At 61.5% G+C, this 51058-nt stretch carries 47 protein-coding genes (1 of these 47 only partly in view); 23 read left to right on the top strand and 24 right to left on the bottom strand.

The features are described from left to right. The first annotated feature begins 109 nt into the window (after positions 1-109). Entirely contained in the window at positions 110-658 is a 549-nt protein-coding gene (locus FQ192_RS21445) for an RNA 2'-phosphotransferase (protein WP_149660324.1), read from the top strand. A gap of 179 nt (positions 659-837) precedes the next feature. Here the strand turns inward: FQ192_RS21445 and trmB are convergent, their stop codons facing one another. The 4 genes from trmB to FQ192_RS21425 form a co-directional block, all read right to left on the bottom strand. Next, positions 838-1563: a tRNA (guanosine(46)-N7)-methyltransferase TrmB gene (gene trmB / locus FQ192_RS21440; RefSeq protein ID WP_149660323.1), complete on the bottom strand. Its 726-nt coding sequence runs from the start codon at positions 1561-1563 to the stop codon at positions 838-840. 9 nt (positions 1564-1572) lie between these two features. After that, a complete protein-coding gene (locus FQ192_RS21435) occupies positions 1573-2367 on the bottom strand; it encodes a thiazole synthase (RefSeq protein ID WP_008068101.1) in 795 nt (264 codons plus the stop codon). A 60-nt stretch (positions 2368-2427) separates the two neighbouring features. Further along, positions 2428-2628 (bottom strand): sulfur carrier protein ThiS, encoded by a 201-nt coding sequence (thiS, locus tag FQ192_RS21430; RefSeq protein ID WP_008026157.1) that lies wholly within the window; start codon positions 2626-2628, stop codon positions 2428-2430. A gap of 71 nt (positions 2629-2699) precedes the next feature. Beyond that, positions 2700-3080: a DUF423 domain-containing protein gene (locus tag FQ192_RS21425; protein WP_149660322.1), complete on the bottom strand. Its 381-nt coding sequence runs from the start codon at positions 3078-3080 to the stop codon at positions 2700-2702. Positions 3081-3153: 73 nt separating this feature from the next. On the opposite strand from FQ192_RS21425, the gene mtgA reads away from it, so the two are divergent. Next, positions 3154-3876 carry a monofunctional biosynthetic peptidoglycan transglycosylase gene (mtgA, locus tag FQ192_RS21420; protein WP_149660321.1) on the top strand — a complete coding sequence of 241 codons (723 nt, stop codon included), beginning with the start codon at positions 3154-3156 and terminating at the stop codon, positions 3874-3876. Between the two features lie 100 nt (positions 3877-3976). On the opposite strand, the gene rpoH is transcribed toward mtgA, so the two are convergent. The 4 genes from rpoH to ftsY form a co-directional block, all read right to left on the bottom strand. Continuing rightward, on the bottom strand, positions 3977-4831 hold the full coding sequence (rpoH, locus tag FQ192_RS21415) for an RNA polymerase sigma factor RpoH (protein WP_003176698.1): 855 nt from the start codon (positions 4829-4831) through the stop codon (positions 3977-3979). A gap of 113 nt (positions 4832-4944) precedes the next feature. Next, positions 4945-5967, bottom strand: a complete 1023-nt coding sequence (ftsX, locus tag FQ192_RS21410; protein WP_149660320.1) for a permease-like cell division protein FtsX — start codon at positions 5965-5967, stop codon at positions 4945-4947. Then, complete coding sequence (gene ftsE / locus FQ192_RS21405; RefSeq protein ID WP_025215982.1) at positions 5964-6635, bottom strand: cell division ATP-binding protein FtsE; 672 nt, start codon at positions 6633-6635, stop codon at positions 5964-5966. Before ftsE ends, ftsX begins: the two co-directional genes overlap by 4 nt. Beyond that, entirely contained in the window at positions 6632-8143 is a 1512-nt protein-coding gene (ftsY, locus tag FQ192_RS21400) for a signal recognition particle-docking protein FtsY (protein ID WP_149660319.1), read from the bottom strand. Before ftsY ends, ftsE begins: the two co-directional genes overlap by 4 nt. A gap of 343 nt (positions 8144-8486) precedes the next feature. Here ftsY and FQ192_RS21390 point away from each other — a divergent pair, with 343 nt between their 5' ends. The 7 genes from FQ192_RS21390 to FQ192_RS21360 all read left to right on the top strand — a co-directional run bounded on the left by FQ192_RS21390 (position 8487) and on the right by FQ192_RS21360 (position 16743). Beyond that, positions 8487-9842 (top strand): pitrilysin family protein, encoded by a 1356-nt coding sequence (locus FQ192_RS21390; protein ID WP_149660318.1) that lies wholly within the window; start codon positions 8487-8489, stop codon positions 9840-9842. Continuing rightward, entirely contained in the window at positions 9835-11325 is a 1491-nt protein-coding gene (locus FQ192_RS21385; RefSeq protein WP_149660317.1) for a pitrilysin family protein, read from the top strand. Before FQ192_RS21390 ends, FQ192_RS21385 begins: the two co-directional genes overlap by 8 nt. Next, the gene (gene rsmD, locus FQ192_RS21380; protein ID WP_149660316.1) at positions 11325-11933 is read left to right on the top strand and encodes a 16S rRNA (guanine(966)-N(2))-methyltransferase RsmD; all 609 of its coding nucleotides are present in this window, start codon (positions 11325-11327) and stop codon (positions 11931-11933) included. Before FQ192_RS21385 ends, rsmD begins: the two co-directional genes overlap by 1 nt. A gap of 114 nt (positions 11934-12047) precedes the next feature. After that, complete coding sequence (locus tag FQ192_RS21375) at positions 12048-13391, top strand: pitrilysin family protein (RefSeq protein WP_149660315.1); 1344 nt, start codon at positions 12048-12050, stop codon at positions 13389-13391. Beyond that, a complete protein-coding gene (locus FQ192_RS21370; RefSeq protein ID WP_149660314.1) occupies positions 13384-14835 on the top strand; it encodes a pitrilysin family protein in 1452 nt (483 codons plus the stop codon). Before FQ192_RS21375 ends, FQ192_RS21370 begins: the two co-directional genes overlap by 8 nt. Before the next feature lie 66 nt (positions 14836-14901). Then, a complete protein-coding gene (locus tag FQ192_RS21365) occupies positions 14902-15900 on the top strand; it encodes a hydrolase (RefSeq protein WP_149660313.1) in 999 nt (332 codons plus the stop codon). A 3-nt stretch (positions 15901-15903) separates the two neighbouring features. Beyond that, a complete protein-coding gene (locus FQ192_RS21360; RefSeq protein WP_149660312.1) occupies positions 15904-16743 on the top strand; it encodes an AraC family transcriptional regulator in 840 nt (279 codons plus the stop codon). A gap of 22 nt (positions 16744-16765) precedes the next feature. Here the strand turns inward: FQ192_RS21360 and FQ192_RS21355 are convergent, their stop codons facing one another. Next, complete coding sequence (locus tag FQ192_RS21355) at positions 16766-17620, bottom strand: sulfurtransferase (protein ID WP_149660311.1); 855 nt, start codon at positions 17618-17620, stop codon at positions 16766-16768. Positions 17621-17653: 33 nt separating this feature from the next. Further along, the gene (locus FQ192_RS21350) at positions 17654-18325 is read right to left on the bottom strand and encodes a TetR/AcrR family transcriptional regulator (protein ID WP_133835569.1); all 672 of its coding nucleotides are present in this window, start codon (positions 18323-18325) and stop codon (positions 17654-17656) included. 147 nt (positions 18326-18472) lie between these two features. Between FQ192_RS21350 and FQ192_RS21345 the strand changes: the two genes are divergently transcribed. From FQ192_RS21345 to FQ192_RS21325, 5 genes are all read left to right on the top strand, one after another. Beyond that, on the top strand, positions 18473-19903 hold the full coding sequence (locus FQ192_RS21345; RefSeq protein ID WP_149660310.1) for a coniferyl aldehyde dehydrogenase: 1431 nt from the start codon (positions 18473-18475) through the stop codon (positions 19901-19903). Positions 19904-19931: 28 nt separating this feature from the next. Next, positions 19932-20477, top strand: coding sequence for a twin-arginine translocation pathway signal protein (locus tag FQ192_RS21340; RefSeq protein ID WP_149660309.1), 546 nt, complete (start codon positions 19932-19934; stop codon positions 20475-20477). Between the two features lie 156 nt (positions 20478-20633). Then, the gene (locus FQ192_RS21335; RefSeq protein WP_149660308.1) at positions 20634-22229 is read left to right on the top strand and encodes a GMC family oxidoreductase; all 1596 of its coding nucleotides are present in this window, start codon (positions 20634-20636) and stop codon (positions 22227-22229) included. A 115-nt stretch (positions 22230-22344) separates the two neighbouring features. Next, complete coding sequence (gene coaD / locus FQ192_RS21330) at positions 22345-22824, top strand: pantetheine-phosphate adenylyltransferase (protein ID WP_007945531.1); 480 nt, start codon at positions 22345-22347, stop codon at positions 22822-22824. Between the two features lie 102 nt (positions 22825-22926). Beyond that, a complete protein-coding gene (locus FQ192_RS21325) occupies positions 22927-23178 on the top strand; it encodes a YfhL family 4Fe-4S dicluster ferredoxin (protein WP_048722619.1) in 252 nt (83 codons plus the stop codon). Positions 23179-23297: 119 nt separating this feature from the next. Here FQ192_RS21325 and FQ192_RS21320 read toward each other — a convergent pair whose 3' ends face one another. The 3 genes from FQ192_RS21320 to FQ192_RS21310 are packed head-to-tail and all read right to left on the bottom strand — an operon-like array spanning position 23298 to position 25348. After that, positions 23298-23621 (bottom strand): multidrug transporter, encoded by a 324-nt coding sequence (locus FQ192_RS21320; RefSeq protein WP_149660307.1) that lies wholly within the window; start codon positions 23619-23621, stop codon positions 23298-23300. A 54-nt stretch (positions 23622-23675) separates the two neighbouring features. Further along, complete coding sequence (gene mutM, locus FQ192_RS21315) at positions 23676-24488, bottom strand: bifunctional DNA-formamidopyrimidine glycosylase/DNA-(apurinic or apyrimidinic site) lyase (protein ID WP_133835564.1); 813 nt, start codon at positions 24486-24488, stop codon at positions 23676-23678. A gap of 44 nt (positions 24489-24532) precedes the next feature. Beyond that, the gene (locus tag FQ192_RS21310) at positions 24533-25348 is read right to left on the bottom strand and encodes an HDOD domain-containing protein (RefSeq protein ID WP_178129187.1); all 816 of its coding nucleotides are present in this window, start codon (positions 25346-25348) and stop codon (positions 24533-24535) included. Between the two features lie 343 nt (positions 25349-25691). Between FQ192_RS21310 and FQ192_RS21305 the strand changes: the two genes are divergently transcribed. The 4 genes from FQ192_RS21305 (at position 25692) to FQ192_RS21290 (ending at position 30543) form a co-directional block, all read left to right on the top strand. Beyond that, on the top strand, positions 25692-26888 hold the full coding sequence (locus tag FQ192_RS21305) for a class I SAM-dependent rRNA methyltransferase (protein ID WP_149660305.1): 1197 nt from the start codon (positions 25692-25694) through the stop codon (positions 26886-26888). A 427-nt stretch (positions 26889-27315) separates the two neighbouring features. Next, a complete protein-coding gene (locus FQ192_RS21300; protein ID WP_149660304.1) occupies positions 27316-28392 on the top strand; it encodes a SagB family peptide dehydrogenase in 1077 nt (358 codons plus the stop codon). After that, a complete protein-coding gene (locus FQ192_RS21295) occupies positions 28389-29354 on the top strand; it encodes a diiron oxygenase (protein WP_149660303.1) in 966 nt (321 codons plus the stop codon). The genes FQ192_RS21300 and FQ192_RS21295 overlap by 4 nt, the downstream gene beginning before the upstream one ends. Beyond that, positions 29347-30543, top strand: coding sequence for a multidrug effflux MFS transporter (locus FQ192_RS21290; protein WP_149660302.1), 1197 nt, complete (start codon positions 29347-29349; stop codon positions 30541-30543). The genes FQ192_RS21295 and FQ192_RS21290 overlap by 8 nt, the downstream gene beginning before the upstream one ends. Positions 30544-30555: 12 nt before the next feature. Here FQ192_RS21290 and FQ192_RS21285 read toward each other — a convergent pair whose 3' ends face one another. Next, positions 30556-32247 carry a DUF4153 domain-containing protein gene (locus tag FQ192_RS21285; protein WP_149660301.1) on the bottom strand — a complete coding sequence of 564 codons (1692 nt, stop codon included), beginning with the start codon at positions 32245-32247 and terminating at the stop codon, positions 30556-30558. A 342-nt stretch (positions 32248-32589) separates the two neighbouring features. Between FQ192_RS21285 and ilvD the strand changes: the two genes are divergently transcribed. Next, a complete protein-coding gene (ilvD, locus tag FQ192_RS21280; RefSeq protein ID WP_149660300.1) occupies positions 32590-34431 on the top strand; it encodes a dihydroxy-acid dehydratase in 1842 nt (613 codons plus the stop codon). A 207-nt stretch (positions 34432-34638) separates the two neighbouring features. Here ilvD and FQ192_RS21275 read toward each other — a convergent pair whose 3' ends face one another. Next, positions 34639-35706, bottom strand: a complete 1068-nt coding sequence (locus FQ192_RS21275) for a haloacid dehalogenase-like hydrolase (RefSeq protein WP_149660299.1) — start codon at positions 35704-35706, stop codon at positions 34639-34641. Between the two features lie 249 nt (positions 35707-35955). On the opposite strand from FQ192_RS21275, the gene FQ192_RS21270 reads away from it, so the two are divergent. Then, the gene (locus FQ192_RS21270; RefSeq protein ID WP_149660298.1) at positions 35956-37344 is read left to right on the top strand and encodes an L-cystine transporter; all 1389 of its coding nucleotides are present in this window, start codon (positions 35956-35958) and stop codon (positions 37342-37344) included. Between the two features lie 109 nt (positions 37345-37453). On the opposite strand, the gene FQ192_RS21265 is transcribed toward FQ192_RS21270, so the two are convergent. Next, complete coding sequence (locus FQ192_RS21265) at positions 37454-37966, bottom strand: dihydrofolate reductase (protein ID WP_149660297.1); 513 nt, start codon at positions 37964-37966, stop codon at positions 37454-37456. An 85-nt stretch (positions 37967-38051) separates the two neighbouring features. On the opposite strand from FQ192_RS21265, the gene FQ192_RS21260 reads away from it, so the two are divergent. Then, positions 38052-39422, top strand: coding sequence for a DUF2868 domain-containing protein (locus FQ192_RS21260; protein WP_149660296.1), 1371 nt, complete (start codon positions 38052-38054; stop codon positions 39420-39422). Next, the gene (locus FQ192_RS21255; RefSeq protein WP_149660295.1) at positions 39415-40785 is read left to right on the top strand and encodes a GTPase/DUF3482 domain-containing protein; all 1371 of its coding nucleotides are present in this window, start codon (positions 39415-39417) and stop codon (positions 40783-40785) included. The genes FQ192_RS21260 and FQ192_RS21255 overlap by 8 nt, the downstream gene beginning before the upstream one ends. Positions 40786-40985: 200 nt before the next feature. Here FQ192_RS21255 and FQ192_RS21250 read toward each other — a convergent pair whose 3' ends face one another. The 7 genes from FQ192_RS21250 to FQ192_RS21220 form a co-directional block, all read right to left on the bottom strand. Further along, positions 40986-41543 (bottom strand): phosphonate degradation HD-domain oxygenase, encoded by a 558-nt coding sequence (locus FQ192_RS21250; protein WP_149660294.1) that lies wholly within the window; start codon positions 41541-41543, stop codon positions 40986-40988. Then, entirely contained in the window at positions 41543-42676 is a 1134-nt protein-coding gene (locus tag FQ192_RS21245; protein WP_149660293.1) for a TIGR03364 family FAD-dependent oxidoreductase, read from the bottom strand. Before FQ192_RS21245 ends, FQ192_RS21250 begins: the two co-directional genes overlap by 1 nt. Positions 42677-42810: 134 nt before the next feature. After that, on the bottom strand, positions 42811-43836 hold the full coding sequence (locus FQ192_RS21240) for a putative 2-aminoethylphosphonate ABC transporter substrate-binding protein (RefSeq protein ID WP_149660292.1): 1026 nt from the start codon (positions 43834-43836) through the stop codon (positions 42811-42813). A 39-nt stretch (positions 43837-43875) separates the two neighbouring features. Then, on the bottom strand, positions 43876-45600 hold the full coding sequence (locus FQ192_RS21235; RefSeq protein WP_149660291.1) for a putative 2-aminoethylphosphonate ABC transporter permease subunit: 1725 nt from the start codon (positions 45598-45600) through the stop codon (positions 43876-43878). Continuing rightward, positions 45600-46676 (bottom strand): putative 2-aminoethylphosphonate ABC transporter ATP-binding protein, encoded by a 1077-nt coding sequence (locus tag FQ192_RS21230; RefSeq protein WP_149660290.1) that lies wholly within the window; start codon positions 46674-46676, stop codon positions 45600-45602. The genes FQ192_RS21235 and FQ192_RS21230 overlap by 1 nt, the downstream gene beginning before the upstream one ends. A gap of 275 nt (positions 46677-46951) precedes the next feature. Continuing rightward, a complete protein-coding gene (locus tag FQ192_RS21225) occupies positions 46952-47815 on the bottom strand; it encodes a LysR family transcriptional regulator (protein ID WP_133835545.1) in 864 nt (287 codons plus the stop codon). A 16-nt stretch (positions 47816-47831) separates the two neighbouring features. Next, the gene (locus FQ192_RS21220; RefSeq protein ID WP_149660289.1) at positions 47832-50135 is read right to left on the bottom strand and encodes a heavy metal translocating P-type ATPase; all 2304 of its coding nucleotides are present in this window, start codon (positions 50133-50135) and stop codon (positions 47832-47834) included. An 86-nt stretch (positions 50136-50221) separates the two neighbouring features. Between FQ192_RS21220 and cadR the strand changes: the two genes are divergently transcribed. Next, positions 50222-50671, top strand: a complete 450-nt coding sequence (gene cadR / locus FQ192_RS21215; RefSeq protein WP_149660288.1) for a Cd(II)/Pb(II)-responsive transcriptional regulator — start codon at positions 50222-50224, stop codon at positions 50669-50671. Between the two features lie 182 nt (positions 50672-50853). Here the strand turns inward: cadR and FQ192_RS21210 are convergent, their stop codons facing one another. After that, positions 50854-51058, bottom strand: the 3' end of a protein-coding gene (locus FQ192_RS21210; RefSeq protein ID WP_149660287.1) for a thymidylate synthase. The gene runs 767 nt beyond the window's last position; only the last 205 of its 972 coding nucleotides appear in the window; its start codon lies off the right edge, out of view; its stop codon occupies positions 50854-50856.

Here is a 51058-nt window from a genome sequence, read left to right as displayed (position 1 = left end):
CGTCGTATCAGTCACGATCATCATCGACTGATACGACGCCTTCGCGGGCAAGCCTCGCTCCTACAGGGGTTGTGGTCGATGCATTGTTTGCCAATAGTCAGGGAAGATCATGAGTAAAAAGCTGCTGGACGAGACAAGCAAATTTCTCAGCTATGTATTGCGTCACGAACCCCAGGCCATCGGGCTGGAACTGGATGCCGACGGCTGGGCGGATATCGACACACTGATCAGCGGCGCGGCGCTCGATGGCAGAACGCTGGATCGGGACTTGATCCAGCAAGTCGTCGATAGCAGCGACAAGAAACGCTTTTCAATCTCCGAAGACGACCAACGCATTCGCGCCGTGCAAGGCCACTCGACCAAAACCGTCGACCTGCAATTCGAAGAGAAACGCCCTCCTGCCACGCTGTACCACGGCACCGCGACACGGTTCATGGCATCGATCAACGAGCAGGGATTGATTGCGGGATCGCGCCATCACGTGCACCTGTCCCAAGAGGTCGAAACCGCCAGCGCCGTAGGCCAGCGTTATGGGACCGTGGTGATTCTGAAGGTCGCTGCATTACAGATGCTGGAGCAAGGCTTCAAGTTCTATCAGGCTGAGAGTGGCGTCTGGCTGACAGAGCATGTACCGGTGAAATTCATCACACCGGTGTAGCCGCCGCACAAAAAAACGTAGGAGCGAGGCTTGCCCGCGAAAGCGGTTCGTCTGTCGATGATGATAGTGGCTGGCACGCCGCCTTCGCGGGCAAGCCTCGCTCCTACAGGTTGCGGGTCGCTTAAAGCTGTTTTTGATCGTTCCGACGCTCTGCGTAGGAACGATCAGTCGGGCTATGCTTAGGACTGCTTTTCGAACTTCAGGTCCCACACGCCATGCCCAAGACGTTCGCCGCGGCGTTCGAACTTGGTAATCGGGCGCTCGGTCGGGCGCGGGACGCATTTGCCGTCTTCGGCCAGGTTGCGGTAGCCCGGCGCGACGTTCATCACTTCCAGCATGTACTCGGCATACGGTTCCCAGTCGGTGGCCATGTGCAGAATGCCGCCGACTTTCAATTTGCTGCGCACCAGTTCAGCGAACGAGGCCTGGACGATGCGGCGCTTGTGGTGACGGCTCTTGTGCCACGGGTCCGGGAAAAACAGCATCAGACGGTCGAGGCTGTTGTCGGCGATGCATTGGTTGAGCACTTCGATCGCGTCGCAATCGTAGACCCGCAGGTTGGTCAGGCCCTGAGTCAGCACGCCATTGAGCAGCGCGCCGACACCCGGACGGTGAACTTCCACGCCAATGAAATCCTGTTCCGGCGAAGCCGCGGCCATTTCCAGCAGCGAATGGCCCATGCCGAAACCGATTTCTAGCGAGCGCGGGGCCGAGCGGCCGAACACCTGGTCGAAGTCCACCGGCGCATCGGCCAGCGGCAGGACGAACAGCGGCGTGCCCTGCTCCAGGCCTTTTTGCTGGCCTTCGGTCATGCGTCCGGCGCGCATCACGAAACTCTTGATGCGGCGGTGTTGGCGTTCTTCGCCTTCTTCCGGCTGGATAGGCGTGTCGTTCGATTCAGTCATCAATGGCTCTTACTTGATCAGACCATCCAGCGGCGAGGAGGCGCTGGCATAGAGTTTTTTCGGCATACGGCCGGCGAGGTAGGCCAGGCGACCGGCGACGATGGCGTGTTTCATGGCTTCGGCCATCATGATCGGCTGCTGGGCGTGGGCGATGGCCGAGTTCATCAGCACCGCTTCGCAACCCAGTTCCATGGCGATGGTGGCGTCGGAAGCGGTGCCAACACCGGCATCTACCAACACCGGAATCTTGGCTTCTTCAAGGATGATCTGCAGGTTGTACGGGTTGCAGATCCCCAGGCCCGTGCCGATCAGACCAGCCAGCGGCATCACCGCGATAACGCCGATTTCCGCCAGTTGACGGGCGATGATCGGGTCATCGCTGGTGTAGACCATCACGTCGAAGCCTTCCTTGACCAGCACTTCGGCGGCCTTGAGGGTTTCGATCACGTTGGGGAACAGGGTTTTCTGGTCGGCCAGCACTTCCAGCTTCACCAGGTTATGGCCGCCGAGCAGCTCACGGGCCAGGCGGCAGGTGCGCACAGCCTCGGTCGCGTCGAAGCAACCGGCGGTGTTCGGCAGGAAGGTATAGCGATCCGGCGACAGGACTTCGAGCAGGTTTGGCTCTCCCGGGTTCTGGCCCAGGTTGGTGCGACGCACGGCGAAGGTGACGATCTCGGCACCCGAGGCTTCGATGGCCAGGCGGGTTTCTTCCATGTCGCGGTACTTGCCGGTGCCTACCAGCAAACGCGACTGGTAAGTACGACCGGCCAGGACGAAGGGCTTGTCGCTACGAACGATGCTCATGGGAAATCCTCTGTAGGGGTGAGGTTCTTGCAGAATTCTGTGCCCTTGCGGGCCGGGCGACTAGCCGCCGCCGATGGCGTGCACGACTTCGACGCTGTCGCCGTCGTTCAACGTGGTGTCAGCGTGCTGGCTGCGCGGGACGATATCCAGATTGAGCTCAACCGCCACCCGGCGTCCGGTCAGTTCCAGACGGGTCAGCAGGGCCGCGACGGTTTCACCGTCGGGCAGTTCAAGGGATTCGCCGTTCAACTGAATGCGCATGCAAGAAGCCGCCATCATTTTTAGGGGCTGGCATTCTAGCCCGATCATGACCTAAAGGTCAGCACCAAGCGTCAAGCGGTCAGCGGCAAGCGCCACGCGGCGAGGCCCAGACACAGCCAACCAATCAGGAACGCCAGGCCTCCGAACGGTGTGATGATCCCCAGCTTGCTGACTCCGGTGATGGTCAGCAGGTACAAACTGCCGGAAAAAAGCAGGATGCCAATGGCAAAGGATGCGCCAGCCCAGGTGATCAAACGCCCCTGGATCTGCGTGGCCAGCAACGCGACGCCCAGCAACGCCAGGGTGTGCACCAGTTGGTAGGTGACGCCGGTATGGAAAATCGCCAGGTATTCCGGGGTCAGGCGGTTTTTCAGGCCATGGGCGGCGAACGCGCCAAGGGCCACGCCGGTGAAGCCGAAGAAAGCGGCCAGCATCAGAAAGCCACGCAGCATGAGAACTCCAGTCAGACTCGATCAACAGGGTCTGTATAATGGCCCGCTCAACGGGTTCGGCCAAGCCATCTCTATGCTGCGTTTATTTTTACGACGATTCACTAAGGCCCTGCTCTGGTTCGCTTGCGGCAGCGTGGTGCTGGTCCTGATTTTCCGCGTGGTGCCTCCACCGGGTACGGCGTTGATGGTCGAGCGCAAAGTCGAATCCTGGTTCGACGGCGAGCCCATCGACCTGCAACGCACCTGGAAACCCTGGGATGAAATCTCGGACGACCTGAAAGTCGCGGTGATTGCCGGCGAAGACCAGAAATTCCCGGAGCACTGGGGATTCGACTTCGGGGCGATCCAGGCAGCTCTGGCGCACAACGAACTCGGCGGCTCGATTCGTGGTGCCAGTACCTTGAGTCAGCAAGTGTCGAAAAACCTGTTTCTGTGGTCCGGCCGCAGCTGGCTGCGCAAAGGCCTGGAAGCGTGGTTTACCGGGCTGATTGAAGTGTTGTGGCCCAAACAGCGGATTCTTGAGGTTTACCTGAACAGCGTCGAGTGGGATGACGGGGTGTTTGGCGCGGAAGCGGCGGCCCGGCATCACTTTGGTGTCGGCGCCCGGTCATTGTCCCGGCAGCAGGCGAGTTTGCTGGCGGCGGTGTTGCCGAATCCACGGGTTTGGAGCGCGAGTCATCCGACTAATTATGTAGCGCGGCGTGCCGGGTGGATTCGCCAGCAGATGAGTCAGCTGGGGGGCGATAGTTATCTGCTGGGCCTCAACGATTCGCGACGCGCACCGTGGGCCCAATGAATTGACGCGATCCCTGTAGGAGCGAGGCAGGAATAGCGGACACCAACAAAAACGCCCCGATCATCACTGATCGGGGCGTTTTTTATTGCCGGTGCGCCGGTTAGGCGGCAATCGACAACTTGAGCTTGTTCATCGCGCTCTTCTCAAGCTGACGAATACGCTCGGCCGACACGTTGTACTTCTGCGCCAGGTCGTGCAGCGTGGCTTTTTCTTCTGCCAGCCAACGCTGGTAGAGGATGTCACGGCTGCGGTCGTCCAGCACTTCAAGCGCTTCGTGCAGGTTGTGGTTGGAGTTGTCGCTCCAGTCAGCATCTTCCAGTTGACGGGCCGGGTCGTACCGGTGGTCTTCCAGATAGTTGGCCGGCGACTGGAAAGCGCTGTCGTCGTCCGCTTCCGCGGCCGGGTCGAAGGCCATGTCGTGGCCCGTCAGGCGACTTTCCATCTCGCGCACTTCCCGCGGCTCTACGCCGAGGCTTTCCGCCACGCGGTGGACTTCTTCGTTGTTCAACCACGCCAGGCGTTTCTTCTGGCTGCGCAGGTTGAAGAACAGCTTGCGCTGGGCCTTGGTGGTCGCGACTTTCACAATGCGCCAGTTGCGCAGGATGAACTCGTGGATTTCCGCCTTGATCCAGTGCACAGCGAACGATACCAGGCGCACACCCATTTCCGGGTTGAAGCGCTTAACGGCCTTCATCAGGCCGACGTTGCCTTCCTGGATCAGGTCAGCCTGGGCCAGGCCGTAGCCGGAATAGCTACGGGCAATGTGTACGACAAAACGCAGGTGGGCGAGCACCATCTGCCGAGCCGCCCCCAAATCCTGCTCATAATAGAGACTCTCGGCCAGTTCACGCTCCTGCTCCGGCGTCAGCAATGGAATGCTGTTCACCGTGTGCACATAGGCCTCCAGGTTTGCGCCTGGGACCAGAGCATAAGCAGGTTGCAAAGAAGTGGTCATACGAAAAAACCTCCGTCTTACATAACTCGTGCAGTTCAGCACTGCGAAAATTGACCGGAAACCGTGGGACAAGTTCCCATAAAAACCGAAAGGTCAATACGCGCAAAAAGATACTACTTCGGCGCCAACTCCCTGAGATGACGTGCGACTGCAATCCATGCACCGATATAACCCAACAGCACCGCGCCAAGCAAGAGCGACAGACCATCGGCAACTGGCACTCCGGCCAGCGCAAAATTACTGCCGTACAAGCCGGCCAAACCAACCACCGCGTCGTTCAACCAGTTCAGGCCGAACGCCAATACGCCCCAGGAAAGAATCCCCGCACCGAAGCCATAAAGCGCGCCCATATACAGAAAGGGCCTGCGCACATAGCTGTCCGTGCCGCCGACGAGTTTAATCACTTCTATCTCTGTGCGGCGGTTTTCAATATGAAGACGAATGGTATTGCCTATCACCAAAAGTAATGCAGACACCAAAAGCACGGTCAGGCCGAAGACAAACCGGTCTCCGAGCTTGAGGATGGCGGCCAGACGCTCGACCCAGACTAGATCAAGTTGAGCCTGTTGTACCTTCGGCAGCTCGGAAAGTTTTTGTCTTAATGCTTCAAGCGTTGGCTTGTCGACTTCGTTCGGCGTCACCAGCACCACGCCCGGCAGCGGGTTTTCCGGCAGCTCCTTGAGCGCCTCGCCCAAACCGGACTGCTGCTGGAATTCCTCCAGTGCCTGGTCGCGACCGACATATTCCGCCTCCGCGACGCCGGGCATGCCTTTGATCTGCTCGCGCAACGACTCGCCCTGCTCTGGGCTGGCGTCGAGTTGCAAGTACAGGGAAATCTGCGCCGCACGCTGCCAGGAGCCACCGAGCCGCTCGACGTTATTCAGCAAAAGTGACAGCCCCATCGGCAAACTCAGGGCTACCGCCATCACCAGGCAGGTGAAAAAACTGCCGATCGGCTGTTTGCCCAACCGACGCAGGCTGTCCACCAGGCTGGCACGATGGCTTTCGATCCAGGCGCGCAGCAGCGTGGCGAAATCCGGGCCGTCGTCATCGTCGCGTTTTTTCTTTTGCGGTTGCGGATCGGCGGCCTTCGGGGCCACGCGCTCGGAAACCTTGGGGCTGCGTGTCGCACTCATACGCCGGCCTCCCCGTCGCCGATCAAGCGGCCGCGCTGCAGGGTCAGCATGCGGTGGCGCATACGGGCGATCAGCGCCAGGTCGTGGCTGGCGATAAGCACGCTGGTGCCCAGACGGTTGATGTCTTCAAACACGCCCATGATCTCGGCCGCCAGGCGCGGGTCGAGGTTACCGGTCGGTTCGTCCGCCAGCAGCAAGGCCGGGCGATGCACGATGGCGCGGGCAATGCCGACGCGCTGTTGCTGACCGGTGGACAAGTCACCGGGGTACAGATCGGTCTTGTCCGAGAGCGCCACACGCTCCAGGGCCGAATCCACCCGCTTGACGATTTCGGCCTTGGACAGGCCAAGAATCTGCAACGGCAGCGCGACGTTATTGAACACCGTGCGATCAAACAGCAACTGGTGGTTCTGGAACACCACGCCGATCTGCCGACGCAGGTAAGGAATCTGCGCGTTGCTGATGGTGCTCAGGTCTTGCCCGGCCAGCAGCAACTTGCCGGTGCTCGGGCGTTCCATCGCCAACAACAGCCGCAACAAGGTGCTTTTACCGGCGCCGGAATGGCCGGTGACAAACAAGAATTCGCCCCGACGGACTCGAAAGCTCAGCTCATGCAAGCCGACGTGACCGTTCGGGTAGCGTTTACCGACCTGTTCGAAACGAATCATGAACGCTCCCGCTCGGCAAACAATGCCTGGACAAAGGGTTCTGCTTCAAAGGTACGCAAATCATCGATGCCTTCACCGACACCGATGTAGCGGATGGGCAAGCCGAACTGCTTGGCCAGGGCAAAAATCACCCCACCCTTGGCGGTGCCGTCGAGCTTGGTCAGCGCCAGGCCCGTCAGTTGCACGGTCTGGTTGAACTGCTTGGCCTGGTTGATCGCGTTCTGGCCAGTGCCGGCGTCGAGCACCAGCAGCACCTCGTGGGGCGCGTCGGCGTCGAGCTTGCTGATTACCCGGCGCACCTTTTTCAACTCTTCCATCAGGTTGTCTTTGGTGTGCAGACGACCAGCGGTGTCGGCGATCAACACATCGATGCCACGGGCCTTGGCAGCCTGCACGGCGTCGAAGATCACCGAAGCCGAATCGGCGCCGGTGTGCTGGGCGATCACCGGGATCTTGTTGCGCTCACCCCAGACCTGCAATTGCTCCACCGCGGCGGCGCGGAAGGTGTCACCGGCGGCCAGCATGACTTTCTTGCCTTCCAGTTGCAGCTTCTTCGCCAGTTTGCCGATGGTGGTGGTCTTGCCGGCGCCGTTGACGCCGACGACCAGAATCACGAATGGCTTGTTCTGCGAGGTGATTTTCAGCGGCTGCTCGACTGGCTTGAGCATCGCCGCCAGTTCAGCTTGCAGGGATTTGTACAGCGCGTCGGCGTCGGCCAATTCTTTGCGCGCGACCTTCTGGGTCAGGCGCTGAATGATCACCGAGGTCGCCTCGACCCCCACGTCAGCGGTCAGCAGACGGGTTTCGATGTCTTCGAGCAGTTCGTCATCGATGGTCTTGCGGCCCAGGAACAGACTGGCCATGCCTTCGCCGATGCTGGCGCTGGTCTTGGACAGGCCTTGCTTGAGGCGGGCGAAGAAACCGGCTTTGGTTTCCTCGGCGCGCGGCGGCTCGGCCGGGGTTTCAACGAGGGCGACAGGTGCTTCGACAACGGGAGCGACAACCGGAACAGGCGCAAGCGCCTGGACAATTGGAGCGACAGGCGCTACGAAGGCCGGCGCTTCTGGATCTGGAACAACAACCGGTTCAGGTTCGGCCACGAAGACTGGCGCGACAACCGGCTCCATCACCGGCACATGAATCGGCTCAGGGGTAAACGCAATCGGCGCTGGAATAGGCGGAGCAATGTGCGGGGCCTGCTCATCCTCAACCAACGCCACCGGCTCTTCCGCGACCGGCAAGGTCAGCCAAGGCTCAGCGGCTGGCGTCAGCGGCGATTCGGCCACGACTTCAGGCTCGGTCTCAACCACCGGTTGCAATACCGGCTCGACATTCGGCAGAACAACCGGTGCCGGCTCTTCTTCTATTACCGGTGCGGGAACAGGCTCAGGAATGGATTGTGGCTGTTCGACGACGGTTTCCTGCGGCTTTTTGCGCAGCCATCCGAACAGGCCTTTCTTCTCGCCAGCCGCAGCTGGGGTCTTCTTGTCGTCGTTGGAACCAAACATGGAGGACGGCTATCTCACGGTAGCGACGCGCCAAAGGGCGCCCCGGCAAATAAATATTCGATGCAGAACAGACTGCGATTCACCCAGCTTGTTCACGCGCAACAATTTGTCGAGGTGCCAACGGCACCTCAAAGGTCGACTAATACGAAGGACTGGACCGGCATCGTCGGCGAAAACGCAGAGTTTAGCGGACAAACTCAAAGCTTCTGCCGAGAACCCAGACAACCTGCGCGCCGATAAAAGGCTCACAGGCGTGGCCGCCAGTAAAACGGATCAGTATCCTAGCACCCTCTCGCCCGCTGACGCTAAGAACAAGCGGGCAGCCCCAAAGGTTTAAAAACGTATGAATGCTCTAGCCCGCCGCGCTGCAGGCCTGCTGTTCAGCGCAGTTTGTCTGCCCCTCTCGGCCCTGGCTGCCGATCCGCAACCCACCCATGAATTCACCCTCGACAACGGCTTGAAGGTCGTCGTGCGCGAAGACCATCGGGCGCCGGTGGTGGTTTCCCAAGTCTGGTACAAGGTCGGCTCCAGCTACGAGACCCCGGGTCAGACCGGTTTGTCCCACGCCCTGGAGCACATGATGTTCAAGGGCAGCGAGAAAGTCGGCCCCGGCGAAGCGTCGCTGATCCTGCGCGATCTCGGCGCCGAAGAAAACGCCTTCACCAGCGACGACTTCACCGCCTATTACCAAGTGCTGGCCCGGGATCGCCTGGGCGTGGCCTTCGAACTCGAAGCCGACCGCATGGCCAACCTGAAACTCCCGGCCGACGAATTCAGCCGCGAAATCGAGGTTATTAAGGAAGAACGTCGCCTGCGCACCGACGACAAGCCGATGTCCAAGGCCTACGAACGCTTCAAGGCCATGGCTTACCCGGCCAGCGGCTATCACACGCCGACCATCGGCTGGATGGCTGACCTCGACCGCATGAAGGTCGAGGAACTGCGCCACTGGTACCAATCCTGGTACGTGCCGAACAACGCCACCCTCGTCGTGGTCGGCGACGTCACCCCGGATGAAGTCAAAACCCTGGCCCAGCGTTACTTCGGCCCGATTGCCAAGCGTGACGTGCCACCGGCGAAAATCCCGCTGGAACTGGCCGAGCCCGGTGAACGGCAGATCACCCTGCACGTGCAGACCCAACTGCCGAGCCTGATGCTGGCCTTCAACGTGCCGAGCATTGCCACCGCCGAAGACAAACGTTCGGTGAATGCCTTGCGCCTGATCTCGGCCCTGCTCGACGGCGGCTACAGCGGTCGGATTCCGACGCAACTGGAGCGCGGCGAAGAGCTGGTGTCCGGCGGTTCGTCGAGCTACGACGCCTACACCCGTGGCGACAGCCTGTTCACCCTGTCGGCCAGCCCGAACTCGCAAAAGAAGAAAACCATCGCCCAGGCGGAAGCCGGCCTGTGGAAGCTGCTCGAACAGTTGAAAACCACGGCGCCATCGGCTGAAGAGCTGGAGCGCGTGCGGGCCCAGGTGATTGCCGGCCTTGTCTACGAGCGGGATTCGATCACCAGCCAGGCCACCGCCATCGGCCAACTCGAAACCGTCGGCTTGTCGTGGAAACTGATGGACACCGAACTCGCCGACCTGGAAAGCGTCACCCCCGACGACATCCAGAAAGCCGCCAAGCTGTATTTCACCCGCGAACGTCTCAGCGTCGCCCATGTACTTCCACTGGAGACGACTCATGAGTGAGCGTAAAAAACCGCGCCTGGCGCTGATTGGCCTGATCCTCGTTGCACTGATCGGCTCGGCCACCGTCTACCTGTTGCGGCCCGACGAGTCCACGGCCAGCGAAGCCCTCGACAAGGCCAAGTCCAGCCAGAAGCTGCAATCTCTGGCCGAACTCGACGGCAAGGCCCCGAGCCACCGCAACATGGACGTGCAGACCTGGACCACCGCCGAAGGCGCCAAGGTGATGTTTGTCGAAGCCCGGGAGCTGCCGATGTTCGACATGCGCCTGATCTTCGCCGCCGGCAGCAGCCAGGACGGCAATGCGCCGGGCCTCGCGCTGCTGACCAATGCCATGCTCAACGAAGGCGTGGCCGGTAAAGATGTCGGCGCCATCGCCCAGGGTTTCGAAGGCCTGGGGGCAGACTTTGGCAACGGCGCCTACAAAGACATGGCCGTTGCTTCGCTGCGCAGTTTGAGCGCCGCCGACAAACGCGAGCCAGCCTTGAAGCTGTTTTCCGAAGTCATCGGCAAACCGACCTTCCCCGCCGACTCGTTCGCGCGGATCAAGAACCAGCTGCTCGCCGGTTTCGAATACCAGAAGCAGAACCCCGGCAAACTGGCCGGCCTTGAGCTGATGAAACGCTTGTACGGCGATCATCCTTACGCCAATTCCAGCGATGGCACGGCGAAATCCGTTCCGGCGATCACCCTGGCGCAGCTGCGGGCCTTCCACGAGAAAGCCTACGCCGCTGGCAACGTGGTGATTGCGCTGGTGGGCGACCTGTCCCGTGCCGAGGCCGAAGCGATTGCCGCGCAAGTCTCCAGCGCGCTGCCAAAAGGCCCGGCCCTGGCGAAGATCCCGCAACCGGTCGAACCCAAGGCCAGCATCGGCCACATCGAGTTCCCGTCCAAGCAGACCAACCTGATGCTCGCGCAACTGGGCATCGACCGCGATGACCCGGACTACGCGGCGCTGTCCATGGGCAACCAGATCCTCGGCGGCGGTGGCTTCGGCACCCGCTTGATGAGCGAAGTGCGCGAGAAGCGTGGCCTGGCTTACGGCGTCTACTCGGGCTTCACCCCGATGCAGGCCCGTGGCCCGTTCATGATCAACCTGCAGACCCGCGCCGAAATGAGCGAAGGCACTCTGAAACTGGTGCAGGACGTACTCGCCGACTACCTTAAAACCGGCCCGACCGAAAAAGAACTCGACGACGCCAAGCGCGAACTGGCCGGCAGCTTCCCGCTGTCCACCGCCAGCAACGCCGATATCGTCGGCCAGCTCGGCGCCATGGGTTTCTACAACCTGCCGCTGACCTACCTTGAGGACTTCATGCAGCAGTCCCAGAGCCTGACGGTCGAGCAGGTGAAAAACGCACTGAACAAACACCTGAGCACGGACAAAATGGTCATCGTCAGCGCTGGCCCGACCGTGCCGCAAAAGCCGTTACCGGCCCCATCTGATAAACCCGCCGAGCAGCCGCTCGGGGTTCCGGAGCATTAATGGCCACTCGTCCTAAAAAACCTGTTCACAACGTGCACAACGGCGTGAACCAACTGCGCATCATCGGCGGCGAATGGGGCAGCCGGAAGTTGAGTTTCCCTGACGCCCCGGGCCTGCGTCCGACCCCGGACCGGGTGCGTGAAACCCTGTTCAACTGGCTGGCGCCGTATATCGCCGGGGCCAAGGTGCTGGACCCGTTCGCGGGTAGCGGCGCGCTGTTTCTCGAAGCCCTGTCCCGCGGCGCCGCCATGGGCCAGGCGCTGGACGCGAGCAATATCGCGGTGTCCAGCATCAAGGAACACCTGGGCACCCTGCGCTGCACCACCGGCCAGGTCCAGACCGCCGATGCCTTGCGCTACCTGGAAATCCAGCCAGCGACCGCCTACGACGTGGTGTTCCTCGACCCGCCGTTCAACCAGAACCTGTTGCCGGGCGTGTGCGCCTTGCTCGAAGAGCGGCAGTGGCTGGCCGATGACGCCTGGGTCTATACCGAAAGCGAGAACGCACCGTCGGTGCTGGGTTTGCCGGGTAACTGGCGCCTGCACCGGGAGCAGAAGTCCGGGCGCGTTTACTACGCGCTGTGGCAGCGCAGCCCGCTGGCGAACTGAGCCGCCATCCCTGAAACACCCCGGCCCGTGCGGTAGATAATTACCGCCAGGCGCCGCGTCCGATTCGCCACAGTGGTTTACGCATGTTTCGTAAACCACTGAGGATGAACACGGATGAACGTCGCTCGCAGCAGGATGCTGCTCTTTTCCTGGCTATTGCCCTTCTCGGCATTGGCCGAACCCGCACAACCCACCCACGAATTCACGCTCGGCAACGGCCTCAAGGTCCTGGTGCGCGAAGACCACCGCGCGCCGGTGGTAACCGCACAACTCTGGTTTCGCGTCGGCTCCAGCGATGAACCGCCGGGAAAGTCCGGCCTGTCCCACGCCCTGGAACACATGCTGTTCAAGGGCAGCAGCAAGACCTGCACCGGCGAGGCCACGGCCATCCTGGACAACCTGGGCGCGAACCATAACGCCTTTACCGACCAGGACGTGACCACTTATCACCAGACCTTGCAGCCCCACCAACTGGGCGTCGCGTTCGAACTGATGGCCGACATGATGTCCACGGCGACCCTGCGCGCCGAGGATTTCATCCCCGAACGGGCGGTCATCCAGGAAGAGCGCCGGCTGCGCACCGATGACAATCCGGACGAGATCGCCCATGAGCGCCTCACCCGTATCGCCTACCCCGCCAGCAGCTCTGGTGCACCAGTCATCGGCTGGATGCACGACATCCAACGCCTGACCGCCGACGACCTGCGCCATTGGTATCAAACCCGCTACGCCCCCGGCAACGCGACGCTGGTGCTGGTCGGCGATGTCACGCTGGAGACGATCAAACCCTTGGCCGAGCGCTACTTCGGTGTCGTCCCGGCCAAGCCGTTCATTGCCCCGACAACCTCCCTGGAACTGGCCGAACCCGGCGAGCGAACCATCACCCTGCACCAAGCCATTGCTGCGCCTCGGCTGATCATGTCGTTCAACGTCCCGAGCCTGGTCACGGCTGAAAACCGCCGTTCGGTACATGCCTTGCGGCTGCTCAACATCTTGCTGGGCGATTCCCCCAGCGCACGCCTGCCCAAACGCCTGCAACTCACCGACCGGCTGTTTTCCAGCGCGACCTCCCATTACAACGCCCTGTATCGCGGCGACAGCCTTTTGACCCTCACTGCCCAACTCAACCCCCATCGCACCGAAAGCCTCGATCAGGCACAGGCACGCATCTGGGCGCTGCTGGAGGAATTGAAGACCACCCCGCCCGCCCCCGCCGAACTGGAACGCGCCCGCACCCAACTGATCGCCCGGCAGGTTTACGACCGCGACGCCATCGAAAGCCAGGCGTCCCTCCTGGGTACATTTGAGAGCGTCGGTCTTCCCTGGCAACTGACGGAACAGGACACCCACGAACTGAATCAGGTCACCCCCGCCGACATCCAGCACGCCGCCATCACCTACCTGACCCGCCAACGCCTGAGTTCGGCCCATGTCCACGTGGAGAAACCCCATGAATAAGCTCACTTGCGTGACCCTATGGCTGCTGATCAGTGGCCTGCAAGGTTGCCTGGCCCTGGCCGACAGCGAGCCCCCGCGCCTGCAATCCCTGGCCGAGCTGGACGAAACGGCCAGCGCCAAACGCGCCCTGGAAATCCGCGGCTGGAAGTCACCGGTTGGCGGCAAGGTGCTGTTTGTCCACACCCCGGAACTGCCGATGTTCGACCTGCATGTGAGCTTCCCCGCCGGCAGCGCGCGGGACGGTGAACATCCGGGGCTGGCGGCCGCGACGTTCAGCCTGCTGAACGAGGGTGTGTCGGGCAAGGACCTGGCCGCGATTACCGAAACCTTTGACGGGCTCGGCGCCCGATTTGCCATGAACATCGATCAGGATCAGGTCTCGTTGTCCTTGCGCAGCCTGACCGCCAAGGACAAAAGCGCCCCCGCGCTGGCGCTGTTCACCCAGATCCTTGGCCAACCCTTGTTGGCCGAAGAAGCGCTGATCCACGTCAAGAAACAACTCGTCGAGCTGATCCAGGCCGGGCCGCAGAACCCCGAATCGCAGACCGCCCAAGCCATGAATGATTTGCTGATGGCGGGTCACCCCTATGCCAGGCCAGTCCTGGGCACCGAACCCGGCGTGGCCGCACTCTCGCGGGAGCAGATACGGGCGTTCCATCGGCAGGCCTACACCGGCTCCAACGCACGGATCACCCTGGTCGGCGACCTGACGCTGGAGCAAGCCCAGGCCATCAGCCTGCATGTGTTCAACAGGCTACCGGCCGGTGCCGAATTAGCCCCCGTGCCGCCAGTTCCCCGCCGACAAGGCGACGCACCGTCACGGCATATCGAGCGAGCGGCGAGCCAGACACAGATCATGCTCGGCCAACCAAGCGTGCCGCGCCTGCATCCTGATTACGTGGCATTGACAGTGGGTCATACGATTTTCGGCGGCCAGAAACTGACCTCTCGCTTGATGACCGAGCTACGGGAAAAACGCGGGGTGACCTACGGCGTACACCTGAAGACCACGCCCTGGCAGGGCGGCGGCAGCGCCATCATCAGCCTGCAGACCAGCCCGCAGTTCAGTGAGGGCGTGGTGAACAAGGTGCAGTCGATGTATCGCGAGTTTTTGCAAACCGGTCCGACCCAACAGGAACTCGATGACACCCTGCGCCAGCTGCGCAGCCACTCCGCGCTGAACAGTTCGAGCAACGCACAGATCCTGAAGCGACTGGTCGCGATCAACCACTACAACTTGCCCCTGGACCTGGACTTCACCATTGAGCAGGCCCAAGGGTTGACGACCGAGCACATCAAAACGGCGTTGAACCGGCATTTTGACCCGGACCAATGGTCGGTGGTGACCGTCGGCCCGACGGTGGAACAGCAGCCATTGCCCTTGCCGATCAGCGGGGCCACCCAGAGCATGTGTCGCGCCGAGCCGGGGATTGTGGCAAGTTAGATTCTTTGGACATCGGTGGCAGGCTCCAGCCCTGCCGCCGATTGTTTTACCTTGCAGAGAACCACCGTGCTCAAGCCCAGCGAACGCTTCACCCCGGCCTTCGGCCTCGGCAACCCGCACTTGCAAACCTTGTGGGGGCCGCTATGGCGCAAAACCACCCATATCCAACGTGACCGTGAACGCCTGTGGCTCGACGATGGCGACTTCCTCGACCTCGACTGGCACGGCCCGCACACCGTCGATGCGCCGTTGGTGCTGGTGCTGCACGGGCTGACCGGCTCGTCGAACTCGCCTTATGTCGCCGGCCTGCAAAAAGTCCTCGGGGATCAAGGTTGGGCCAGCGTTGCGCTGAACTGGCGCGGCTGCTCGGGGGAGCCGAATCTGTTGCCCCGCAGCTATCACTCTGGCGCCAGCGAAGACCTGGCCGAAGCCATCAAACACCTGAAAGCCAAACGCCCGCTCGCGCCGTTGTACGCGGTCGGCTATTCCCTGGGCGGCAACGTGTTGCTCAAGCACTTGGGCGAAACCGGCAGCGACAGCGGTGTGCTCGGCGCGGTGGCGGTGTCGGTGCCGTTTCGTCTCGACCAGTGCGCGGACCGGATCGGCAAAGGTTTTTCCAAGGTTTACCAGGCGCATTTCATGCGCGAGATGGTCGCCTACATCAAGAACAAGCAACGGCAGTTCCAGCATGACGGGCGCGAGGATGGCCTCGCGGCATTGGCGGCACTGGGTTCGCTGGAGAACATGCGCACCTTCTGGGATTTCGATGGCCGGGTCACGGCGCCGCTGAATGGTTTTGTCGACGCCGAGGATTACTATCGCCGCGCGTCGAGTCGTTATTTCCTCGGGGAAATTCGTACGCCGACCTTGATCATCCAGGCCGCCGACGATCCGTTCGTCTTTCCCCACAGTCTGCCCGATGCCAGCGAGTTGTCCGCCAGCACCCAGTTCGAATTGCAGGCCAAGGGCGGGCATGTCGGTTTCGTTGACGGCTCGTTCCGGCAGCCGAGTTATTACCTGGAACGCCGCATCCCCCGCTGGCTGGCCAGCCCAGGTCGCGAGTAAGTCATGGACGTCGATCAGGGCGAGTCGATCCACTTCTGGCAAACAGCGCCGCTGGCCGGGGTCGAGCTGTTGTCGGCGCGCTACATCGAACACCGCTTCGCGCCCCATGTGCACGACGGCTATGTGATCGGCATGATCATGGCCGGCGCCCAGCGTTACCGTTATCGCGGCGCCGAACACCTGGCGGGCAGCGGCACGCTGGTGTTGATCAATCCGGATGAACTGCACACCGGCCATAAAGGCACGGAGGACGGCTGGTTGTACCGGGCGTTTTACCCCGACAGCGGGCAGATCCTGTCGCTGCTGGCCGAACTGGAATTGCCGACCAATGAGTTGCCGGCGTTTGGCGCCACGCTGTATCGCGACCCGGATCTGGTGAAGGGCTTCTGTCAGTTGCATCGTCTGCTGGAGAGCCCGTCCACCGCGCTGCAACAGCAAACGGTGTGGCGGGAAATGATGCTGTCGCTGCTGCAACGCCACGCCGCCGTGCCGATTGCCGGCAAACCCGGCAAGGAACACCGGGCGGTGACCCTGGCCAAGGACTTGTTGCACTCGCAACTGGCGGCGCCGCCGTCGCTGGAAGAACTGGCCAGCGCGGTGAACCTGTCGCCCTTCCACTTCGCCCGGGTATTCCGCCGCGCCACCGGCATGCCGCCGCACACCTGGCTGATGCAGCAACGTATTGCGCGGGCGCGGGCGTTGTTACAGGGTGGTTGCCTGCCGCTGGAAGTTGCGACCCAACTGGGGTTTGCCGACCAGAGTCACTTGAGCCGGCAGTTCAAGCAGGTTTACGGGGTTGGGCCGGGGGCGTATCGCAGTGCGCGAACACCCCTCAGGAATTAAGACAGGTCCAAGGGCTACGGGGTTATTCGCCGGTAGCGATGCCCCGCGCCGGCTCATTGATCCACTCGCTCCAAGACCCGGCATACAACGCCGCCAACGGATAACCCGCCAGGCACAACGCAAACAGGTTGTGGCACGCCGTCACGCCGGAGCCGCAATACGCCACCAACTCCGTCGGCGAGCGATCACCGAGTTTCGCGGCAAAGCGTTGCTTGAGCTGGTCCGCTGGCAGGAAACGCCCGTCACTGCTCAGGTTGTCGGTGAACGCCGCGCATTGCGCGCCGGGGATGTGCCCGGCGATCGGGTCGATCGGTTCCACTTCGCCCTTGAAGCGTGGCAAAGCCCGGGCGTCGAGCAGGGTCAGCGCAGGTTGGCCTAGACGTTGCTGGAGTTGTTCGGCGCTGAGCAGCAACGAAGCATCCGGCTTGCCGCTGAAGGTGCCACGGATAACGGAAGGCGCATCGAGACTCAACGGCAGCCCCGCCGCGTGCCAGGCCTTGAGCCCGCCATCGAGGATAAACACGCCGTCACGCTTGCCCAGCCAGGCCAGCAACCACCAGGCCCGCGCCGCGAAGGCACCGGGACCGTCATCGTATAAAACCACTTCGCTGTCGGCGTTGATGCCCCAGGCTTGCAGGCGTTCGATCAAGGCTTCAGGTTCCGGCAGCGGATGACGCCCGGTGACGCCCTTCACCACTGGCCCGCTCAGATCACGCTCAAGATCGGCAAAGCGCGCCCCGGCGATATGCCCTTCCGAGTAGCTGCGCTGACCGTAGTCCGGGTCTTCGAGGGCAAAACGACAATCCAGAATCACCAGCCCCGGCGGCTCCTTTTTCAGGTCCAACGCTTGCGGGCTGATCAGTTGCGCAATGGGCATAACGGGCTCCTGTGCTTAAGTCGGTGTCTGATCCTACTGCACTTCTTCCAGGGCTTGGGCCAACGGCACGTAAAACTCTTCGAACAGGGCATTCACCTCGCCGCGCGCCTGCTCGGTGACAAACCCCGCTTCCAGCACCAGCACCTGGTACACGCCGCGCTTGATCGCCTGTTCGCTCAGGTGATTGGAGTTTTCCCGCGTGGTGCACAGGAAACGCACCCAGGACGTGAGAATGATCCAGGCATTGATGGTCAGGGATTCGATCTGCACGCGATCCATGTTGAGGATGCCGGCCTCGACGAAGCCGACGTAGATGGCGGTGCCCTGAATCACGCAGCGCTGTGAAAAGCGTCGGTAACGGGCAGCCAGGTCCGGGTCGCTTTCCAGCAAGTGCTCGAGGTCGCGGTGCAGGAAGCGGTAGCGCCACATCGCCGACAGCAGCTCCTTGAGGTAGTAGCGCTTGTCTTCGACCGTGGCGGCGCGGCCCTGGGGTGGGCGCAGGAAGCTGTCCACCAGGGTTTCGTACTCACTGAACAACACGGCGATGATCGCCTGCTTGTTGGGGAAGTGGTAGTACAGGTTGCCCGGGGAAATTTCCATGTGGGCTGCAATGTGGTTGGTGCTGATGCTGCGCTCACCCTGCTGATTGAACAGTTCCAGGCTGTTCTGCACGATGCGCTCGCTGGTTTTGATCCTGGGGGCCATGGCTTGAGCTTTAATTCAGAGTGCGGTGACGGAGCATCTTACGGCCTATCCGGTGGTGGATAAAACCATGCTGCATCAGGAAGTCATTTGACTTTCTAGAGCATAGACTCTAAAAAGTTCCTCATTACAATAAATCCGGAGCCGACGATGACTGCCGACATTGCCTACCTGCAGAACCTACAGCAGCCTTTGGATGAGCTCCAGACTTTGTTCAATGCGCAGCGCGCCGCTTACGCCGCCAACCCGATGCCAACCGCCGGTCAGCGCCAGCAATGGCTCAAGGCATTGCGCGATCTCTTGAGCCATGAACGCCAAGCCCTGATCGATGCGATCAGCCAGGATTTCAGCCACCGCAGCGCCGATGAAACCCTGCTCGCCGAGCTGATGCCCAGCCTGCACGGCATCCATTACGCCAGCCAGCACCTCAAAGGCTGGATGAAACCGTCGCGGCGCAAGGTCGGCATCGCCTTTCAACCCGCTTCAGCCAAAGTCGTTTACCAGCCATTGGGCGTGGTCGGCGTGATCGTGCCCTGGAACTACCCGCTGTACCTGGCCATCGGCCCGCTGGTGGGAGCGTTGGCGGCGGGTAATCGGGTGATGCTCAAACTCAGCGAGTCCACGCCCGCCACGGGCTTGCTGCTCAAGGCATTGCTCGCACGGATCTTTCCGACAGATCTGGTCTGCGTGGTACTGGGCGAGGCGGATATCGGCGTCGCGTTCTCCCGTCTGCGTTTCGATCATTTGCTGTTTACCGGCGCCACCAGCATCGGCAAACACGTGATGCGCGCGGCAGCGGAGAACCTGACCCCGGTGACCCTCGAACTGGGCGGCAAGTCCCCGGCCATCGTCTCCCGGGACGTGCCGCTCAAGGACGCCGCCGAGCGCATCGCCTTCGGCAAGACCCTCAACGCCGGGCAAACCTGCGTGGCCCCGGACTACGTGCTGGTACCGGAAGACCGCGTCGGCTCCTTCGTCGAAGCTTATCGCCAGGCGGTTCGCGGGTTTTATCCGACCCTGGCTGACAACCCGGACTACACCGCGATCATCAATGACCGACAACTGGCGCGGCTTAACGGCTACCTCAGCGACGCGACCAGCAAGGGTGCGCTGCTGATTCCGCTGTTTGACCAGGGCCAGGGCCGGCGCATGGGCCATAGCCTGCTGCTCAATGTCAGCGACGACATGACAGTAATGCAGGATGAAATCTTCGGCCCGGTGCTGCCGATCGTGCCGTACAGCGATCTGGACCAGGCGTTTGCCTACATCAATCAACGGCCTCGTCCGCTGGCGCTGTACTACTTCGGCTACGACAAGCGCGAGCAAAACCGCGTGCTCCACGAGACCCATTCCGGCGGCGTTTGCCTCAACGACACGCTGTTGCACGTAGCCCAGGACGACATGCCGTTCGGCGGCATCGGTGCCTCGGGCATGGGCCATTACCACGGCCACGAAGGTTTCCTGACCTTCAGCAAGGCCAAGGGCGTGCTGATCAAACAGCGGCTCAACGCGGCGAAGCTGATTTACCCGCCGTACGGCAAAGCCATCCAGAAACTGATTCAGAAGCTGTTTATCCGCTAACAATCATCGCCGCCGGGTAATAACAATAATGAACCCAAGCCTGTCCGCTACACCCGCGCTGTCACGGCGCGGCCTGCTGAAATTCAGTCTGGGCGCCAGCGTCTTCCTCGCCACGGCGGGATTGGGCGCCAGCCTCAGCGGTTGCTCCTCCAATGTTTCCGCTGACGGTTTCGCGATTCTGCGCAGCGGCGACCTGCTGTTTTTGCGCGCGCTGATCCCGGTGATGCTCGACGGCGCCGTGGTCAGCGCAAACATGCCGGCCGCCGTCGATGGCACCCTGAAAACCCTGGATAACGGCCTCAATCACCTGTCGCCGGAAATGCTCAAACTGACCCGGCAATTATTCGATGTGCTCGGCATGGCCGTGACCCGTGGGCCGCTGACCGGAATCTGGGGCAGTTGGGAAAATGCTTCCGCCGATGAGATCCGGCATTTCCTTGATCGTTGGGAAAACAGTTCGTTGAGCTTGCTGCGCATGGGGCATAGCTCGTTGCTGCAACTGGTGATGATGGCGTGGTACAGCCGGGAGGAGTCCTGGGCGCATTGCGGTTATCCCGGGCCGCCTACCGTTTAAGACCGTGTCTCGCCCTTCGCGGGCAAGCTTCGCTCCTACAGGGTGTGAGTCGTTCACAAATGGGTGGTCCACCTCAAATCCTGTAGGAGCGAGGCTTGCCCGCGAAGGCGCCAGCCGCCTCACCACTGAATCCAAAAATAAGAAGAGACCCCAAACATGCCCGTACCCGATCCGTTCCGCGAAGGCCTGGCCCGCGGCTGGAAAACCTACAACGGCGCGCAACTGACCCAGGACCTGACCCTGGAAGCCGACGTGGCCATCATCGGCAGCGGTGCCGGCGGCGGCACCACGGCGGAAATCCTCAGCGCCGCCGGCTACAAGGTGTTGCTGATCGAAGAAGGCCCGCTCAAGACCAGCAGCGACTTCAAGATGCTTGAAGACCAGGCCTACGCCAGCCTCTACCAGGAAGGCATCGGGCGCATGAGCAAGGACGGCGCGATCACCATTCTCCAGGGCCGAGCGGTGGGCGGCACCACGTTGATCAACTGGACCTCAAGCTTCCGCACCCCGGACCCGACCCTCGAACACTGGGCCAAAGAACACAACGTCAAAGGTCACAGCCCGACAGAGATGGCGCCGTGGTTCGAGAAAATGGAACAACGCCTCGGCGTCGCCCCGTGGCTGGTTCCGCCCAATGCCAACAACGACGTGATCCGCAAAGGCTGCGAGCAACTCGGCTACAGCTGGCACGTGATCCCGCGCAACGTGCGCGGCTGCTGGAACCTCGGCTATTGCGGCATGGGCTGCCCGACCAACGCCAAGCAATCGATGATGGTGACGACCATTCCGGCGACCCTGGAAAAGGGTGGCGAGTTGCTGTACCTGGCCCGCGCCGAAAAGTTGTCGATCAAGGATGGCAAGGTCACTGGCCTGAATTGCGTGGCGATGGATGAGCGTTGCGTGGCGCCGACCGGTCGCCGCATCACGGTCAAGGCGCGGCATTACGTACTGGCCGGTGGCGGGATCAACAGCCCGGCATTGCTGCTGCGTTCCGATGCGCCAGACCCGCATAAACGCCTGGGCACCCGCACCTTCCTGCATCTGGTGAACATGTCCGCCGGGCTGTTCGACGAGGTGATCAACCCGTTCTACGGTGCACCGCAGTCGATCTACTCCGACCATTTCCAATGGCAGGACGGCACCACCGGCAAAATGTCTTACAAACTCGAAGTGCCGCCGCTGCAACCGGCGTTGGCGGCGACCTTGCTCGGCGGCTTTGGTAAAGAAAACTCCCAGCACATGGAAAACCTGCCCCACACCCACGCCATGCTGGCCTTGCTGCGGGACGGTTTCCACCCGGACAGCCCCGGCGGCAGTGTCGAGTTGCGCGGCGACGGCACGCCAGTGCTCGATTATCAGGTTTCGCCCTACGCCTGGGACGGTTTACGCCGGGCGTTCCACAGCATGGCCGAGATCCAGTTCGCTGGCGGCGCCAAAGCGGTCATGCCGATGCACGCCGATGCGCGTTACGTCAAAACCCTCGCCGAGGCTCGCAGCCTGATCGACGGTTTGAGCCTTGAGCTGTATCGCACACGCCTGGGCAGCGCCCATGTGATGGGCGGTTGCGCGATGGGCGAAGACCCGAAGAATGCCGTGACCGACAGCCTTGGCCGGCATCACCAGCTGAGTAATCTGTCGATCCACGACGGCTCGCTGTTCCCCACCAGCATTGGCGCAAACCCGCAATTGTCGGTGTATGGATTGACGGCGCAACTGGCGACAGCCTTAGCCGAACGCCTGAAAAACCCATGAAAAACCACACTATTCCTATCGTCTATAGTGCTTTCTTACCTAACAGGCGACTTTCCCGACCGGGAAGGCTGCGATACCATCCGAGTCCCCAACGGACTCCCGCCAGGACGACGCGATGAACCGAGTGTTGTACCCAGGTACCTTCGACCCTATTACCAAGGGCCATGGCGATCTGGTCGAACGCGCCGCGCGCCTGTTCGATCACGTGATCATCGCCGTCGCTGCCAGCCCGAAGAAAAACCCGTTGTTTCCCCTGGAACAGCGTGTGGAGCTGGCCCGCGAGGTCACTAAACATCTGCCCAACGTGGAAGTCGTCGGCTTCTCGACACTGCTGGCGCACTTTGCCAAAGAGAAGAATGCCAATGTGTTCCTGCGTGGTTTGCGCGCGGTGTCGGACTTCGAATACGAATTTCAGCTGGCCAACATGAACCGCCAATTGGCGCCGGATGTGGAAAGCCTGTTTCTTACGCCTTCCGAACGTTATTCGTTCATTTCCTCGACGCTGGTGCGTGAAATCGCGGCCCTGGGCGGCGATATCACCAAGTTTGTCCACCCGGCGGTGGCGGACGCCCTCACCGAGCGCTTCAAGAAGTAACGACCGCTCAAGCGGCGCCCGCGTGCACTGCGGGCGCCAATGCGGCACAATTGCGCGCATTGGTTTATTGCGCCCGGGCCTGCCGCCCCGGCTGGAGTTAGCATGTCCCTGATCATCACCGACGATTGCATCAACTGCGACGTCTGCGAACCCGAGTGCCCGAACGCCGCCATTTCCCAGGGCGAAGAGATCTACGTGATCGACCCGAACCTGTGCACACAATGTGTCGGCCACTACGACGAGCCTCAGTGCCAACAGGTCTGCCCGGTGGATTGCATTCCGCTGGACGAGGCGCATCCGGAGACTGAAGAGCAGTTGATGGCGAAGTATCGGGTCATTACCGGTAAGGCTTGATTCCTTTGGCGTCTGTGAGGGCGCCTTCGCGGGCAAGCCTCGCTCCTACAGGTCTTGCGCCAATCATGAATTAGCGCGATCCCTGTAGGAGCGAGGCTTGCCCGCGAAGCTTTTAAAGCTCACTCCCGCTGCTCAAACCCTTCCCCGACACACCCCAGGCACCGCACAAACGCGGCTTTCGCCGGATCGACCACCAACGCCTGCCCCGCATCGCCCACACCGCCACCCAGCGCGGTAAACGGCAACGACACCACAAACACCCCCGCACCAATCACCGTCGCCGCGACCAGCAAGGGTCGTGCAATCAGCAAGTCGCCGATCATGGCGTAGGCCGGTGGGTTCTGGATGGTGTAGCGCGGGTCGCCACTGCCGTTGTCAGCCGCCAGCGCCGGCAGGCCGGTGCTCAGCAGCAAGGCAACGACAAAGGTTCGAAACGAATTCATGGCACGGTCCTTCGGCTAGGCAGTCAGAACACTGACTATAGACCGTCGCGCGTATCAGCTCTGGCAGCGTGGGCAAAAGACGCTGGCGCGCTGGCCCAGCATCACACTGCGCAACTCCGTGCCGCAGACTTTGCACGGCTCACTGCCACGGCCATAGACGAACAGTTCCTGCTGGAAATAACCCGGCTGGCCGTCACCGCCGATAAAGTCGCGCAACGTAGTGCCGCCCCGTTCGATGGCGTGGGCGAGGATGCGTTTGATCTCGATCGCCAGTTTCAAGTAACGCGCCCGGGAAATGCTCTTGGCTTCACGGCGCGGGTCGATGCCGGCGGCGAACAAGGCTTCGGTCGCATAGATATTGCCCACCCCCACCACCACCGCGTTGTCCATGATGAACGGCTTGACCGCCATCGAGCGGTTGCGCGATTGCTGGAACAGACGCTCGCCGTCGAACAGGTCGGTCAACGGCTCCGGCCCCAGGCGAATCAGCAATTCGTGATTGAGCGGATCGAGGCTCCAGAGCATCGCGCCAAACCGCCGTGGGTCGGTGTAGCGCAGGGCCAGGCCGGATTCCAGCTCGATGTCCACATGCTCATGCTTGGCCGCCGGCGAGCCGACTTCCACCAGCCGCAGGTTGCCCGACATGCCCAAGTGGCTGATCAGCGTCCCGACTTCGGCATTGATCAACAGGTACTTGGCGCGACGCTCCACCAGCACGATGCGCTGGCCGGACAGGCGCACGTCCAGGTCTTCGGGAATCGGCCAACGCAGGCGCCGCTCACGCACGATGACCCGGCTGACGCGCTGGCCTTCCAGGTGCGGGGCGATGCCCCGGCGGGTGGTTTCGACTTCCGGCAGTTCAGGCATGGTGCTCTCGAATCAGACGCGATTGATCAGACAATGGCTGATCTTCAGTGGTGGCTACCCAGGTCGCGGATCGTTTGTTTCAGGGTCTCGAAATCGTAATCCGACAGGCCGACATAATCGAGCACCAACGGCCCGACGCTGTTCCACTCATGATCTTCGGTCTGATTGCCCAACACCCGATAGGACGCGCAAATGTGCTCGGCCATTTTCAGGATCGACAGCAGGTTTTTCATCTGCGTGTTGCGCGAGGACTCATCGGTGAAGATCGCCAGGGCGTTGTGGTGATTGGCGATGGCAGAGGTGATGTGTTCCGGCAGACGCCAGGACTTGGCGGTGTAATAGCCGACCACCGCATGGTTGGTGTTGAACACGCGGTTTTCGGTGTCCACGACCCGGTTTTCAGCGCTGGCGTCGGCGTAGGCCAGTTCCAGGGTCTTCATGTAATCCGGGAAACGCTTGAGCATCAGCGGCACGCCGCAATCGTGGAACAGGCCCAGCGCATACGCCTCGTCGCCGGCCTGGGAGCCGATGCGCTTAGCCAGGGTCAGGCAGGTCATCGCCACATCCTGAGCCGTGTCCCAGAACCGGTTCAGGGTGACGATCGTGTCGTCATTCATCTCGCCCTTGATCGACTGCGCATTGATCAGGTTGATGATCGAGCGGCTGCCCAGCAGGTTCACCGCACGCTGGATCGAGGCGATCTTGTTACTCAAGCCGTAATACGGCGAGTTGACGATTTTCAGCAGCGCCCCGGAGAGGCCCGGGTCCTGGGAAATCAGCTTCGCGATCACTTCCAGGTCCGGGTCGGGCATGTACTGCTCCATCTGCAGATCCACCATGATCTGCGGCTGGGCCGGCACGCTGATGCCTTGCAGGGACTGTTGAATCTGTTCGGAACTCAGCTCTTGGGACATAAGTACACACTCTGGGACAGGCGGGGATTCTAACCCTTATAAAGTTGGATCCGACACACTGGCCGGCAGATCGACGAAAATTTCATCGATTGCCCAAGCTCAGGCGGCTTCCTGTGGCGAGGGGGCTTGCCCCCGTTGGACGGCGGAGCCGGCCCAAAAAGCAACGACTGCTTCGCAGCCGAACGGGGTGATGCGGCATTCCGACAAGCCCCCTCGCCACAGGTCTACTCGCAGACCTAACCTTAGGCGCAACACGCTATACTCCCGCTCTTTTTTCCGGAGCGACGTCATGTCCCTGCCTAGCCTGCGCCTCAAAGCCAACGCCGACCGACGCCTGCGAAACGGCCACTTGTGGGTCTACAGCAACGAAATCGACGTGGCCGCCACCCCGTTGCACGGCTTCAAGGCCGGTGACCAGGCGATCCTCGAAGCCGCCGGCGGCAAGCCGCTGGGCATCGTCGCCATGAGCCCGAACAACCTGATCTGCGCCCGCCTGCTGTCGCGCGACATCAAGTTGCCGCTGGACAAATCGCTGCTGGTGCATCGCCTGAACGTCGCCCTGTCCCTGCGCGATCGCCTGTTCGACAAGCCGTTCTATCGCCTGGTCTACGGTGATTCCGACCTGTTGCCAGGCCTGGTGGTCGACCGTTTCGGCGACATCCTGGTGGTGCAGATCGCTTCGGCGACCATGGAAGCCCATAAAGATGACGTGATCGCGGCGCTGACCCAAGTGCTCAAGCCAAGCGGGATTCTGTTCAAGAACGATTCCGCCGCTCGCGACGCCGAAGGCCTCAACCGCTACGTCGAAACCGTGTTCGGCCTGGTGCCAGAGTGGGTGGCGCTGGAAGAGAACGGCGTGAAATTCGAAGCGCCGGTCATCCAGGGCCAGAAAACCGGCTGGTTCTACGACCACCGCATGAACCGCGCACGCCTGGCGCCGTATGCCAAAGGCAAACGCGTGCTGGACCTGTACAGCTACATCGGCGGCTGGGGCGTGCAAGCGGCCGCGTTCGGCGCCAGTGAAGTGTTCTGCGTCGACTCGTCGGCCTTCGCCCTCGACGGCGTCGAGCGCAACGCCGCACTGAACGGCGTCGCCGAGAAAATGACCTGCGTCGAAGGCGATGTCTTCGAAGCCCTGAAAGAGCTGAAAGCCAGCGAAGAGCGTTTCGACGTGATCGTGGCCGACCCGCCGGCGTTCATCAAACGCAAGAAAGACATGAAGAACGGTGAAGGCGCTTACCGTCGCCTGAACGAGCAAGCCATGCGCCTGCTCAGCAAGGACGGCATCCTCATCAGTGCTTCGTGCTCCATGCACCTGCCGGAAGATGACCTGCAGAACATCCTGCTGACCAGCGCCCGTCACCTGGATCGCAACATCCAGATGCTGGAACGTGGCGGTCAGGGCCCGGATCATCCGGTACACCCGGCCATCGCCGAGACCCGCTACATCAAGAGCATCACCTGCCGCCTGCTGCCAAACAGCTGATTACGCGGGTTTGACGGGGAGTCAGCAGGCTCCCCGTTTGCGTTCTACCCCCACTGAATCCTTCTATTTCTTACACTTGCCGTCCTACAGACGTGCAGGAAGTTTCCCTGCATCTTTTATTCTAAAGAATAAGACTTACAAGCACCCTTCAACCTAAAGATCGCTCCCACAAAATTACTGGATATTTCCTACCGTTTTACCCCTTGATAAGAACTCATTACAAACTATGATTGAGTTGTCACCAAGCGGTGGCACTCACTATCACTTACAAGGAGTTAAAAACATGAAAGCAGTTACTCTGGAAACCAACAAAATCGCTAACCTGGCTTTTCTGGTTGCCCCTAAAGCCCGTTAAGTAGACAAGACGCTGGGGAGTGCCGGCTTACCCAGCGTTTTCCATGGCCCAGCCCAGAGTGAAGCGCCCGTCATGCAGATAAACCCTCATCTATTCATACTGCCTCGCACACCCGGGCAAATAGTCTGGGATTACAGAAACCACAAGCAATTCGAACTAAACCTGGATTACTCAATCCGGCTTGCACAACTTATCGACAATCCAGAAGTATTCGACAGCGCCAATATAATCGACACTCAATTCTTGAACACAGGAATACTGACAACTTCAATAGAAGTGCCTCAAGACTGGGGCTGGGATGAACTATCAAAGATCTTTCATATCGGCACCAAGAACATACCTTGCCAATACATACCGCAGAATATTCATGAATGGTCGAGACACTATCTGGACCATTGCACCGAAGTATTGACCTGCGGCGCACCCGACGCCGATCTCGCGCACCGTGCGGCCACCGGGATGATTGCCCTGCCCGCGCCTTCCGGGTTGCCGGCCGAGAGCCTCGGCGATGCCCTGGTCCGCCGCAAGACCTGCCGCTCGTTCACCGGTGAAGCGGTTTCTCTCGGCGATATCAGTAACCTGCTGTATTTGTCCCTCGGCTACCTTAAAGAGCGCGAAGACGACGTCGATGAAACGATCGCCGAAGGCCTGGCCGCCCGCCGCAGCAGCCCTTCGGGGGGAGGCTTGAATGCCTGTGAAGGGTTTCTTCTGGCGCAGAACGTCACAGGCCTGGAGCCCGGGCTCTACGCCTACCATCCGGCTGATCACGCGCTGAGCTTTATCAACCCGTTGCCCGGCTCGCCGCTGGGTCAGTTGCTGTGCGGGCAACACTTCATCAACAACTTGCCCGTGGGCCTGTTCATCAGTGCGCGCTTCGACAAACTGTGGTGGAAATACCAACACTCCCGGGCCTACCGAATGGCCTACGTCGAGGCCGGTCATATTTCCCAGACGTTCCAACTGGTGGCGACTGCACTGGGCCTGAATACCTGGCTGACGGGGGCACTGACGGACGATCAGGTGGAAACACTGCTGGGACTTGAAGACAGCGCGGAACAACCGTTGTTTTTTGTCGGTTGCGGCCAGAGCGATGGCCAGGCGATGTGCAAGGAGTTGAAAGCGTTGTTGAACGAGGGCCCGCAACAATGACCGGTGCCTCCTCTGTCCCGGAATTCTGGGCCCGGCGTTTCACCCTTGGCGAATGGGATACCCGAGCCTCGGTGCGCGCCAGCGAGCACACCTACCTCTTGCCGCCGGACCTGAAGCAGCAACTGGAAACCCGTCACTGGTTTCCGCCAGCCTTTCTACCCTACCTCAGTCACCCGAGCATCGAAGCCGCGGGCCAATCGGTCATCCATCGCTTATCGGCCAACCACCTGGTGTATTTCCTCGACTACACCACCCTGCTCGAACATCGCATCGTCAACCGCGCCGTAGAAACCATCGTCCACGGCGAGCTGGATGTGAGCATCCCGCCGCGCATGAAAACCGCGGCCTTGCAGCTCTACACCGATGAAGGTTTTCACGCGTTGTTCTCCAACAGCCTCGCCGAGCAGGTTGCCGGTCATTACGGCATCACCCAGCGGCCAGCGATGCCACGGCGGATATCCCGGCTCAATGCCCTGCTGGACCAGGCCCCGGACCGGCACAAGGCACTGGCCTGGTTTATGGTCGGTTTCGTGTCAGAGACGATCATCGCCAGGGAACTGCTCGAAGTTTGCCGTGATGCACTAGTCTCCAGCGTCCAGGAAATGCTCAGGGATCACCTGACGGACGAGGCGCGCCACAGTCGCTATTTTTCAGAAGTGTTCCACTACCTGTGGCTGACCCTGAACAGCAGTCAACGCACGTTCACCGCCAAACTGCTGGTGGACATCATTCTGTTGTTCTTTGAAGTCGATGAGCGATGGCTGAAGGCAAGCCTGCACAGCGTGGGTCTGAACAATGCCGTTATCGCAGACATTCTCGATGGGCTGACGGGCGAGCAAGCCACCGTGCTGCGGGCTCGCTCGGGGGCCGGCGCCACGCTCCAGGCCTTACACAGCGCAGGGTTTTTCGACCTGCGCGCCAACCAGCAACTTTTCGCACAGGCAGGGCTCGTGGATGGATGAAGGAAAACCTGCTGATAAACGACGTGCCGCCGTCATCCTGTTAATGACCATGGTGTTGCTCGGGGTCTTTCCGCTGGATGTTCTGTTGCCGTCGTTTCCGGCACTGGCCCAACACTTTCAGACCACCCCGACCGACATTGCGTTATCCATCAGCCTGTTCGCCGTCGGTATCTCCCTGTCTCAACTGCTGATCGGGCCGTTGTCGGACATCATTGGGCGCAAAGGCCTGCTGCTGTCCGGAATGGCCGTTGCGATCATCGGCGCGGCGGGTTGCATGCTTTCCACCGAGTATTCCTGGTTCCTGCTGTTCCGTGTGGTCCAGGCTGTCGGCTGCGGCTGCTTCGTGCTCACGCAAGCCCTGGTGCAAGACCTGTTCGAAGGCAAGGATCGGGATCGCTTGCGGATACTGTTGGTGACCGCCAGCGGCATCTGCATTTCCATTTCGCCTCTGGCCGGGACCCTGCTGCAACAAGCCATGGACTGGCCCGGCAGCTTTGTGATCTTCATCGTCCTGGCCGGCGCGGTGTTTCTGAAAGCCTGCCTGTTTCTTGAAAACCAGCGTCCCGCCAACGTCATACGGCGCAGCATCGCCCAGTCATACCGCCTGGTCTACCGCGATGCCGGGTTCATGGGGTATTGGCTGATCTCCTCAATCGCCTTTGCCTGCCACTTTTCCTTCATCGTCATTTCGCCGCTGATTTTCATGGAGCAGTTGCACCTCACGCCCTACGAATTTTCGCTGATCCTGCTGCTCTATGGCCTGGCCTACATCATCGGCGGCATCGTCGCCCGGTTTCTCGGCGGCCGGATCGCACCCACTACGCAGATCGTCGTGGGCCTGGGCCTGATCCTCTTTTCGGGCCTGGTGATGCTGGTGCTTTCAGCGTGGCTGGGGTTGTCGACCTTCACCGTACTGGTCCCGATGATCATCTGCACCGCCGGCACCACCATCGCCCGGCCAGTCGCCACTTCGATGGCGATGGACGTTTTTCCGGAAATGGCCGGCACCTCGGCGTCAGCCGGCAGTTCCCTGATCTTCGTCTCGGGCGGTCTGATCAGCGCCCTGATCAGCCTGAGTCCCTTCGAATTGCAACTGACGCTGGCACTCGCCTTCATCGTCCTGAGCAGCATCGGGCTGGTGGTGTGCAGCCATCTCCGCCTGCGCAGCCCGGCCTTGAGTGAGGCCTGAAGCCAGTGGAAGTCATTGCTCCTCAGGTTCGGGGGCCAATGTGAGGTCGCCTATTTGCACGCTCTTGAAGCGCGGCTCGATGATCTTGAAGTCACCGGCGCGCAGCCGATTCAGGTTCTGCGGCGAGAGATTGGCGCCCAGCAGCACGGTGACGTATTGCCACTCGCCGTCAGCGGCACGTTTGTAGAGCAACGCCCGGTGGTCCCACGGCTGCTGATTGAATTGCACCACTTCAGCCTGGCCATCGCCATCAAGGTCGACGCCCCACATCACGCAACCCGCATCCTGGCACTGAAGCTGGCGACTGTTGAGGCTGATGAATTGCTCGCTGCCGTCCACTTTCGGGCCGATCCATTCCAGGTTCACCGGGCTCGGTGTATAGGGCCGGGGCTCAACCGTGGATTCACCGGGCGTGCGTTTGATCTGGGCGCGCAGCACCTCTCGCGAAGGCGCATCGAGCACCTCATCGCGTTCAACCCGTTCGGACAACGCCTCGAACTGCTGCCGACCGGCCGTACCCAAACCATTGCGCAGGTAATTGCTATCGAACGTCAGCACCGACGTGCGGCCATCCAGCAAGCGGTGCACCTGATCCCGTGCGCTGAAGGATTGGCCGTTGAACCAGGGTGTATTAATCAGCACCAATAGCAGGCATACCGCCAAGGCCAGGGCCGGGTTGCTGCGCCGCAGCCCGTTGAGCCACAAGGCATTGCGTTGCACCACGGCCAACATCGCCGCCAGGCTGTACGCCGCGAAGATCGCGACCAGCAACAGCCCCATGAAACGCCGGGGCGACAAGCCGTATTGCTCGACACGCAGCCAGCTGGAATACCCGGACAACGCCACCAGCACTGGCAAGCACAGCAAACCCGCCTCGACACAGCGCATCAGCCACGCCGGATAAGGCTTGGCCTGGCGCCCGTCCTGGAACACCCCGTTGAGCAAAAACAGGTACGTCCCCACCAGGCACAACAGAATCGGGGTCGAGTAGCCGGTGTCCCAGATCTTTTGCACGCCGGTAAAGGGCAATGTCACGGTAAACAGGACCGTAATCAGGGTGATCAACGGCAACAGGAAATGACAGGCCGCCAACAAGACGCCCCGCAACATGCCGATGACTCTTTCGTTGTGCAGGCCCAGGCGCATGGCCAGGGAGAAGACGACCGACAGGCTGAGGCAGATAAAGACCCGGGAGGAGAACTGCTCGGCAAAAAAATCGATGCCCAGCATGAGGAACAACTTGCTCCAGAGCAGCAGCAACAGGCTGAACACGCCCGTCAGCATCAGTGCAAAAAACACCACGAACACATGGCTCCAGGCGCTGTGGTACAGATCAGCATAGTCCCAGCGCCGGCCGGTGCCCGAGGGCCAACTGGCGAGAAACGCACACACCACGTAGCTCAACGGCACGCCGGTTAACAGCCAATTCTCCATCAACCAACGATTGCCGTTATCGAGGCCGGTCTGTTGAACCCAGGAACTGATTGCCATCATCAACAGGCAAAAGCCCAGCGTCAGGGCCAAAACCCGGCGGTCCTTGAGTTTTGGGCCGAGCAGTTGCAGGACCAGCCCCCCGACCACGACCAGCGTCAGGCTCGCCGCCAGCACGCCGCGCGATCCAAATGACTCGATCTGCCAGAAAACCACCCCCTGGCACAGACCGATGAGCAGGTAAAACCACAACGAGCGATTGAACAGCGGCATGCCAATTCCTTTTGGTGCGATTACGCGAAGGGCGGCAGTTTAGCCAAGCGTCCCGTGTGCTGATATCCCCACGGGAGGCTTGTTCACCTTACCGATGGTCATCCCGCACACGGCGTCAGGGCTGGATCAACACTTTGAGCCATTCCCTCCTGACGCCAGCGGTGTAGAATCGCGAGATTCATCGCCATTCATCCCCCGGCGGGTTTATGAGCTCAGGCTGAGGCAAGCGGCGATCCCGCAAAGTCATCGGCAACTTCCGGACACACGGCCATTTCTGAGTGTTCCAGACGTCAATAGAAGCTCACTCCCCTTTGATACCTGATTAGCCGCCCGGAGTGCTCCATGCCTGATTACCGCTCGAAAACATCCACCCACGGCCGCAACATGGCCGGTGCCCGCGCACTGTGGCGCGCCACGGGGATGAAAGATGACGACTTCAAGAAGCCGATCATCGCCATTGCCAACTCCTTCACCCAGTTCGTACCGGGCCACGTCCACCTCAAGGACCTGGGCCAACTGGTCGCCCGCGAGATCGAACGGGCCGGTGGCGTTGCCAAAGAATTCAACACCATCGCTGTGGATGACGGCATCGCCATGGGCCACGACGGCATGCTCTATTCGCTGCCGAGCCGCGAGATCATCGCCGACTCCGTCGAATACATGGTCAACGCCCACTGCGCCGACGCCATCGTCTGCATCTCCAACTGCGACAAGATCACCCCCGGCATGCTGATGGCCGCTTTGCGCCTGAACATCCCGGTGATCTTCGTGTCCGGCGGCCCGATGGAAGCCGGCAAGACCAAACTGGCCAGCCACGGCCTCGACCTGGTCGATGCCATGGTGATCGCCGCCGACTCCAGCGCTTCTGACGAGAAAGTCGCTGAGTACGAGCGCAGCGCCTGCCCGACGTGCGGTTCGTGCTCCGGCATGTTCACCGCCAACTCGATGAACTGCCTGGTCGAAGCTCTGGGCCTGGCCTTGCCGGGCAACGGTTCGACCCTCGCGACCCACAGCGACCGCGAACAGCTGTTCCTGCAGGCCGGCCGCACCATCGTCGACCTGTGCAAGCGTTACTACGGCGACAACGATGAGTCGGTGTTGCCGCGCAACATCGCCAACTTCAAGGCGTTCGAAAACGCCATGACCCTGGACATCGCCATGGGCGGTTCCACCAACACCATCCTGCACTTGCTGGCCGCCGCCCAGGAAGCCGAGATCGACTTCGACCTGAAGGACATCGACCGCCTCTCCCGCCACGTGCCGCAACTGTGCAAAGTCGCGCCGAACATCCAGAAGTACCACATGGAAGACGTTCACCGCGCCGGCGGGATTTTCAGCATCCTCGGCTCCCTGGCCCGTGGCGGCCTGCTGCACACCGAGCTGCCGACCGTGCACAGCAAGTCCATGGCCGAAGGCATTGCCAAGTGGGACATCACCCAGACCACCGACGAAGCGGTGCATCACTTCTTCAAGGCTGGTCCTGCGGGCATCCCGACGCAAACTGCGTTCAGCCAGTCGACCCGCTGGGAAACCCTGGACGACGACCGTGAAAACGGCTGTATCCGCAGTGTCGAGCACGCTTATTCGCAAGAAGGTGGCCTGGCCGTTCTGTACGGCAACATCGCCCTCGACGGTTGCGTGGTGAAAACCGCTGGCGTCGACGAGTCGATCCACGTGTTCGAAGGCAACGCGAAGATCTTTGAAAGCCAGGACAGCGCCGTGCGCGGCATCCTCGCTGACGAAGTGAAGGCCGGCGATATCGTGATCATCCGTTACGAAGGCCCGAAAGGCGGCCCGGGCATGCAGGAAATGCTGTACCCGACGTCCTACCTGAAATCCAAAGGCCTGGGCAAAGCTTGCGCCTTGCTCACCGACGGTCGCTTCTCCGGCGGCACCTCGGGCCTGTCCATCGGCCACGCTTCGCCAGAAGCCGCTGCCGGTGGCGCGATTGGCCTGGTGCAGGATGGCGACAAGGTACTGATCGACATTCCAAACCGCTCGATCAACCTGTTGATCAGCGATGAAGAACTGGCGGCACGCCGGGTCGAGCAGGATCAGAAAGGCTGGAAGCCTGTGGAAAAACGTCCACGTAAGGTGACCACCGCACTCAAAGCCTACGCCCTGCTCGCCACCAGCGCCGACAAGGGTGCCGTGCGTAACAAGGCGATGCTCGACGGGATCTAAAGCAGTTACAAGCAATGAGCTACAAGCGGCAAGAAAGACCAAAGCGGTTCTTACTTGCGGCTTGCAGCTCGCCGCTTGATCGTTCCCACGCTCCCGCGTGGGAATGCCTCAAGGGACGCTCCGCGTCCAGTGACGCGGAGCGTCACGGGCTGCATTCCCACGCAGGAGCGTGGGAACGATCATCACGGTGGAATCGAGCGCCGGGTCTTACTGAATCTCTTCCGGTTTCACGATCACCCAATTCTTGTCCGCCGTCACCGGCAACCCTTCCTTGGCCTGGGCCGCGGCGTGCTTGGCCATCATGCCGTTAATCTGGGTCATGTATTTGTCTTTGCGGTTCACCCACAAATGAATGCCGCCCTTGGCCACGTCGACGCTGTGGAACAGCATGTAGCCGTCGCTGCTCGGGGTATCGCCGCCCACCAGCACCGGTTTTTTCCATTCATCGATGTAAGTCAGGATCGCCGCTTGCTTGCCGGCCATCCAGGTCGCCGGGGTCCACAGGTACGGGGTCAGTTCCAGGCCGAGGTTGGCCTTCTCGTCATACTTGCCGGCGCTGATCTGTTTGCGCGCGGTGGTCAGTTCGCCGGTCTTGCGGTCCTTGAGCAGCGTGGTCACGCCGATCACGTTCTGCGGTTTGACGTTGTAGCCGTACTTCGGATCGGCCGCGACCATGCGCACCAGTTCTTCGGAGGCGGCGGTCATCACGTAGACCTCGATACCGTTCTCCATCAGCTTGTTGTACAGCTCGGCCTGGCCGGTGAAGACTTTCGGCGGCTGAACGTCGATGGTCTTGACCACATCACCGTCGTAATACGTGCTCGGCACTGGTTTGCCGGACGCCATCAGCTCATCGACATAGCCCTTGAGTTCTTGCAGGGTGAAGCCGGAGAACACCTGCGCGACCCATGGGTAGCAAACCATGTCGTCGATTTCGCAGAGGCGGTAGTAATAGCTGAACAGGCTTTCCTTGTGGTCGGCGGTGTCCTTGAACGGGATCAGCTTCAGGGAGGGGTCGAGGGTTTCGCGGGTGATCAGGCCCTTGTTTTCCATGAACGGCAGCAACGACTCTTCGAGGTCGTAGCGGTAACTGGTGTTGTCCATGTCGAACACCGCGAAGTTACCCTTGTTGGCATTGGCCGCGATCATCGCGTCCAGCGCCTTGGCCTGATCGGCTGGCCAGTGTTTCAAATCCGTGGCGAACGCCTGGCTGGCGAGGGCGAGGCCCAACCCTAGACCCAGTGCGGCAGCCAGCATTTTCGGTGCGAATTTCATCGGCATGCTTCCTTGTAGAGACCCAGATTCAAAGACATCGACGCTAACAAAAAAGTGTGACAGTTCCCGCCTGCCCGCGACCGCTTGCGTCCCCTTCGCGCCAGTTGCATCCCTGACAGCGACACCGGCTTATTCCAAAAACGACAGTCCACCTCGGTTTTTGGTATTAATTCATTAGATATCAAGCTGTTAGGCTTGCCGGTTCGCAGTCACACACGAAGGTGGCTGGCACAAGTCTATGGAGTCTCTATGAATCTGCCGCTGATTCTCAATCTGCTGGTGTTCCTCGCCCTGCTCTTGGGCCTGGCGCAAACCCGTCACACCTCCTGGAGCTTAGCCAAGAAAGTCCTGCTCGCACTGGCCTTGGGCGTGGCGTTTGGCGTGGCGTTGCATGCTATTTACGGCGCCGGCAACCCGGTGCTGAAAGCCTCGATCGGCTGGTTCGATCTGGTCGGCAACGGTTACGTGCAGTTGCTGCAAATGATCGTGATCCCGCTGGTGTTCGCCTCGATCCTCAGTGCCGTGGCCCGTCTGCACAACGCTTCGTCGTTGGGCAAGATCAGCTTCCTGACCATCGGCACGCTGCTGTTCACCACCGCCATCGCGGCGCTGATCGGCATCGGCCTGACCAACCTGTTCGGCCTGACCGCCGAAGGCCTGGTCGCCGGCACCCAGGAAATGGCGCGCCTGCAAACGATCCAGACCGATTACGCGGGCAAGGTGGCGGACCTGAATGTGCCGCAGTTGCTGCTGTCGTTCATCCCGCAGAACCCGTTCGCCGACCTGGCCCGGGCCAAGCCGACCTCGATCATCAGCGTGGTGATCTTCGCTGCGTTCCTCGGAGTTGCCGCGCTGCAACTGCTGAAGGATGACGTCGAAAAAGGTCAGAAAGTGATCAACGCCATCGACACCCTGCAAGCCTGGGTGATGCGCCTGGTGCGCCTGGTGATGAAACTGACCCCGTACGGCGTGCTGGCGCTGATGACCAAAGTGGTCGCCGGTTCCAACCTGCAAGACATCATCAAGCTCGGCAGTTTTGTGGTGGTGTCCTATATCGGCCTGGGCCTGATGTTCGTGGTCCACGGTCTGCTGGTGTCGGCGGCCGGGATCAACCCGCTGCGCTTCTTCCGCAAGATTTGGCCGGTGCTGACCTTTGCCTTCACCAGCCGCTCCAGCGCCGCGAGCATTCCGCTGAGCATCGAAGCGCAGACCCGTCGTTTGGGTATCCCGCAATCCATCGCCAGTTTCGCCGCTTCGTTCGGCGCGACCATCGGCCAGAACGGCTGTGCCGGTCTGTACCCGGCGATGTTGGCGGTGATGGTTGCGCCGACCGTGGGCATCAACCCGTTGGACCCATTGTGGATCGCGACATTGGTGGCGATTGTGACCCTGAGTTCGGCCGGTGTGGCGGGCGTGGGTGGCGGCGCGACGTTTGCTGCGCTGATCGTGCTGCCGGCCATGGGTTTGCCGGTGTCACTGGTGGCGTTGCTGATTTCGGTTGAGCCGCTGATCGACATGGGCCGTACGGCGCTGAACGTCAGCGGGTCGATTACGGCCGGGGCGATTACCAGCCAGATGATGCAGCAGACCGATAAAGCGCTGCTGGATGCGGATGAGCATGCGCAGCTAGCGAGCTAGCTGAGCTATAAGCTGCAAGCTGCAAGCTGCAAGCTGCAAGCTGCAAGAAAAAGCCCATCCGCTTGTACTTGCAGCACCGATCGTTCCCACGCTCCCGCGTGGGAACGATCTATGCGCGCTCCCAAACCTCGAAGTTGTATGCCGGCTTATCTTCCACCGCCGGATTCTCAATGTTCGACACCAATTTCCATTCGTTCAAATCAAACTCTGGAAACCACGCATCTCCTTCCGGGCTCAACGCCACGCGCGTCAGATACAGCCGATCAGCCTGCGCCAACCCTTGCGCATACAACTGCGCCCCGCCAATCAGCATCAGCTCATCGACGCCCTGCGCTTTCGCCCATTCTTCAGCGCGAACGACGGCAGTTTCCAGCGACGGATAAACCTCCGCGCCTTCCAGCACCAGATCCACCTGACGGCTGACCACGATGTTCAACCGACCCGGCAGCGGACGACCGAGGGAATCCCAAGTCTTGCGACCCATGATGATCGGCTTGCCCAGGGTGGTGGCCTTGAAGTATTTGAAGTCCCCCGGCAAGTACCAGGGCATGCTGTTGTCGACGCCGATCACGCGGTTTTCACCGAGGGCTGCGATCAGGCTGAGGGGGAGTGATTTAGTCATGCCGGCGAGGATACCAGAGCCTCCCTTTTCCCGATAAGCGCCACAGCGGTTATGCTCACCGTTCATCTAAGCGACGGGATGCCGCGTGACTGAACTGAATAACCTCTGGCTGACAGAAACCATCCGCCTGCGCGAAGAACACGCCGGCCCTCTGGACGACCTGGAAGCCAACCGACTGGCCCGCAGTGCCGGCGGCGATCTGCCGACACGGATTCAACGCCGCGCCCTGTGGCTGGCCGAGCGCGATGGACTGACCAGCGCGCTCAAACATTGGCTGCAAGGGGCGCGCCTGGCGTTGTTGTTGATGATCGTGCTGGCGGCCATCAGCGGCGCCGGCCTGGCGTTCTCGGCATTGGGCAATGGCACACAGCCGGTCAATGTGTTCTGGGCGTTGGGTACGCTGTTGGGCCTGAACCTGATTCTGATGCTGAGTTGGGCGATGGGCCTGGTGTTTGCCGGTGAGCATGGCGCCGCCCTTGGTCGTCTGTGGTTGTGGCTCAGCGAAAAATTCGCGCGCGATACCAAAGCCGCACAGCTGCCACCCGCCCTGCTGCTGTTGCTGCAACGCCATAAACTCAATCGCTGGGCCATCGGAACGCTCGTCAACGGTCTCTGGTTGCTGATCATGCTCAGCGCCCTGACGTTACTGGTGCTCATGATGGCCACCCGGCGCTATGACTTCATCTGGGAAAGCACGCTGTTTGGCGCCGACTTTTTTGCGGCCCTCACTGACGCCTTGGCGGCCGTGCCCCATGCGCTGGGCTGGAGCGCACCCCGAGTCGACATGATTCGTGTCACCCTGGACACCGATTACAACCGGGAGCTGGTACGTCAGAGCTGGGCCATTTGGCTGGTCGGTGCCGTGCTGATTTACGGCGTATTGCCGCGTCTGTTTTTGATGCTGTTCTGCCGCTGGCGCTGGAAGCGCGGGCGCGCGACCCTGCGTCTGGACCTGAACCTGCCCGGCTACGCACAACTGCGCGAACGCCTGATGCCCACCAGCGAACGCCTCGGGATCAGCGATGCCGCGCCGGATCAGCTTCATCGCGTCGAAAGCGGCGTCAGTGACCTGCAAACCGAAGGCGCACTGTTGGTGGCCATCGAACTCGACGATCAACGCCCGTGGCCGCCGGCCCTGCCCAAATCCGTCAGCGATGCGGGCATCCTCGACAGCCGTGAATCCCGAAACAAACTCCTCGAACAATTGAGCCGTTTTCCCCCGGCACGCCTCGCGATTGCCTGCGATCCACGGCGTTCGCCGGATCGCGGCAGCCTGGCCTTGATCGCCGAGCTGGCACGCAACGCCAGCGCCACCCGGGTCTGGCTGCTGCAAGCGCCGCCCGGCGAAGCGCTGGATGCCGAGCGCCTCGGCGACTGGCACACAGCGCTGCAACAACTTGAACTGCCCTTCGCCGATTGCGCGCCGTTGAATTGGCTGGAGAGCGGTCATGACTAAGCCTTTGAAACTCGCGGTGGTCGGCCACACCAACGTCGGCAAAACCTCATTGCTGCGCACCCTGACCCGAGATGTCGGTTTCGGCGAAGTGTCCCATCGGCCCAGCACCACTCGGCATGTCGAAGGTGCCCGGCTGTCGGTGGACGGCGAACCGTTGCTCGACCTCTACGACACGCCCGGGTTGGAAGACGCCATCGCCCTGCTCGACTACCTCGAACGCCTGGAGCGCCCGGGCGAACGCCTCGACGGCCCGGCGCGACTGACGCGATTCCTTGAAGGCAGCGAAGCCCGGCAGCGTTTCGAACAGGAAGCCAAAGTGCTGCGCCAACTCCTGGCCTCGGACGCCGGCCTCTATGTGATCGACGCCCGGGAACCGGTGCTGGCCAAGTACCGCGATGAACTGGAAGTGTTGGCCAGTTGCGGTAAACCGCTGCTGCCGGTGCTGAATTTCGTCAGCAGCGCCCAGCATCGCGAGCCGGATTGGCGTGAAGCTCTGGCGCGTCTCGGGCTGCATGCGTTGGTGCGCTTCGACAGCGTCGCCCCGCCGGAGGATGGCGAACGCCGGCTCTATGAAAGCCTCGCGCTGTTGCTGGAAAACGCCCGCCCGCAACTGGATCGCCTGATCGCCGATCAACAGGCCCAGCGCATCGCCCGTCAGCACAGCGCGGCGCGGCTGATTGCCGATTTATTGATCGATTGCGCTGCGTGCCGACGCAGCGTGGTCAGCGAGGCGGAACAGGAACAACAAGCGATCAGCGAACTGCGCAAAGCCGTGCGCCAGCGAGAACAGCGTTGCGTCGAAGCCTTGCTCAAGCTCTACGCCTTCCGCCCGCAAGACGCGGCGGCCAGTGACTTGCCGCTGCTTGACGGCCGTTGGGGCGATGACTTGTTCAACCCCGAAACCCTCAAGCAATTGGGCGTGCGGGTTGGCGGTGGCATTGCGGCGGGCGCAGCGGCGGGGGCTGGCGTGGATCTGCTGGTCGGCGGCCTGACCCTCGGCGTGGCGGCATTGGCCGGGGCGATTGCTGGCGGTGCCCTGCAAACCGCCCGCAGTTACGGCGGGCGCTTGCTGGGCAAGATCAAGGGCCAGCGCGAATTGACCGTCGATGACAGCGTGTTGCGGCTATTGGCCCTGCGTCAGCGGCAACTGGTACAAGCCTTGAACCAGCGCGGGCATGCGGCGATGGACAGCATCCAGGTGGCCACGCCCCAGGACAAGACCTGGCGCGAAGGCAAACTGCCCGAGGCGCTGAACAAGGCGCGGGCGCATCCGCAGTGGTCGTCGCTCAATCCCCAGGCGAAGTTGAGCCAGGCGGAGCGGCAGGAGCAGGTTGAGGGGTTGGCTGCGAAAGTGGTTGAGTGATTGTTCCCACGCTCCGTGGGAATGCAGCCCGTGACGCTCTGCGTCACTGGAACGCGGAGCGTCCCTTGAGGCATTCCCACGCGGAGCGTGGGAACGATCTATACGCCATCGCGGGCACGCCTTGCTCCTACAGGAGGCTGGCGCTGATCCCTTGTAGGAGCAAGGCTTGCCCGCGATGACCGCACCTCGCTCTTATGGCCCTACGCCGCCAACAGGCGCAACGCCTTTGCCTTCAAAAGACCAAGGTCCAGCACCGGTACCCACATCTCCTTGGCCTGCTCATCCCACTGGCGCATGCGCAAACTCACCGCACACAAAGGGTCCTGCTCGAACGCCTCAGCCTCGGCCGACGTCATCACCCCGCCCTGATATTCCAGGGTCCGGCGACTGGCCTCGCTCAAGCGTTCGTAGTACCCCGGCTCTTTCAGCGTCAGATACCGCTTGGCCTGCACGTGGTATTCCACCAGCCGCGCCATGCGTTCGCTGAAACCGGCGCGGCACAGATAGTCAGCACCGAGGCGTTCATGGCTGACCACGCCGAAACCGCCCATGTTCTCGGCACTCTCGGTGCAGATATGCCCGATATCGTGAAAGAACGCCGCCAACACCACTTCATCGTCGAAGCCTTCGGCCATGGCCAATTCGGCGGCCTGGGACATGTGCTCGATCTGCGACACCGGTTCGCCGATGTAGTCGCTGTCGCCGAAGCGTTCGTACAGGGCGAACACCTCGGCAATCACTTGTTCATGCCGCGCCATCAATCCTCTCCCAATAGAAGGCCGACGTTACGCTCGGCCATCGCCGGCCCGACACTCATGCCGACGCCAGTGTGCATCAGCGCCACGCTGACGCCGGGTTGCGGGCGCAGGAACGAGAACGGGCCCGGCCCCTTGGAACCATAGACCCCCTGCCAGCGCTCGATGACCTGAATCTTGCAGCCCAACGTCTGTTCGGCCAGTTCGATCATCCAGTCGTCCACCTGCTCGGCGTTGAACGGTGAGGGATCGCTGCCGTAGTGATGGGAATCGCCGATGATCAATTCGCCGTAAGGCGTCGGGCTGATCAGCAGGTGGATTCCGTTGTCGTGCAGGTGCGGGGCATCGCGCAGGATTTGCGCCTCTACGGCGGCGGCTTCCGGCAGGTCGGCGAATGCGCCGTAATGCACGCAGCTCAATCCGGTGAGCAGTGCGTGTTGCAGATTCAGATCGATCTGCGGCCGGGCGCGGAGCATTTGCAGGCGGCAGATGTGCGGGTTGAGCGCGGCGATCGGTTCGGCCAGCAAGGTCTGATAGTCGTGCCCCGAACAAACGATGATCTGCCCGGCGCTGAAGCTGCCGGCGGTGCTGTGCAAGCGACCGGGCTCAATGTCGCGCACCAGGGTGGAGAAGTGAAACTCGACGCCGAGTTCGCGGCGCAGGTAATCGATCAGCGCCGGAATCGCTTCGCGGGAATACAGTTGCTGATCGTCGATGCCGTGCAGCGCGGCGCGGTGATGGCTGAACTGGCCGCCGTACAAATCCCGCAGGGCAGCACCGCGCAGCAGTTCGACGTTGTAGTTGTGTTCCACGGCGCGACCGTTGCAAAAGGCTTGCAGCAGGTGTTCTTCGGCTTCGGTGCGGGCGAACAGGTACGAGCCGTTGCGCTTGAGTGGCAGGCCGGCGACGTTGGCCCAATGGCCCCAGATGTCGCGGCTGGCTTTGGCCAGTTCCAGCATCAGGCCCGGTGGCTGGCCAGTGACCAGGGCCTGGCCGAAGTTGCGGACCGAGGCGCCCAAAGGTGTTTCGCTGCGTTCGAAAACGCTGACTTTCAGACCGCGCTTGGCGGCGGCGTAGGCATGGGACAGGCCGAGGATGCCGGCGCCGACGATGAGCATGTCGTTGTGGTGTGTCATGGAGTTCCCCCAATGATCGTTCCCACGCTCCGCGTGGGAATGAATCCCGTGACGCTCTGCGTCACAGAGGACGCGGAGCGTCCTTGGCTGCATTCCCACGCAGAGCGTGGGAACGATCGGTCGAGCGGTGTCGGTTACTTGGCAACCACTTTCTCGGACTTGCCGTCATAGCGCTTACGCCACTCGGTCAGGATCTCGTCACGATTTTTCGAGGCCCAGGCAAAGTCGTTCTTGATCAGACGCTGCTCGTAATCTGCCGGCAATTCGGTCTGCGGCTTGGCGATGCCCGGTTGAGCGAGAACGGCGAAGTTCTCTTTATAGAGCTCCATCGCCGCCGGGCTGGCGGAGAAGTCGGCCAGTTTCTTCGCCGCGTCTTCGTGGGCGGTGCCCTTGATCACGGCGGTGGCTTCGATCTCCCAGCCCAGGCCTTCTTTCGGCAGGATGATGTCCAGCGGCGCGCCTTGGCGCTTCAGTTGAACCGCCGGGTACTCAAAGGAAATACCAATCGGGAATTCCCCGGAAGCCGCGAGTTTGCACGGCTTGGAACCGGAGTGAACGTACTGGCCGATGTTCTGGTGCAGGCCATCCATGTAGGCCCAGCCCTGCTTCTCGCCGAAGGTTTGCAGCCAGGCGCTGACGTCGAGGAAACCGGTGCCGGACGAGGCCGGGTTGGGCATGACGATCTTGCCTTTGTACTCCGGCTTGGTCAGGTCTTGCCAGCTCACGGGTTTGGTCAGGCCCTGCTTCTCGGCTTCGACAGTGTTGAAGCAAATGGTCGCGGCCCACACGTCCATGCCGACCCAGGCGGGCGGGTTGGCGGCGTCGCGGTAGTTGCCGCCGATCTTGCCCAGGTCCTTTGGCGCGTAGCTTTGCAGCATGCCTTGTTGATCGAGAATCGCCAGGCTCGACGCGGCCAGGCCCCAGACCGCATCGGCTTGCGGGCGCTCTTTCTCGGCCAGCAACTTGGCGGTGATGATCCCGGTGGAATCACGCACCCACTTGATCTCAACGTCCGGATTGGCCTTTTCGAAGGCGTCCTTGTAGGTCTTCAATTGTTCGGCTTCGAGGGCGGTGTACACCGTCAACTCGGTTTTCGCCGCGAAGGCGTTCAGGCTGAAAGTGGTGAGGACAGCAGCGGCCAGGGCCAAAGGCTTGAACATGATGCGGTTCCTTTTATGGGGACAGATTTATTTATTGAATCAGTTGCCAGGCGCGGTCTGCCGCCAGGCCTGGGAGCGACGCAGCAAACCGCGCGAAGCCCAGGCCAGCAGCAGGGACACGCCCGCCGAGGTGAACAGAATCAGGGTCGACATCGCCGCCGCGCCGCCAACGTTGCCGGCGTCGTCCATGTTCAGCACCGCCACCGCCGCGAGGATGGTGTCGGGGCTGTAGAGGAAGATCGCCGCCGAGACGGTGGTCATGGCCGAGACGAACAGGTAGCGCACGATGTCCAGCAGCGCCGGCAGACAGATCGGCACGGTGACCCGCAGGTAATGCCGATACAGCGGTGCCTTGAGCGACAGCGCGGCGGCTTCGAACTCGGCGTCGAGCTGGCGCAGCGCGGTGGTGGCGGTCATTTGCGCGGTGGTCAAATAGTGAGCAATGGTGCAGATCACCAGCAACGTCATGGTCCCGTAGAGCACATGCAGCGGGTTGCCGCTGAGGTTGAAGAAGAAGACGTAACCCAGACCCAACACCAGTCCCGGCACCGCCATCGGTACGAAACTGAGCATGCGCAGTGTCAGATTCAGTCCGCGCTGGCCCTTGGTTTTTTCCATCAGGTAGGCGCCAGTGAAGATCAGCACGCTGCCGATCAACGCCGTGCACAACGCCATCTTCACGCTGTTGCCATAGGCCAGCCAGCCGCCGCCCGCCGTGTCGTTGAACTGGTAATGATTGAGCGACAGCGACAGGTTGTACGGCCAGAATTTCACCAGCGACGAGTACACCGCCATGCCGAACACCAGCAGCAACACCGCGCAGATCAATAGGACGATGGCCAGGTAGCAGCCGTCCCGCAGCTGCGATGGCGCCGGTTTGAACACTTGCGCGCGGCCGCTCATGGAATCGCCGTGACGTCGACGCAACCAGGCATCAACGCCGAAGCTAAACAGCGCCGGCAGCAGCAACACCATGCCGATCAACGCACCACGACCGAATTGTTGCTGGCCGACCACGGCTTTGTAGGCTTCCAGCGCCAGCACTTGGTAATCACCGCCGACTACTACGGGCACGCCGAAGTCGGTGATGGTCAACGTGAAGACTAAACAGAACGCCGCGAACACCGCCTGACGCGTCGCCGGCCAGGTGATGCTGCGAAAGGCTTTGGCCGGACTGGCGCCCATGCTCGACGCCGCATCGAACAGTCGCGCATCCGCCAACGAAAGCGCCGACAGAAGAATCATCAAGGCGTGTGGGAAGGTGTAGATCACCTCACCCAGAACAATGCCCCAGAAACCGTAGATATTGTCCGAGAGCAATCCGCGCAACAGGCCCTGATTGCCGAACAGGTAAACCAGCGCAATCCCCGGCAGCATCGACGGCGCCATCAGCGGCAACAACGACATGCCGCGCCAGATGCCTTTGCCCGGAATCAATGTGCGTTGCAATGCGTAGGCAAACAGGTAGGCCAGCGGTACGACAATCGCCGCGACGCTGAGGGAAACTTTCAGGCTATTGCCGAGCAACCAATGGAAATTCGCGCTGGTGACCAGTTCACGAGCAGCGACCAAACCACCGCCCTGCCCGGCTTCGGCGCTGAAACCGCGCCAGAAGATCGCCAGCAACGGCATCAACACTGCGAGGCCGAGCAACACCAGCAACAGGACTTTGCCGCCCACCACGAACACCCGGTCGCCGATCTCGGCACGGGAGGTCTGCCGAACCTGCTTGTGCGGTATCGGCAGCGCGAGGTTCGCGCTCATCAGGCAAACACCTGCAGGCTGCGTGGAGGCAAGGCGACCATGATGTGCTGGGCGCCGAGACGCGGCATGGCTTCCGGCGCCAGCTCCGCCAGCAAGGCGTGGCCCGGCAGTTGATCGAGCTCGAAGCTCATGCGGCAACGATTGCCGAGGAAGGTGATTTCGCGAACCTTGGCCGGGAACAGGTTTTCTTCATGCACCGGCGGGTTGACGTTGATCGCCTCCGGGCGGCAGAACAGACGGCCGGAAGCGGTTTTGGCACTGCCTTCGGCCAGGCGCATATTCATGCCACCGACCTGGGCGTGGCTGTCGCTGCTGCGACGGAACGGCAGCCAGTTGCCCTGGCCGACAAACTCCGCCACGAATGGCGTGGCCGGGCGGTCGTAGATTTCCTGCGGCGTGGCGTACTGCTCGACCTTGCCGTTGTTCATCACGGCGATACGGTCGGCCATCAGCATGGCCTCGTCCTGGTTGTGGGTGACCATCAGCGTGGTGACGCCGAGGTTGCGTTGCAGTTGGCGCAGCTCGGTGCACAGGTGCTCGCGGACCCGAGCGTCGAGGGCGGACATCGGTTCGTCGAGCAGCAACAACGAAGGCGCCGGGGCCAGGGCCCGAGCGAGGGCAACCCGCTGTTGCTGGCCGCCGGACAATTGGCCGGGGTACTTTTTCTCACTGCCGAGCAGGCCGACCAGTTCCAGCATCTGGCCGACGCGCTTGCGCACTTCATCGCGACCACTGCCGGCGAGGCCGTAGGCAATGTTCGCTTCGACGGTCAGATTGGGGAACAGCGCGTAAGACTGGAACAGAATTCCGTAGTCCCGGGCTTGCGGCGCCAGGTGGGAAACATCGCGCTCGCCGAGGTACAACTCGCCGCTGTCTTGTTTCTCCAGGCCGGCGATGCAGCGCAGCAAGGTGGTTTTGCCACAACCCGACGGGCCCAGCAGACACACCAGCTCACCGGCCGCCACGTCGAGGGAGACGTTATCCAGCGCAGTGAACGCGCCGAAGCGTTTCTGCACGCCACGCACCTTCATAGGAGCGCCGGGGTTGGTCAGGGCAGTTGCGATCGAGTGGTTCATGGACAGACCTCATCAAGCAGATGAGGCCCATCCTAGGTTTGTAATGCGTCCGTCATGTGGCAGTGAGGCAAAAACGGTTGATAGTGGTATTCGGGGATTTGGGTTGGGAAATTCCACGATCTTATGTCGGATGAAATTGTGGCGAGGGGGCTTGCCCCCGTTGGGTCGCGAAGCGGCCCCAAAACCTGCAACCGTGTTTTGTCAGGCATACCGCATTCGATGGGTTTGCGACGGCTTCGCCGCCGAACGGGGGCAAGCCCCCTCGCCACAGGGATCTATGCGGGGGCCATTTCCTGCGCCAACCCCAGAAACGCCGCCGGCAACCGCGCGCCTTTGCGTTCCTTGAGGCAATACAAATACTCGGGAATCTGCGGCGCATTCTCAATCGTCAGCACCCGCAGCTGCGGATCATGGGGTACTTCCTGGCGGGCGATGATGCTGATGCCGATATTGCGCAGCACGGCCTCGCGAATCGACTCGCGGCTGCCAATCTCCAGCAACGGCCCGAAACTCACCCCGGCGCCGGCCAGCAATTCTTCGGTCAACCGCCGAGTGGTCGAACCCGACTCACGCATCAACAACGTATGCCCAGCCAACGCACTGAGCGGCACATGATCGTGCACCGCCAGCGGATGATTGCGGTGCACCGCCAGCACCAGCGGATCGCTGCCGAGCACCCGACGAATCAGCCGCGCATCGTCCAGCAACTGCGAAGACGCGGCGACATCGACCCGGTAATCCTCCAGCGCTTCGAGAACTTGCTGGGAGTTGCCGATTTCCACCGACACTTCCACTTGCGGCAAGCGCTCGCGAAAGGTCTTCACCAGATCGAGGATGTAATACGGCGCCGTGGCCGCAATGCGCAAAGTGCCCTGGACCTGGCCGCTGTTGCGCAGGAAAAACTCGATGTCAGCTTCCTGCTGCAACAGCGCCTTGACCATCGGCAACAGCCGCGCGCCCTCATCGCTGACGCTGAGGCGGCGGCCGCCACGGTAGAACAGCTCAACCGAGTACTGGCTTTCCAGATTGCGAATCTGCGTGGTCACGGTGGGTTGGCTCAGGCCGAGCTTCTTCGCCGCCAGGGTAATGCTGCCCAGGCGGGCCACCATGTAAAACGCCTTCAGCTCGGCACTCAGCACACCCTTCCCTCATCGTTTATTTGCGCAACAGGCGCAAACCATTGAACACCACCAACAGGCTCACGCCCATGTCGGCGAACACCGCCATCCACATGGTGGCGATCCCGGCGAAGGTTACCCCAAGAAAGATCGCCTTGATGACCAAAGCGAGGGCGATGTTCTGTTTCAGGATGCTCGAGGTTTGCCGCGACAGGCGAATGAACGCGGGGATCTTGCGCAGATCGTCGTCCATCAGGGCGACATCCGCCGTCTCGATGGCGGTATCGGTGCCTGCCGCGGCCATGGCAAACCCGATTTCCGCCCGGGCCAGCGCCGGGGCGTCGTTGATGCCGTCGCCGACCATGCCGACGTTGTGACCCTGTGCATACAAGGCTTCGATGGCTTGCAGCTTATCGGTCGGCAACAGATCGCCCTTGGCTTCGTCGATGCCCACTTGTGCGGCAATCGCCTGGGCGGTGTGGACGTTGTCGCCGGTGAGCATCAGGGTTTTGATGCCCAGGTCGTGGAGTTGCTGGATCGCTTCGCGGCTGGATTCCTTGACCGTGTCGGCCACGGCGAACAGCGCCAATGGACCGGACTGATCGAGCAGCAGCACCACGGATTTGCCTTGCTTCTCCAGAGCGAACAGTTTCTCTTCCAGCGCTGGCGAGCAGAGGTTCAGCTCTTCCACCAGGCGATGGTTGCCCAAGTGGTAGACCTGACCGTTGACCTCGCCGCGCACACCGCGTCCGGCCAGGGCTTCGAAGTTATCCACAACCTGCGGCGCGAATTGTTTATCCACAGCCGCGTTGGCGATGGCCAGCGATACCGGGTGATCGGAGCGGCCAGCCAGCGCCGCCGCAATCGCCGGGGCCGTGTCTGCGGCGGTCGGCACGAGCAACAGGAAATCGGTCTGCACCGGTTTGCCATGGGTGATGGTGCCGGTCTTGTCCAGGGCCAGGTAATCGAGCTTGTAACCGCCCTCCAGATAGACGCCGCCCTTGACCAGGATCCCTTTGCGCGCCGCCGCCGCGAGGCCGCTGACGATGGTCACCGGGGTGGAAATCACCAGCGCACATGGGCAAGCGACCACCAGCAACACCAGCGCCCGGTAAATCCAGTCGAACCACACCGCGCCCATGAACAGCGGCGGGATGACCGCCACGGCCAGGGCGAGGACAAACACCGCCGGGGTGTAGATTTTCGAGAATTGATCGACGAAGCGCTGGGTCGGTGCCCGGGCGCCTTGGGCCTGCTCCACGGCGTGGATGATCCGCGCCAGGGTCGAGTTGTTGGCGGCAGCGGTCACCGTGTATTCCAGAGAGCCCACCTGGTTGATGGTGCCGGCGAAGACTTTATCGCCCACCGTTTTCTCGATCGGCAGGCTTTCGCCGGTGATCGGCGCCTGATCGATGGTGGACGTGCCAGACACGACTTCACCGTCGAGACCAATTCGCTCGCCCGGCCGCACCCGCACCCGCGCGCCCAGTTCGATGCTTTTAACGTCCTGTTCGACCCAACTGCCATCAGCCTGCTGCACCGTGGCCTGTTCCGGGGTCATCTGCATCAGCCCGCCGATGGCGTTGCGCGCACGGTCCAGGGACTTGGCTTCGATCAACTCGGCCACGGTGAAAAGGAACATCACCATCGCCGCTTCCGGCCACTGGCCGATCAGGATCGCGCCGGTCACCGCGATGCTCATCAGCGCGTTGATGTTCAGGTTGAGGTTCTTGAGGGCGATCCAGCCTTTTTTGTAAGTGGTCAGGCCGCCGCTGAGGATCGACACCAGCGCAATGATGGCCACCACCCAGTTCGGCGCGGCGTTGGTGAAGTGGATCACTTCAGCCGCCAGGGCACCCACGCCGGACAGCGCCAATGGCCACCAGTGCTTCTTCTCGGCGACCGGCGCAGGGGCTTCAACACCTTTTTCCAACGGCTCGGCCACCATGCCCAGCGACTTGATCGCGTCGATGATCGGCGCCGTGCTCGGCAGGTCGTGGGTCACGCCCAGTACCCGGTTGATCAGGTTGAACTCCAACTGCTGGATGCCGGTCAATTTTCCAAGCTTGTTCTGAATCAGCGTTTGCTCGGTCGGGCAGTCCATGGCGTCGATGCGGAAACTGCTCAGCCGCGCGCCGTCGGCCGAGGTTTCGCTTAACTTGATCAGCGATGGCGCTGCCGCTTTCGACGAACAGCAGGAATCGCCATGGCCGCCATGGGCGTGCTTTTGCACAGGCTGCAGCTTGTGGCTGTGATCATGATCGTGATCGTGATCGTGATCGTGATCGTGATCGTGATCGTGATCAGCCTCGGGTTTGTGGGTGTGAAGGGAATCGCTCATCGGGTCGCGTCCATGAAAGGTGCCTGTTGCCAAGTAAAGACCCTGTAGCCACTATAGGGTCAAGCAACCTTTTGGAGATTGTCGCGATGAAGATCGGAGAACTGGCCAAACTGACCGACTGCGCGGTGGAAACCATCCGTTATTACGAGCGCGAAAGCCTGCTGCCAGAGCCCGCCCGCAGCGACGGCAACTACCGCGTCTACACCCAGGCCCACGCCGAACGCCTGACGTTTATCCGCAATTGCCGCACCCTCGACATGACCCTCGAAGAAATCCGCAGCCTGCTGACCCTGCGCGACAGCCCGCAGGATCAGTGTGAAAACGTGAATGCGCTGATCGACGAACACATCCACCACGTCAAGGCACGGATCGACGGCTTGCTGGCCTTGCAGACACAACTGCTCGACCTGCGCCAACGTTGTGGTGAAGGGCCGAATGTCGATCATTGTGGGATTTTGCAGCGGTTGGAAGTGAGTGGCGGGGTGGTGGCGACGGAGGTTGAGCATTCCCATGTGGGCCGCAGTCACGGCCACTAAACACACCGCATAACCCGGCCTGATCGTTCCCACGCTCCGCGTGGGAATGCCGCCATGGACGCTCCGCGTCCACTGTGACGCAGAGCGTCACGGGATTCATTCCCACGCAGAGCGTGGGAACGATCATCGCATTTCCCTATAGGAGCGAGGCTTGCCCGCGAACACCGCGAAGCGGTGCCTGATCAGACCGCCATCGGCGCGGTCATCGGCGCATGGTGCTGATAACCCTCAAGCGAGAAATCGCTCGGCTCGATCAACTCCAGCCATTCCGGCTGGTACACGCCGGTCTCGGCAAACGCCGGCACACGCTCACTGATTACCAGTTTTGGCATCGGGAATGGCTCGCGCTTGAGCTGTTCATTCAGCATGTCCAGATGGTTTTCGTAG

The sequence above is a fragment of the Pseudomonas sp. ANT_J12 genome (genome assembly GCF_008370045.1).
Classification (GTDB): Bacteria; Pseudomonadota; Gammaproteobacteria; order Pseudomonadales; family Pseudomonadaceae; genus Aquipseudomonas.
The sequence above is the reverse complement of the archived record's forward strand: the minus strand, read 5'-3'. Positions and strand labels throughout refer to the sequence as shown.

Coding starts and splice junctions, on each gene's coding strand:
- FQ192_RS21240 (WP_149660292.1), bottom strand. CDS start 43,836: ATGTTCAAGCCTTTGGCCCTGGCCGCTGCTGTCCTCACCACTTTCAGC.
- FQ192_RS21340 (WP_149660309.1), top strand. CDS start 19,932: ATGAACCCAAGCCTGTCCGCTACACCCGCGCTGTCACGGCGCGGCCTG.
- FQ192_RS21245 (WP_149660293.1), bottom strand. CDS start 42,676: ATGACACACCACAACGACATGCTCATCGTCGGCGCCGGCATCCTCGGC.
- FQ192_RS21275 (WP_149660299.1), bottom strand. CDS start 35,706: ATGAAATTCGCACCGAAAATGCTGGCTGCCGCACTGGGTCTAGGGTTG.
- FQ192_RS21335 (WP_149660308.1), top strand. CDS start 20,634: ATGCCCGTACCCGATCCGTTCCGCGAAGGCCTGGCCCGCGGCTGGAAA.
- FQ192_RS21350 (WP_133835569.1), bottom strand. CDS start 18,325: ATGGCCCCCAGGATCAAAACCAGCGAGCGCATCGTGCAGAACAGCCTG.
- FQ192_RS21355 (WP_149660311.1), bottom strand. CDS start 17,620: ATGCCCATTGCGCAACTGATCAGCCCGCAAGCGTTGGACCTGAAAAAG.
- FQ192_RS21305 (WP_149660305.1), top strand. CDS start 25,692: ATGTCCCTGCCTAGCCTGCGCCTCAAAGCCAACGCCGACCGACGCCTG.
- FQ192_RS21390 (WP_149660318.1), top strand. CDS start 8,487: ATGAATGCTCTAGCCCGCCGCGCTGCAGGCCTGCTGTTCAGCGCAGTT.
- mutM (WP_133835564.1), bottom strand. CDS start 24,488: ATGCCTGAACTGCCGGAAGTCGAAACCACCCGCCGGGGCATCGCCCCG.
- thiS (WP_008026157.1), bottom strand. CDS start 2,628: ATGCGCATTCAGTTGAACGGCGAATCCCTTGAACTGCCCGACGGTGAA.
- FQ192_RS21250 (WP_149660294.1), bottom strand. CDS start 41,543: ATGGCGCGGCATGAACAAGTGATTGCCGAGGTGTTCGCCCTGTACGAA.
- FQ192_RS21255 (WP_149660295.1), top strand. CDS start 39,415: ATGACTAAGCCTTTGAAACTCGCGGTGGTCGGCCACACCAACGTCGGC.
- FQ192_RS21375 (WP_149660315.1), top strand. CDS start 12,048: ATGAACGTCGCTCGCAGCAGGATGCTGCTCTTTTCCTGGCTATTGCCC.
- FQ192_RS21220 (WP_149660289.1), bottom strand. CDS start 50,135: ATGAGCGATTCCCTTCACACCCACAAACCCGAGGCTGATCACGATCAC.
- mtgA (WP_149660321.1), top strand. CDS start 3,154: ATGCTGCGTTTATTTTTACGACGATTCACTAAGGCCCTGCTCTGGTTC.
- trmB (WP_149660323.1), bottom strand. CDS start 1,563: ATGACTGAATCGAACGACACGCCTATCCAGCCGGAAGAAGGCGAAGAA.
- rpoH (WP_003176698.1), bottom strand. CDS start 4,831: ATGACCACTTCTTTGCAACCTGCTTATGCTCTGGTCCCAGGCGCAAAC.
- FQ192_RS21285 (WP_149660301.1), bottom strand. CDS start 32,247: ATGCCGCTGTTCAATCGCTCGTTGTGGTTTTACCTGCTCATCGGTCTG.
- ftsE (WP_025215982.1), bottom strand. CDS start 6,635: ATGATTCGTTTCGAACAGGTCGGTAAACGCTACCCGAACGGTCACGTC.
- FQ192_RS21230 (WP_149660290.1), bottom strand. CDS start 46,676: ATGAACCACTCGATCGCAACTGCCCTGACCAACCCCGGCGCTCCTATG.
- FQ192_RS21295 (WP_149660303.1), top strand. CDS start 28,389: ATGACCGGTGCCTCCTCTGTCCCGGAATTCTGGGCCCGGCGTTTCACC.
- FQ192_RS21270 (WP_149660298.1), top strand. CDS start 35,956: ATGAATCTGCCGCTGATTCTCAATCTGCTGGTGTTCCTCGCCCTGCTC.
- ftsX (WP_149660320.1), bottom strand. CDS start 5,967: ATGAGTGCGACACGCAGCCCCAAGGTTTCCGAGCGCGTGGCCCCGAAG.
- FQ192_RS21360 (WP_149660312.1), top strand. CDS start 15,904: ATGGACGTCGATCAGGGCGAGTCGATCCACTTCTGGCAAACAGCGCCG.
- FQ192_RS21370 (WP_149660314.1), top strand. CDS start 13,384: ATGAATAAGCTCACTTGCGTGACCCTATGGCTGCTGATCAGTGGCCTG.
- FQ192_RS21425 (WP_149660322.1), bottom strand. CDS start 3,080: ATGCTGCGTGGCTTTCTGATGCTGGCCGCTTTCTTCGGCTTCACCGGC.
- FQ192_RS21345 (WP_149660310.1), top strand. CDS start 18,473: ATGACTGCCGACATTGCCTACCTGCAGAACCTACAGCAGCCTTTGGAT.
- ilvD (WP_149660300.1), top strand. CDS start 32,590: ATGCCTGATTACCGCTCGAAAACATCCACCCACGGCCGCAACATGGCC.
- FQ192_RS21265 (WP_149660297.1), bottom strand. CDS start 37,966: ATGACTAAATCACTCCCCCTCAGCCTGATCGCAGCCCTCGGTGAAAAC.
- coaD (WP_007945531.1), top strand. CDS start 22,345: ATGAACCGAGTGTTGTACCCAGGTACCTTCGACCCTATTACCAAGGGC.
- FQ192_RS21320 (WP_149660307.1), bottom strand. CDS start 23,621: ATGAATTCGTTTCGAACCTTTGTCGTTGCCTTGCTGCTGAGCACCGGC.
- FQ192_RS21290 (WP_149660302.1), top strand. CDS start 29,347: ATGGATGAAGGAAAACCTGCTGATAAACGACGTGCCGCCGTCATCCTG.
- FQ192_RS21385 (WP_149660317.1), top strand. CDS start 9,835: ATGAGTGAGCGTAAAAAACCGCGCCTGGCGCTGATTGGCCTGATCCTC.
- FQ192_RS21235 (WP_149660291.1), bottom strand. CDS start 45,600: ATGAGCGCGAACCTCGCGCTGCCGATACCGCACAAGCAGGTTCGGCAG.
- FQ192_RS21325 (WP_048722619.1), top strand. CDS start 22,927: ATGTCCCTGATCATCACCGACGATTGCATCAACTGCGACGTCTGCGAA.
- FQ192_RS21435 (WP_008068101.1), bottom strand. CDS start 2,367: ATGAGCATCGTTCGTAGCGACAAGCCCTTCGTCCTGGCCGGTCGTACT.
- rsmD (WP_149660316.1), top strand. CDS start 11,325: ATGGCCACTCGTCCTAAAAAACCTGTTCACAACGTGCACAACGGCGTG.
- cadR (WP_149660288.1), top strand. CDS start 50,222: ATGAAGATCGGAGAACTGGCCAAACTGACCGACTGCGCGGTGGAAACC.
- ftsY (WP_149660319.1), bottom strand. CDS start 8,143: ATGTTTGGTTCCAACGACGACAAGAAGACCCCAGCTGCGGCTGGCGAG.
- FQ192_RS21300 (WP_149660304.1), top strand. CDS start 27,316: ATGCAGATAAACCCTCATCTATTCATACTGCCTCGCACACCCGGGCAA.
- FQ192_RS21445 (WP_149660324.1), top strand. CDS start 110: ATGAGTAAAAAGCTGCTGGACGAGACAAGCAAATTTCTCAGCTATGTA.